General features: G+C 64.2%; 62 protein-coding genes and 1 tRNA gene (2 of these 63 only partly in view). 42 read left to right on the top strand and 21 right to left on the bottom strand.

Features of this window, described 5'->3' with window-relative positions:
* Both N6H05_RS05700 and N6H05_RS05705 read right to left on the bottom strand, forming a co-directional pair.
* A protein-coding gene (locus N6H05_RS05700) for a hypothetical protein (RefSeq protein ID WP_284113049.1) crosses the window boundary here: on the bottom strand, nt 1–90 show its start. The gene continues 210 nt to the left of window position 1, outside the view; 90 of the gene's 300 nt are visible here — the first part of the coding sequence; it begins with the start codon at nt 88–90; its stop codon lies beyond the left edge, outside the window.
* Nucleotides 91–106: 16 nt separating this feature from the next.
* Nucleotides 107–1,114, bottom strand: coding sequence for a zinc-dependent alcohol dehydrogenase family protein (locus tag N6H05_RS05705; RefSeq protein WP_284113050.1), 1,008 nt, complete (start codon nt 1,112–1,114; stop codon nt 107–109).
* A gap of 204 nt (nt 1,115–1,318) precedes the next feature.
* Here N6H05_RS05705 and N6H05_RS05710 point away from each other — a divergent pair, with 204 nt between their 5' ends.
* Nucleotides 1,319–2,314, top strand: a complete 996-nt coding sequence (locus N6H05_RS05710; protein ID WP_026108932.1) for a thiamine pyrophosphate-dependent dehydrogenase E1 component subunit alpha — start codon at nt 1,319–1,321, stop codon at nt 2,312–2,314.
* Entirely contained in the window at nt 2,311–3,297 is a 987-nt protein-coding gene (locus tag N6H05_RS05715) for an alpha-ketoacid dehydrogenase subunit beta (RefSeq protein WP_284113051.1), read from the top strand. Before N6H05_RS05710 ends, N6H05_RS05715 begins: the two co-directional genes overlap by 4 nt.
* Nucleotides 3,298–3,370: 73 nt before the next feature.
* Here the strand turns inward: N6H05_RS05715 and N6H05_RS05720 are convergent, their stop codons facing one another.
* The 8 genes from N6H05_RS05720 to rpsM all read right to left on the bottom strand — a co-directional run bounded on the left by N6H05_RS05720 (nt 3,371) and on the right by rpsM (nt 11,338).
* Nucleotides 3,371–5,086 (bottom strand): flotillin family protein, encoded by a 1,716-nt coding sequence (locus tag N6H05_RS05720; RefSeq protein ID WP_278392606.1) that lies wholly within the window; start codon nt 5,084–5,086, stop codon nt 3,371–3,373.
* Nucleotides 5,087–5,095: 9 nt separating this feature from the next.
* Complete coding sequence (locus tag N6H05_RS05725; RefSeq protein WP_284113052.1) at nt 5,096–5,695, bottom strand: OB-fold-containig protein; 600 nt, start codon at nt 5,693–5,695, stop codon at nt 5,096–5,098.
* Between the two features lie 78 nt (nt 5,696–5,773).
* Nucleotides 5,774–6,394 carry a hypothetical protein gene (locus N6H05_RS05730; RefSeq protein ID WP_284113053.1) on the bottom strand — a complete coding sequence of 207 codons (621 nt, stop codon included), beginning with the start codon at nt 6,392–6,394 and terminating at the stop codon, nt 5,774–5,776.
* A 63-nt stretch (nt 6,395–6,457) separates the two neighbouring features.
* Complete coding sequence (locus N6H05_RS05735; RefSeq protein ID WP_284113054.1) at nt 6,458–8,668, bottom strand: prolyl oligopeptidase family serine peptidase; 2,211 nt, start codon at nt 8,666–8,668, stop codon at nt 6,458–6,460.
* A gap of 101 nt (nt 8,669–8,769) precedes the next feature.
* Nucleotides 8,770–9,195: a 50S ribosomal protein L17 gene (gene rplQ, locus N6H05_RS05740; protein ID WP_004208754.1), complete on the bottom strand. Its 426-nt coding sequence runs from the start codon at nt 9,193–9,195 to the stop codon at nt 8,770–8,772.
* A 120-nt stretch (nt 9,196–9,315) separates the two neighbouring features.
* Nucleotides 9,316–10,377 carry a DNA-directed RNA polymerase subunit alpha gene (locus N6H05_RS05745; RefSeq protein WP_004208753.1) on the bottom strand — a complete coding sequence of 354 codons (1,062 nt, stop codon included), beginning with the start codon at nt 10,375–10,377 and terminating at the stop codon, nt 9,316–9,318.
* Nucleotides 10,378–10,502: 125 nt separating this feature from the next.
* A complete protein-coding gene (rpsK, locus tag N6H05_RS05750) occupies nt 10,503–10,892 on the bottom strand; it encodes a 30S ribosomal protein S11 (RefSeq protein ID WP_004208752.1) in 390 nt (129 codons plus the stop codon).
* Nucleotides 10,893–10,969: 77 nt separating this feature from the next.
* Nucleotides 10,970–11,338 carry a 30S ribosomal protein S13 gene (gene rpsM, locus N6H05_RS05755; protein WP_004208751.1) on the bottom strand — a complete coding sequence of 123 codons (369 nt, stop codon included), beginning with the start codon at nt 11,336–11,338 and terminating at the stop codon, nt 10,970–10,972.
* Between the two features lie 347 nt (nt 11,339–11,685).
* Between rpsM and N6H05_RS05760 the strand changes: the two genes are divergently transcribed.
* Nucleotides 11,686–12,237: a hypothetical protein gene (locus N6H05_RS05760; protein ID WP_284113056.1), complete on the top strand. Its 552-nt coding sequence runs from the start codon at nt 11,686–11,688 to the stop codon at nt 12,235–12,237.
* Nucleotides 12,238–12,788: 551 nt separating this feature from the next.
* Here the strand turns inward: N6H05_RS05760 and N6H05_RS05765 are convergent.
* A complete protein-coding gene (locus N6H05_RS05765) occupies nt 12,789–13,463 on the bottom strand; it encodes a spermine/spermidine synthase domain-containing protein (protein ID WP_017499648.1) in 675 nt (224 codons plus the stop codon).
* Nucleotides 13,464–13,600: 137 nt separating this feature from the next.
* Between N6H05_RS05765 and N6H05_RS05770 the strand changes: the two genes are divergently transcribed.
* Entirely contained in the window at nt 13,601–14,050 is a 450-nt protein-coding gene (locus tag N6H05_RS05770) for a hypothetical protein (protein ID WP_026108855.1), read from the top strand.
* Nucleotides 14,051–14,230: 180 nt separating this feature from the next.
* Here N6H05_RS05770 and N6H05_RS05775 read toward each other — a convergent pair whose 3' ends face one another.
* Nucleotides 14,231–14,527: a 3TM-type holin gene (locus N6H05_RS05775; protein WP_284113057.1), complete on the bottom strand. Its 297-nt coding sequence runs from the start codon at nt 14,525–14,527 to the stop codon at nt 14,231–14,233.
* Nucleotides 14,528–14,541: 14 nt separating this feature from the next.
* A complete protein-coding gene (locus N6H05_RS05780) occupies nt 14,542–15,081 on the bottom strand; it encodes a glycoside hydrolase family 108 protein (RefSeq protein ID WP_284113058.1) in 540 nt (179 codons plus the stop codon).
* Between the two features lie 587 nt (nt 15,082–15,668).
* On the opposite strand from N6H05_RS05780, the gene N6H05_RS05785 reads away from it, so the two are divergent.
* Nucleotides 15,669–16,118 (top strand): DUF1003 domain-containing protein, encoded by a 450-nt coding sequence (locus tag N6H05_RS05785; protein ID WP_284113059.1) that lies wholly within the window; start codon nt 15,669–15,671, stop codon nt 16,116–16,118.
* 379 nt (nt 16,119–16,497) lie between these two features.
* Here the strand turns inward: N6H05_RS05785 and N6H05_RS05790 are convergent.
* Nucleotides 16,498–16,574: transfer RNA gene (locus N6H05_RS05790), tRNA-Pro, on the bottom strand.
* Nucleotides 16,575–16,818: 244 nt separating this feature from the next.
* Between N6H05_RS05790 and yajC the strand changes: the two genes are divergently transcribed.
* The 4 genes from yajC to N6H05_RS05810 all read left to right on the top strand — a co-directional run bounded on the left by yajC (nt 16,819) and on the right by N6H05_RS05810 (nt 20,166).
* Nucleotides 16,819–17,154 (top strand): preprotein translocase subunit YajC, encoded by a 336-nt coding sequence (yajC, locus tag N6H05_RS05795; protein WP_284113060.1) that lies wholly within the window; start codon nt 16,819–16,821, stop codon nt 17,152–17,154.
* A gap of 7 nt (nt 17,155–17,161) precedes the next feature.
* A complete protein-coding gene (gene secD, locus N6H05_RS05800; RefSeq protein WP_284113061.1) occupies nt 17,162–18,763 on the top strand; it encodes a protein translocase subunit SecD in 1,602 nt (533 codons plus the stop codon).
* 21 nt (nt 18,764–18,784) lie between these two features.
* A complete protein-coding gene (secF, locus tag N6H05_RS05805; protein WP_284113062.1) occupies nt 18,785–19,768 on the top strand; it encodes a protein translocase subunit SecF in 984 nt (327 codons plus the stop codon).
* An 86-nt stretch (nt 19,769–19,854) separates the two neighbouring features.
* Nucleotides 19,855–20,166: an MTH938/NDUFAF3 family protein gene (locus N6H05_RS05810; protein ID WP_017499639.1), complete on the top strand. Its 312-nt coding sequence runs from the start codon at nt 19,855–19,857 to the stop codon at nt 20,164–20,166.
* On the opposite strand, the gene N6H05_RS05815 is transcribed toward N6H05_RS05810, so the two are convergent.
* The 3 genes from N6H05_RS05815 to N6H05_RS05825 all read right to left on the bottom strand — a co-directional run bounded on the left by N6H05_RS05815 (nt 20,167) and on the right by N6H05_RS05825 (nt 25,899).
* Nucleotides 20,167–20,712: a nucleotidyltransferase family protein gene (locus N6H05_RS05815; protein WP_284114179.1), complete on the bottom strand. Its 546-nt coding sequence runs from the start codon at nt 20,710–20,712 to the stop codon at nt 20,167–20,169.
* 5 nt (nt 20,713–20,717) lie between these two features.
* Nucleotides 20,718–22,301, bottom strand: coding sequence for a Na+/H+ antiporter (locus N6H05_RS05820; protein ID WP_284113063.1), 1,584 nt, complete (start codon nt 22,299–22,301; stop codon nt 20,718–20,720).
* A gap of 124 nt (nt 22,302–22,425) precedes the next feature.
* A complete protein-coding gene (locus N6H05_RS05825) occupies nt 22,426–25,899 on the bottom strand; it encodes an autotransporter domain-containing protein (protein ID WP_284113064.1) in 3,474 nt (1,157 codons plus the stop codon).
* Nucleotides 25,900–26,234: 335 nt separating this feature from the next.
* Between N6H05_RS05825 and N6H05_RS05830 the strand changes: the two genes are divergently transcribed.
* Genes N6H05_RS05830 through N6H05_RS05840 form a run of 3 tightly spaced genes read left to right on the top strand, consistent with a single transcriptional unit; the run spans nt 26,235 to nt 29,583 of the window.
* Nucleotides 26,235–27,353 (top strand): Ppx/GppA phosphatase family protein, encoded by a 1,119-nt coding sequence (locus N6H05_RS05830; protein ID WP_284113065.1) that lies wholly within the window; start codon nt 26,235–26,237, stop codon nt 27,351–27,353.
* Nucleotides 27,350–28,024: an RlmE family RNA methyltransferase gene (locus tag N6H05_RS05835; protein ID WP_284113066.1), complete on the top strand. Its 675-nt coding sequence runs from the start codon at nt 27,350–27,352 to the stop codon at nt 28,022–28,024. Before N6H05_RS05830 ends, N6H05_RS05835 begins: the two co-directional genes overlap by 4 nt.
* Nucleotides 28,025–28,074: 50 nt before the next feature.
* A complete protein-coding gene (locus tag N6H05_RS05840; RefSeq protein WP_284113067.1) occupies nt 28,075–29,583 on the top strand; it encodes a YifB family Mg chelatase-like AAA ATPase in 1,509 nt (502 codons plus the stop codon).
* A gap of 4 nt (nt 29,584–29,587) precedes the next feature.
* Here N6H05_RS05840 and N6H05_RS05845 read toward each other — a convergent pair whose 3' ends face one another.
* The 3 genes from N6H05_RS05845 to N6H05_RS05855 form a co-directional block, all read right to left on the bottom strand.
* Nucleotides 29,588–29,974, bottom strand: coding sequence for a bactofilin family protein (locus tag N6H05_RS05845; RefSeq protein WP_284113068.1), 387 nt, complete (start codon nt 29,972–29,974; stop codon nt 29,588–29,590).
* Entirely contained in the window at nt 29,955–31,145 is a 1,191-nt protein-coding gene (locus tag N6H05_RS05850; protein ID WP_284113069.1) for a M23 family metallopeptidase, read from the bottom strand. The genes N6H05_RS05845 and N6H05_RS05850 overlap by 20 nt, the downstream gene beginning before the upstream one ends.
* Before the next feature lie 167 nt (nt 31,146–31,312).
* Nucleotides 31,313–33,589 (bottom strand): putative bifunctional diguanylate cyclase/phosphodiesterase, encoded by a 2,277-nt coding sequence (locus N6H05_RS05855; RefSeq protein WP_284113070.1) that lies wholly within the window; start codon nt 33,587–33,589, stop codon nt 31,313–31,315.
* 357 nt (nt 33,590–33,946) lie between these two features.
* Between N6H05_RS05855 and rpsL the strand changes: the two genes are divergently transcribed.
* The 29 genes from rpsL to N6H05_RS06000 all read left to right on the top strand — a co-directional run bounded on the left by rpsL (nt 33,947) and on the right by N6H05_RS06000 (nt 52,649).
* Complete coding sequence (rpsL, locus tag N6H05_RS05860) at nt 33,947–34,318, top strand: 30S ribosomal protein S12 (protein WP_004208728.1); 372 nt, start codon at nt 33,947–33,949, stop codon at nt 34,316–34,318.
* Nucleotides 34,319–34,333: 15 nt separating this feature from the next.
* A complete protein-coding gene (gene rpsG, locus N6H05_RS05865) occupies nt 34,334–34,804 on the top strand; it encodes a 30S ribosomal protein S7 (RefSeq protein WP_004208727.1) in 471 nt (156 codons plus the stop codon).
* 157 nt (nt 34,805–34,961) lie between these two features.
* Complete coding sequence (fusA, locus tag N6H05_RS05870; RefSeq protein ID WP_004208726.1) at nt 34,962–37,034, top strand: elongation factor G; 2,073 nt, start codon at nt 34,962–34,964, stop codon at nt 37,032–37,034.
* Nucleotides 37,035–37,171: 137 nt separating this feature from the next.
* Complete coding sequence (tuf, locus tag N6H05_RS05875; protein WP_004208725.1) at nt 37,172–38,362, top strand: elongation factor Tu; 1,191 nt, start codon at nt 37,172–37,174, stop codon at nt 38,360–38,362.
* A 207-nt stretch (nt 38,363–38,569) separates the two neighbouring features.
* The gene (gene rpsJ / locus N6H05_RS05880; RefSeq protein WP_004208724.1) at nt 38,570–38,878 is read left to right on the top strand and encodes a 30S ribosomal protein S10; all 309 of its coding nucleotides are present in this window, start codon (nt 38,570–38,572) and stop codon (nt 38,876–38,878) included.
* 287 nt (nt 38,879–39,165) lie between these two features.
* Complete coding sequence (gene rplC, locus N6H05_RS05885; RefSeq protein ID WP_004208723.1) at nt 39,166–39,918, top strand: 50S ribosomal protein L3; 753 nt, start codon at nt 39,166–39,168, stop codon at nt 39,916–39,918.
* Nucleotides 39,919–39,921: 3 nt separating this feature from the next.
* On the top strand, nt 39,922–40,545 hold the full coding sequence (gene rplD, locus N6H05_RS05890; RefSeq protein WP_004208722.1) for a 50S ribosomal protein L4: 624 nt from the start codon (nt 39,922–39,924) through the stop codon (nt 40,543–40,545).
* Entirely contained in the window at nt 40,538–40,852 is a 315-nt protein-coding gene (locus tag N6H05_RS05895; protein ID WP_004208721.1) for a 50S ribosomal protein L23, read from the top strand. The genes rplD and N6H05_RS05895 overlap by 8 nt, the downstream gene beginning before the upstream one ends.
* Before the next feature lie 10 nt (nt 40,853–40,862).
* Nucleotides 40,863–41,699, top strand: a complete 837-nt coding sequence (gene rplB, locus N6H05_RS05900) for a 50S ribosomal protein L2 (protein WP_004208720.1) — start codon at nt 40,863–40,865, stop codon at nt 41,697–41,699.
* 5 nt (nt 41,700–41,704) lie between these two features.
* On the top strand, nt 41,705–41,983 hold the full coding sequence (rpsS, locus tag N6H05_RS05905; protein ID WP_004208718.1) for a 30S ribosomal protein S19: 279 nt from the start codon (nt 41,705–41,707) through the stop codon (nt 41,981–41,983).
* A complete protein-coding gene (gene rplV / locus N6H05_RS05910; protein ID WP_004208717.1) occupies nt 41,983–42,369 on the top strand; it encodes a 50S ribosomal protein L22 in 387 nt (128 codons plus the stop codon). The genes rpsS and rplV overlap by 1 nt, the downstream gene beginning before the upstream one ends.
* A gap of 4 nt (nt 42,370–42,373) precedes the next feature.
* Nucleotides 42,374–43,069 (top strand): 30S ribosomal protein S3, encoded by a 696-nt coding sequence (gene rpsC / locus N6H05_RS05915; protein WP_004208716.1) that lies wholly within the window; start codon nt 42,374–42,376, stop codon nt 43,067–43,069.
* 21 nt (nt 43,070–43,090) lie between these two features.
* Complete coding sequence (rplP, locus tag N6H05_RS05920) at nt 43,091–43,522, top strand: 50S ribosomal protein L16 (RefSeq protein WP_004208715.1); 432 nt, start codon at nt 43,091–43,093, stop codon at nt 43,520–43,522.
* 3 nt (nt 43,523–43,525) lie between these two features.
* Nucleotides 43,526–43,729 carry a 50S ribosomal protein L29 gene (rpmC, locus tag N6H05_RS05925; RefSeq protein ID WP_004208714.1) on the top strand — a complete coding sequence of 68 codons (204 nt, stop codon included), beginning with the start codon at nt 43,526–43,528 and terminating at the stop codon, nt 43,727–43,729.
* A gap of 12 nt (nt 43,730–43,741) precedes the next feature.
* The gene (gene rpsQ, locus N6H05_RS05930) at nt 43,742–44,005 is read left to right on the top strand and encodes a 30S ribosomal protein S17 (RefSeq protein WP_004208713.1); all 264 of its coding nucleotides are present in this window, start codon (nt 43,742–43,744) and stop codon (nt 44,003–44,005) included.
* 168 nt (nt 44,006–44,173) lie between these two features.
* A complete protein-coding gene (gene rplN / locus N6H05_RS05935) occupies nt 44,174–44,542 on the top strand; it encodes a 50S ribosomal protein L14 (RefSeq protein WP_004208712.1) in 369 nt (122 codons plus the stop codon).
* Nucleotides 44,542–44,853, top strand: coding sequence for a 50S ribosomal protein L24 (rplX, locus tag N6H05_RS05940; protein ID WP_004208710.1), 312 nt, complete (start codon nt 44,542–44,544; stop codon nt 44,851–44,853). The genes rplN and rplX overlap by 1 nt, the downstream gene beginning before the upstream one ends.
* On the top strand, nt 44,853–45,425 hold the full coding sequence (gene rplE / locus N6H05_RS05945; RefSeq protein ID WP_004208709.1) for a 50S ribosomal protein L5: 573 nt from the start codon (nt 44,853–44,855) through the stop codon (nt 45,423–45,425). The genes rplX and rplE overlap by 1 nt, the downstream gene beginning before the upstream one ends.
* 50 nt (nt 45,426–45,475) lie before the next feature.
* On the top strand, nt 45,476–45,781 hold the full coding sequence (gene rpsN / locus N6H05_RS05950; RefSeq protein ID WP_004208708.1) for a 30S ribosomal protein S14: 306 nt from the start codon (nt 45,476–45,478) through the stop codon (nt 45,779–45,781).
* A gap of 12 nt (nt 45,782–45,793) precedes the next feature.
* Complete coding sequence (rpsH, locus tag N6H05_RS05955; protein WP_004208707.1) at nt 45,794–46,189, top strand: 30S ribosomal protein S8; 396 nt, start codon at nt 45,794–45,796, stop codon at nt 46,187–46,189.
* The gene (gene rplF, locus N6H05_RS05960; protein WP_004208706.1) at nt 46,189–46,722 is read left to right on the top strand and encodes a 50S ribosomal protein L6; all 534 of its coding nucleotides are present in this window, start codon (nt 46,189–46,191) and stop codon (nt 46,720–46,722) included. Before rpsH ends, rplF begins: the two co-directional genes overlap by 1 nt.
* Nucleotide 46,723: 1 nt before the next feature.
* Nucleotides 46,724–47,089, top strand: coding sequence for a 50S ribosomal protein L18 (gene rplR, locus N6H05_RS05965; protein WP_284113072.1), 366 nt, complete (start codon nt 46,724–46,726; stop codon nt 47,087–47,089).
* A 2-nt stretch (nt 47,090–47,091) separates the two neighbouring features.
* Nucleotides 47,092–47,802: a 30S ribosomal protein S5 gene (rpsE, locus tag N6H05_RS05970; protein ID WP_004208704.1), complete on the top strand. Its 711-nt coding sequence runs from the start codon at nt 47,092–47,094 to the stop codon at nt 47,800–47,802.
* Nucleotides 47,803–47,807: 5 nt separating this feature from the next.
* Entirely contained in the window at nt 47,808–47,987 is a 180-nt protein-coding gene (gene rpmD, locus N6H05_RS05975) for a 50S ribosomal protein L30 (protein WP_010337294.1), read from the top strand.
* Nucleotides 47,988–48,123: 136 nt separating this feature from the next.
* Nucleotides 48,124–48,654, top strand: coding sequence for a 50S ribosomal protein L15 (gene rplO, locus N6H05_RS05980; RefSeq protein ID WP_004208702.1), 531 nt, complete (start codon nt 48,124–48,126; stop codon nt 48,652–48,654).
* Between the two features lie 195 nt (nt 48,655–48,849).
* Entirely contained in the window at nt 48,850–50,196 is a 1,347-nt protein-coding gene (gene secY, locus N6H05_RS05985; protein ID WP_125988488.1) for a preprotein translocase subunit SecY, read from the top strand.
* Nucleotides 50,197–50,242: 46 nt separating this feature from the next.
* Nucleotides 50,243–50,899 carry an adenylate kinase gene (locus N6H05_RS05990; RefSeq protein WP_284113073.1) on the top strand — a complete coding sequence of 219 codons (657 nt, stop codon included), beginning with the start codon at nt 50,243–50,245 and terminating at the stop codon, nt 50,897–50,899.
* A gap of 38 nt (nt 50,900–50,937) precedes the next feature.
* A complete protein-coding gene (locus N6H05_RS05995; RefSeq protein ID WP_284113074.1) occupies nt 50,938–51,492 on the top strand; it encodes an SRPBCC family protein in 555 nt (184 codons plus the stop codon).
* A gap of 113 nt (nt 51,493–51,605) precedes the next feature.
* Entirely contained in the window at nt 51,606–52,649 is a 1,044-nt protein-coding gene (locus tag N6H05_RS06000; protein ID WP_284113075.1) for an acyltransferase family protein, read from the top strand.
* A gap of 36 nt (nt 52,650–52,685) precedes the next feature.
* On the opposite strand, the gene N6H05_RS06005 is transcribed toward N6H05_RS06000, so the two are convergent.
* Entirely contained in the window at nt 52,686–53,456 is a 771-nt protein-coding gene (locus N6H05_RS06005; protein ID WP_284113076.1) for a CsgG/HfaB family protein, read from the bottom strand.
* A gap of 152 nt (nt 53,457–53,608) precedes the next feature.
* Between N6H05_RS06005 and lepA the strand changes: the two genes are divergently transcribed.
* Nucleotides 53,609–55,073, top strand: partial view of a translation elongation factor 4 gene (gene lepA / locus N6H05_RS06010; protein WP_284113077.1) — the 5' portion only. 341 nt of this gene lie beyond the right edge of the window; only the first 1,465 of its 1,806 coding nucleotides appear in the window; its start codon is at nt 53,609–53,611; its stop codon lies off the right edge, out of view.

The following is a 55,073-nucleotide window of genomic DNA, read 5'->3' on the forward strand; positions in this document are numbered from 1 at the left end:
GCCGGTCCGGGCATCGCCCTCCGCTTCCAGCTCGGCCTCCAGTTGCAGCACGCGCTCGGCCGCCTCGCGCGCCTTTTCATTCTTGTCCATGCGTCCGTTCCAGCATCTAGAGGAGGTTGATTCCGATCTTGCCGAAGAATTGGCCGCTTTCCAGATGGCGGCAGGCATCGGCCAGACGGGAGAGGTCATAGACCGCATCGACCACCGGTCGGATGCGATGTTGCGCGCAAAAGGCCAGCATCGCCTCATGCTCGGCGCGGTTGCCGACCGAGATGCGGGCGACCGGATGGCCGCCGACATCGGCCAGGTGCCAGCTGAACTCGGACCCCAGCATGCCGATCGCGGCGATCACCCCGCCGGGGTTGAGCAGCGATGCGGCGGTTTCGACTTGGCTGGCACCGACCACATCGACGACGATGTCGACACCGCGTCCGCCCAGCGCCTGGCGGATCGCCGCCGGCCAGTCGGGATCGGACCGATAATTGACGCTGATGTCGGCACCCAGTGCGCGGGCGCGCGCCAGCTTCGCGTCGGAGGAGGAGGTGATGGCAACATGGGCGCCAGCCGCCTTGGCCAATTGCAATGCCGCGATCGAGACGCCGCCCGTGCCCTGGCACAAGATCCATTCGCCCCGCTGGATCGGGCGGGGCAGGAACAGCGCGTTCCAGGCGGTGAGGCCGGCGCAGGTCAAAGTCGCCGCCTCCAGATCGCCGAGCGTGTCCGGCACGATGCACAGGCTCTCGGCCGGGAAAGCCGCATATTGGCGGGCGACGCCGTCGGTGCTGCCGCCCAGCATCGCCATGCTCGGCTGTCGCCCCTCCAGCCAGCCCAGCGCGAAGATCGGATTGACCCGGTCGCCCGGCTTCACATGCGATACGCCCTCGCCGACCGCGACCACCTCGCCGGTGGCGCAGGACAGGGGGACATAGTCGGGTTCCTTGGCGAGCCCCGCCATCATGCCGCGGGCGATGATCAGGTCGCGGAAATTGAGCGTCGCCGCCTTGAGCCGAACCAGCGCCTCGCCCGGCCCCGCAACCGGGATCGGCACGCTGTGGATCGCGATCCCCTCAATCCCTTCGCCGCCCCTGGCGACGGCGGTCAGCATGTTCGTCATCGCGCGCTCTCCCTGCTGCCAGCTTGGGCCGATCGGACCACATTGCAAGCATCGCCGGCCGTATATCGGTGGAGCGAAATCGCTCGGAAAACTGGCGCATTTCGGCGCCTTTTCGGGCGCTGGGCCACATATCGCCGGGGCGAGTTGACCCCCGATGCCGGACGGCCAATGCAGGGGTCACATTCCATAGCCATCGAGGAACCCATGGCAGAGTTGAGCAACGCCCCGGCGCCGAGCCAGGAAGCGCTGGTGGATATCTACCGCCGCATGATCCGGATCGAGCGCAACGACGACGCGATCCGCAAGACCATCCGCCTGGGGCGGCTGGTCATGCCCTATTATTCGGCGCGCGGGCAGGAAGTGATCCCCGCGACCATCTCGTCGCTGCTGACCGATGACGACAAGATCTGCACCATCTATCGCGGCATCCACGACATGGTGGCCAAGGACATGCCGCTGCGTCCGCTTTGGGCGGAAATTGCCGGCCGCGTCGATGGCACCTGCAAGGGCAAGGGCGGGCCGATGCATCTCACCCATCCCGAAACCGGGGTGATGGTGACGACCGGCATCGTCGGCTCCTCCATGCCGATCGCCAACGGCCTCGCCTGGGCGGCGAAACTCGATGGGTCGAAGCGGGTGACGATCGCCTATTTCGGCGACGGCGCATCGAATATCGGCGCCTTTCACGAGGCGCTGAACCTGGCGTCGGTGTGGAAGCTGCCGGTGATCTTCGTGTGCCAGAATAACGGCTTTGCCGAACATACGCGCTACGAGAATGGCACCTCGGTCGACTTCATCGCCAAGCGCGCGATCGGCTACGGCATGCCCGGCCATACGGTCGACGGCAATGATCCGCTCGCCATGTATGCCGCCGCGCATGAAGCGATCACCCGCGCCCGCGAAGGCGAGGGACCGACCCTGCTGGAGTGCAAGACCTTCCGTTTCCTCGGCCATGTGCTGGGCGACGACGACAAATATATGACCAAGGAGGAAAAGGCCGCGGCGATCGCCAAGGATCCGCTGCCCGCCTTCAAGGCATGGCTGGTGGCACAGGGCCATGCGACCGAGGATCAGCTGGCCGAGATGCAGGCGAAGATCGAGGCCGAGGTCGAGGATGCCCAGGAATTCGGGCTGGCCAGCCCGCTGCCGTCGGTCGACGAACTGCGCCGCGATGTGTTTGCCCAGGAGATGCCCGCATGACGGCCAAGAAGATGAACTCGCTCCAGGCCGTCAATTCGGCGCTCGCCCAGGCGATGGCGGAGGATGATAAGGTGCTGGTGCTGGGCGAGGATGTCGCCGACCGTGAAGGCGGCGGCGTCACCGGCGCGACCGCTGGCCTGTCGACCCGCTTCGGCGACGATCGCGTCAAGTCGACGCCGATCTCGGAACAGGCGATCATCGGCGCGGCGATCGGCGCGGCGCTGGCCGGCTACAAGCCGGTGGCGGAGATCATGCTGATGAACTTCACCACCGTCGCCATGGACATGATCTTCAACCATGCCGCCAAGCTGCGCTTCATGTCGGGCGGGCAGAGCACGGTGCCGATCACCATCCGCACCCTGACCGGCGCGGGCTGGCAGACGGCAGGCCAGCATGCCGACCATCTGGAAGGCTGGTTCGCCCATACCGCCGGCATCAAGGTGGTCGCGCCCTCGACCCCGGCCGATTACAAGGGGCTGCTGCTCTCCTGCATCCAGGATGCCGATCCCTGCATCTTCATCGAATCCGCCGGCAGCCTGTTCATTCCGGGCGAGGTGGACGAGGTCGCGACGCCGATCCCGCTGGGCAAGGCGCGGATCGTGCAGGAAGGCACCGACATCACCATCGTCTCCTGGTCGTCGCAGGTGCTGCGCTGCCAGGCCGCGCTGCCGGCGCTGGCGGAGGCGGGCATTTCGGTCGAACTGGTCGATCTGCGCACCGTATCGCCCTGGGATCGCGAAGCGGTGCTGGCTTCGGTCGCCAAGACCGGCCGCGCGCTGGTGGTGCATGAAGCGGTGCGCGATTTCGGCCCCGGCGGGGAGATCGCCTCGACCATCGCCGAGGAACTGTTCGGCCAGTTGAAGGCCCCGGTCCGCCGCCTGGGCGCGCCCAAGTCGCCGGTGCCCTTCGCCAAGGTGCTGGAGGATGCCTATATCGTCTCGCCCGAGCGCGTGGCCGACGCGGTCAAGGCGCTGATGGCCTGATCGGCCCGATCAGGGGAGAACTAAAAAGGGGCCGGAGCGGCGATCGCTCCGGCCCCTTTTTCATGCCAGCCGATCAGTCCTGGGGCTGGTCCTTTTTCGGCAGGATCTTCTCGACGATGACGGGCGCCACCGGAGCGGGATCGACCGCGCTCTTGACCAGGCTGTCGAGGCTGGAGCCGTCGAGGCCCAGTTCCTTCATCAGCCCGTCGATCACTGGTGCCTGGGCGCGGTAGCGCAGCGCGGCGGAAACCGCGGCGCTGGCGAGATTCTGGTCGCCACCGGCGCTTACCAGGCCGTCCGCGCCTGCACCGCCGCCCTGGCCGGTAAGGCCGTCGACCTGCACGATCTTGATCGAGTCGATCGATTCCATCGGCTTGGCCGCCTCGCGCACCAGGTCGGGCAACACCTTGAGCAAGGCCAACTTGGTCTGCAGCGACATCTGGTCGGAGGACAGCAGGTTTGCGGCTTCGTTGACCGCCCGCTGGCCGGCGGCTTCCACCTCGAAGCGGACGCGATCGGCCTCGGCGCGCAGCTTGGCTGCTTCGGCCTCGCCTTCGGCCGCAACCCGCAGCGCTTCGGCGCGGTCGGCGGCGGCCTGTTTCTCGGCTTCCGCCTCGACCCGGATCTGGATGGCGGCGCGCTCCGCCTCGCGCGCGGCGTCGATCAGTTCGATCCGCTTGGTGCGTTCGGCGATCTCGGTCGCGCGGGATGTCTGGACCTGTTCCTCGGCGGCAACCGCCTTGGCGCGGGCCTCGTCGGCTTCGGCCTTGGCCTGGCTTTCCTCGCGGCTCTTGTTCTGGACTGCGATCTGCTGCTCCTGCCGTGCCAGTTCGAGCGCCTGGGCCTGGGCGATCTTGGCCTGTTGCACGGCGCGGTCGGCCTCGATCTGCTGGCTGTCGACCAGCTTCTTCGCCTCGATCCGGGCCTGGTCGGCTTCCTGGCTGCGCAGCGACTGTTCGCGGGCGACCTCGGCGATTTGTGCGGCGCGGCGCATCTCGACCTCACGCTCCTGCTCCAGCCGGGCAAATTCGGCGTCGCGGGCGATCAGCAAGGACTGGCGCTCAGCCTCCAGATTCTTGGTTTCGATCTGGACGCGGGTTTCCTGCTCGATGTCGTTGCGCGACTTCTTGCGCAGTTCGATCTGTTCGGTGAGCTTGGTCAGACCCTCGGCATCGAAGGCATTATTGGCGTTGAAATGTTCGATCGACGTCTGGTCGAGGCCGGTGAGCGAAACGCTCTCCAGTTCAAGGCCATTCATCGCAAGGTCGACCGAGGAGACCTGCTGCACCTTCTGCACAAAGTCGCCGCGCTGTTCGTGCAGCTGATTCATCGTCATGCCGGCCGCGACCGAGCGCAATGCGTCGACGAACTTGCCCTCGACCAGTTCCTTCAGGGCTTCGGGATTCATGGTGCGCATGCCCAGCGTCTGGGCGGCGGTGGCGATCGACTGGGCGTCGGGCTTCACGCGGACATAGAATTCCGCCTTCACGTCGATGCGCAGGCGATCGAGCGTGATCAGCGCGTCGCTATTCTTGCGCTCGACCGCCAGGCGGACGGTGTTCATGTTGACCGGCATGGTTTCATGGAAGATCGGCAGCACCAGCGCGCCGCCGTTCATCACCACCTTTTCCCCGCCGAAGCCGGTGCGGACGAAGCCGATTTCCTTCGAGGCGCGCTTGTAGAGGCGGGCGATGACGATGCCCAGCACGATCAGGACGAGCAGGCCGCTGCCGGCGATCATCGCATAGGGCAGGATGGAGAAGCTCTCCTGCACGGCGGGAAGATTCATGACTCTCTCCTAGAGACGGGGCAGATAATGGTCGCCATGCGAGATGGCGCGGAACAGATGTTCTTCGCGGCGCACGAGCAGGATGGTCTCGCCTTCCTCCAGCACCTGGCCGTCATTGTCGGGTTCGACCATGACATAATGGGCCTGGCCATGATGATCCTCGACCCGCGCGCGAGCGGGGGAGCCGCGGGTCGCGCGGCCGGTGACGATACGGGCGCGACTGCCGACCAGATGATCGAGCGGAATGGCGGTGCTGTGGTCGCGGGGCAGCAGTGGCGCGAGCAGGCGGGCGGCAAGACCAGTGGCGGGCAGGGCGGCGGCGCCGGCGGCCGGAACCGCAATCCAGGGCGACAGCATCGCGCCCAGAAGGTCATGCGCCGCCTGCTGGCCGAGCAGGCCGATGACGGCGAAGCAGGTCAGGAATAAGGCGATCAGCGCGAGTAGTGGCAGGCGACCAAAGCCCAGCCAGCCGAGCAGGTCGGCATCCGCATCCAGATCGAGATCGGCGTCGCCGGCCAGGCCCAGCGCCTGGACGCCACCGATCAGCAGCATCAGCAGCAGGGCCGACACGAAGACGATATTTTCCGGCGCGAGAAGAAAGCCTGCCACCCATAACCCCCTGATTCGGAGGCGATGCTATCCGACGAAATGACGCCGGGACAGGATAAAGCGACGCGCCGTCTTAGGTCAGTGCATCGCCACGTCGCGGCTGAGATAGACCTCTGCCACGCGTCCGTCCTTCATCGCGCAGGTGAAGCGGCGGGTGGTGCCTTCGGTGGCGCGATAGCTGGCGCGGGTTTCGACCTCGCCATCGATATTATAGCCGTCGGCGGTCGCGCGCGGCTCGTCGATGTGGCGGATTTCGGCATAGCCGGCCTGCCCCTGCGCCTCGTCCCGCGCGGCGAGGGCGCAGGCATCGGTCAACTGGTCATTGCTCTGGTTGGCGGCGGCGACGTCGGAAAAATCATCCGCGCGCGCGGGCGGTCCCGCGTCGCCGGCATCGGCGCCATAGTCGGTGCCGCCGGTCGGGGGCGGGGCGTCATTGTCGGCATAGGGGCGGTTGTCGGTATCGGCGCCACGTGCGTCCTTGCGGTCCTTGGAGACGGAATTGGCGACGACCACGGCGGCGCCCAGCAGCGCGGCGATGCCGACCGCGTCGCCAAAGCCGAAGCCATTGCCGCGATCATGGCGGTGATGCCAGTAGCGATCGTCATAGCGGGGCCGGGCCTGTGCCGGGGCGACGCTGCCCAACAGCAGCCCTGCGCCCACCAGCGCACCCGTCATCCACCGCGTCCTGTTCCCGATCATCTGCCTGTCTCCTGCGATGGAAAGAGCCATAGCCGCGTCGGGCTGTCCAGAGGCTGAATGGGCTCAGTCCGGCTTGCGCTGGATGTCGAGCCCGGTGAAATGGGCGGCAAAGGCATAGCTGTCGGCATATTCCTCGATCAGCTTGTCGATCGGCTTGCCCGCGCCATGGCCCGCACGATTCTCCACCCGCAGCAGATGCGGCTTGTCGCCGATCGATGCGGCCTGCAGCGCGGCGGCATATTTGAAGCTGTGGGCCGGCACGACCCGGTCGTCGGTATCCGCCGTGGTCACCAGGATCGCCGGATACTCCTTGCCGCTCAAGATGTTGTGATAGGGCGAATAGCCATAGAGCAGGGGGAAGTCGCGTTCATTGTCGGGCGATCCATAATCGTCGACCCAATAGCGGCCGGCGGTGAAGCGATCGAAGCGCAGCATGTCCATGACGCCGACCGCGGGCAGCGCGGCGGCGAACAGGTCGGGCCGCTGGTTCACCACCGCGCCGACCAGCAGGCCGCCATTGGAGCGCCCTTCGATCGCCAGGCCATCCTTGGGGGTATAGCCCTGCGCCTTGAGATATTCGGCGGCGGCGATGAAATCGTCGAACACATTCTGCTTGTTGGCGCCGCGCCCGGCATCGTGCCAGGCCTTGCCGAACTCGCCGCCGCCGCGCAGATTGGCGATCGCATAGGCGCCGCCCTGTTCCAGCCAGGCCATGCGGGTCGCCGAATAACCGGGCGTCAGCGCGATGTTGAAGCCGCCATAGCCATAGAGGATGGTCGGCACCGCCTGCGCATGGTCGGCCAGCACTTTCTTGCGCAGGATCGTCATCGGGATCAGCGTGCCGTCCTTCGAGGGATAGCTGACCTGTTCAACGCCATAATCGGCGGGATTGAAGGGCAGGTCGGGCTGGGCGAAGAGCTGGGTCTGCTGGCTGGCCGTGTCGAAGCGATAGATGCTGGCCGGCGTCACGAAGCCGGAGAAGGAGAAGAAGGTTTCCGGGTCGCCATCGCGCCCGCCAAAGCCGGCCGCCGTGCCCATGCCCGGCAGCGGCACGTCGCCGACCTTGCGCCCGTCCAGCTCGACCAGTTCGGCGACGGTTTCCGATTGGGTCATGTAAGCGAGGATGAAGCGGTTGCCGACCAGCGATCCACCGGCCAGCGTATCGGCGCGTTCGGCCACCAGCGGCTTTTCGCTGCGCCCCGGCCGCAGGGCGTCGAGCGTCACCAGCCGCATATGGGCGGCCTTGCGGTCGGTGACGAAATAGAGGGTCGATCCCCGACTGCCGATCAGGCGCCAGTCATTGGCGATGCCCTTGACCAGCGTCCGCAGCCTGACGGGGCCACCGTCGAGCGCGGCGACATGCAGTTCGCGGCGCGGGTCCATGCCGGCAAAGCTGCTGACGATCAGCCAGCGGCCATCGCTCGTCACCTGGGCGGTGTGGCTGAGGCCGGGGCGATCGGGCGTGGCATAGATGAGCTGGTCCTGCGCCTGGGGCGTGCCGATGCGATGATAATAAAGCTGCTGGTCGCTGTTGGTCGACTGATAGGCTTCGCCATCGACCGGGGCGGCGTAGCGGGAGTAGAAGAAGCCCTCGCCCCGGCCGTCCCAGGCGGTCTGCGAGAATTTGACCCATTCGACCTTGTCGTCGAGGATGTTGCCGCTGTCGACGTCCAGCACGCGCAGGGTGCGCCAGTCGCTGCCGGCGTCCTGCACGCCATAAGCCAGGAAGCGACCGTCGGGCGAGGGCGTCCATTCGGCCAGCGCACTGGCGCCATCCCTGGCCCAGCGATTGGGGTCGAGCAGCAGCCTTTGTTCGCCGGCCAGCCCTTCGCGGACATAGAGCGGAGTCTGGTTCTGCAGTCCCTTGTTATAGCCGTAGAAATAGCGGGTGCCGGCCTTGCGCGGCACGGTGAAGCGGCCATGGGCAAAGAGCGCCTGCATCCGCGTCTTGAGCGCGTCGCGGCCGGGCAGGTCGTCAATATAGCGGCGGGTCAGGTCATTTTCGCGGCCGACCCAGTCGCGCACGGCGGGATCGGTGCGGACGTCATTTTCCAGCCAGCGATAGGGATCGGTCACCTTCACGCCGAAATGATCCTCGACCAGATCCTGACGGCGGGTGAGCGGGTAATGGAGGCCGTTGTCGGGCGGCGTCGCGTCGATCGCGGCCGGGGTCGCATCGCCCGTGGTGGCGTCGGCCACAGCAGAGGCCGGCGCGGCGGCGATCACTGCCAGCAGGGCCGGCAGCGGCCAGATCAGGCGACGAAGCGCGCGCATCCTCTCGACCTTATATCCTTGAAAGGAAACAGGCCGCGGCTTCGGATGAAGCCGCGGCCTGTTCGACTATCGTCTATCCACCGTTACCGGCGGAACCGCGATCAGGCGGCTTCGAATTCGTCTTCGTCGACGGTGTTGACCGGACCGGAGTCCTGGCCCTTGGCATCGACGTCACGGTCGACCAGTTCGATGATCGCGATCGGCGCGGCGTCCGAAGCGCGGAAACCGGCCTTGATCACGCGGGTGTAGCCACCGTTGCGATCCTTGTAACGCTCGGCCAGGACTTCGAACAGCTTGGTCAGCTGCGCATCGTCCTTCAGGCGGGCGTCGGCCAGACGACGGTTGGACAGGCCACCCTTCTTGGCGAGGGTGATCAGCTTCTCGACGTAGGGACGCAGTTCCTTCGCCTTCGGCGTGGTGGTCAGGATCTGCTCATGCTTGATGAGCGAGGCAGCCAGGTTGCGAAGCAGGGCGGTACGATGACCGGTGCTGCGCTGAAGCTTACGATGACCAACTTTATGACGCATGTCTCATTCCTTCGTTCGTTAAGGGGCCGGATGAGGTACCCCAGACCAGGCAGCGATTTAGGGGCGCCGCCCATTGCCCCACAAGGAAGCGGGTCGAAGCGCTGCTCCGACCCGATCCTCTTAGCCCAGCAGCTCCTGTTCGAGCTTCTTGGCCATTTCCTCGATATTTTCCGGCGGCCAGCCGGGGATGTCCATGCCCAGGCGCAGGCCCATGGACGACAGCACTTCCTTGATTTCGTTCAGCGACTTGCGGCCGAAATTCGGGGTGCGCAGCATCTCGGCTTCGGTCTTCTGGACCAGATCGCCGATATAGATGATGTTGTCGTTCTTGAGGCAGTTGGCCGAGCGGACCGACAGTTCCAGTTCGTCCACCTTCTTGAGCAGATAGCGGTTGATCTGGTTGGTGTCGCTTTCGCCTTCCGACGCAGCGGCAGCGGCATGGCCGGCAGCCGGGGCAGCGGCGGGCAGCGCGTCCTCGAAGTGGACGAACAGCTGGAGCTGGTCCTGCAGGATGCGGGCTGCATAGGCAATCGCATCTTCCGGCGTCACGGTGCCGTCGGTTTCCAGCGTCAGCGACAGCTTGTCATAGTCCAGTTCCTGGCCGACGCGGGTGTTATCCACCTTGTAGGCGACCTGGCGGACCGGCGAGTAGAGCGCGTCGACCGGGATCAGGCCGATCGGTGCGTCTGCCGGGCGGTTGGCGACGGCGGGGACATAGCCCTTGCCGATGTCAGCCGTCAGTTCCATGTTCAGCGTCGCGCCCTGATCGAGGTGACAGATCACCAGATCGGGGTTCATCACTTCGATGTCGCCGACGACGGCAATGTCGCCTGCCTTCACCACGGCCGGGCCGGTGGCGGACAGCTGCAGACGCTTGGGGCCTTCGCCTTCCATCTTCAGCGCGACCTGCTTGATGTTCAGGACGATGTCGGTGACGTCTTCACGCACACCGGCGAGCGACGAGAATTCGTGCAGGACATTCTCGATCTTGATCGAGGTGACCGCCGCGCCCTGGAGCGAGGAGAGAAGAACCCGGCGCAGCGCGTTGCCGAGCGTCAGGCCAAAACCGCGCTCAAGCGGTTCGGCAACGAAGGTCGCCTTGCGCTTGCCGTCGCCGGTCGGCTTGATCTCGAGGGCGTTGGGCTTCTTCAATTCCTGCCAGTTCTTCATGTTGACAGTCATGTACTTCCCCTGGGGATGTGGCCGTAACGGGTAGATCCTGGACCCATCAGGACGTTCCGGCCGATGCAAACGGGTAAGCGGGCGACGCGTCCGCCGCCCGCCTTCAAGCCTCTAGCGAAGCTTAATTAGACGCGGCGGCGCTTCGACGGACGCACACCATTGTGCGGGATCGGCGTGACGTCGCGGATCGAGGTGATGTGGAAGCCGACGGCCTGCAGCGCGCGCAGAGCCGATTCACGGCCCGAACCGGGGCCCTTGACTTCGACTTCGAGGGTGCGGACGCCGTGCTCGGCGGCCTTGCGGCCGGCGTCTTCGGCGCACACCTGAGCGGCGTACGGGGTCGACTTGCGGCTGCCCTTGAAGCCCATCATGCCGGCCGAGGACCACGAGATCGCGTTGCCCTGGGCGTCGGTGATGGTCACCATGGTGTTGTTGAAGCTGGCGTTGACGTGCGCGACGCCGGCCGAGATGTTCTTGCGTTCGCGGCGCTTAATGCGCTGGGGTTCGCGTGCCATTTTGCTCTAATCCTACAAAAATCGTTCAAAAGCAGAAGTCACCGGAGGGTCGGTCCAGAGGACATGACCCTCGACGATTACTTCTTCTTGCCGGCGATCGGCTTCGCCTTGCCCTTGCGGGTGCGCGCATTGGTGTGCGTGCGCTGACCGCGGACCGGCAGGCCCTTGCGATGACGCAGGCCGCGATAGCAGGCCAGATCCATCAGGCGCTTGATGTTCATCGCGGTTTCGCGACGCAGATCGCCTTCGACGGTCAGGTCGGCGTCGATGGCTTCGCGGATCTGCAGGACTTCGGCGTCCGACAGGTCCTGAACGCGGCGCGCATGGTCGATGCCCAGCTTGTCGGCGAGGTCAACGGCGGTCTTGCGACCGATGCCGTGGATGTAGGTGAGCGCGATGATTACGCGCTTGTTGGTCGGGATGTTAACACCCGCAATACGTGCCATGGTACTTAAATCTCCTGCTCCACGGGGCAGTTGGCGCCGCCCCATCTCAAAGCGTTCGGGCCTCTTTCCTGGCAAGGAAAAACAGGCCATGATGTTGCTTCCCAAGACGCAAAAAAGACGGCCAGTGCAGGAAGCACTGCCGCTGTTACGCGTGTAGGGAACGGCGGCCTTTATCGATTCGCCCCAAAACTGTCAATATCCGGCGCTTTTTTGAGGCTCTCCGTGCGATGAACGGAGCGGTTGCGCATGTGCGCAAGGGGCGATGGCTGCGGTCGGCCATCCGCCTCTGCTGTCGCCCTGCCCCTTTTCGGGTTGAGCGCTCCGGCCGCCTCGGGCATGGAAGCGCCATGCGTCTGACCCGATTTCTTGTGTCCGCCCCGGCCCTTGCAGCGCCGCTGACCCTGTTGGTGGCCGGCTGCGTCGCGCCGCCCTCCGCGCCGGCGCCGCGCCCCGCGCCGGCACCCCGGCCTGCGCCGGTGCCGCCGGCCGAGCCGGCCCAGCCTGCGGCGGTCGAATGGCAATATCGGCCGGCGACGCCGGGCAACTGGACCTATCGCGCCGATCCCGCCGGGCCGGTCGCGCTGTTTGGCGAGTCGGCTTCTGCCCCGCGCCTGACGCTGCGCTGCGACCGGGCGACGCGGCGGATCAGCCTCAGTCGGGCCGGCGCCGGGCAGGGCGCGATCACCGTGCGGACGAGCTATGGTGCGAGCAGCTGGCCGGCGGTGATGGCGGGGACGCATGTGCCGCAGCTGACCGCCGTGCGCGGCGCGAGCGATGCGGTGTTGGACCAGCTGGCCTATAGCCGGGGGCGTTTCGCGATAGAGGTGCAGGGGCAGGAGACGCTGATCGTCCCGGCCTGGGCCGAAATTTCCCGTGTTATCGAGGATTGTCGGGGCTGAAACGGGCGGTCCTGCCTTTTCGGCGCGGACGTTCAAGTATGATTCCAAAAAAGAATATTACAAGTCTTGATCCTGCAATCCGTCTGATTCACAGTCCGTCTCGTGGCCGATCGAGGGGCAGTCCAAAGCCGGCCACGCGGGCTTAATTAGCGAAAGGAGGTGATCCGATGTCTCATGGTTCAGCAATGGGGTCGGTCAAGTCCATTCGGAAAATGCGCCGCTGACGACGCCCGAGCGTCGGTACAAACCCTTCATGGTGTAGAGACCAAGAGCGCCGACATACAGGCCGTCTCCGCCAAGGGCTTTAGCGCGAACTTGTCTTCCTTCTGGGCGGTTTCCGGCCGCTGACCATGCACATGATGGGCCGTCGGGCATTGCGTCCCGGCGGCCCCTCTCATGTCCGGGGTGCGGCGTTTTTTTGAGACATCTAAAAGGGCGATGTCTCGGTACGGTGCCGGCCCACTCCCCCGCCCAGCCACCCGACAGGATGACACTGGATCGGGCGGTTAGGCGGGGGATTGGGCTGGAGCCGGCTTTCTCAAACAGGATTCCTACCGCCGGCGGGTTGCAAACCAGATGACGTGGCGCGGCCCCTTGCCATTGTCGCGCGCCTTAACCGCGACTTCTTCCACCGCGAAGCCCGCATTCTGCAATCGCCGGGTGAAGGCGGCGTCCGATCCCGCCGACCAGATCGCCAATATGCCGCCGGGCTTGAGCGCGCGCATCGCGCTGGAGAGGCCCGCATTGGTGTAGAGCCGGTCATTGGCATCGGCGGTCAGGCCGTCGGGACCATTGTCGACATCCAGCAGGATCGCGTCATAGCTGCCATGGCCGGCCGCGATCACATGGGCGACATCGTCCATCACCAGTCGCACGCGCGGATCGTCGAGGCAGCCGGCGGCCAGGTCGACCATCGGGCCGCGCGCCCATTCGATGATCTCGGGCACCAGTTCGGCCAGCGTGATCTGCGCCTTTGCGTCCATTTCCGCGAGCGCGGCGCGCAGCGTGAAGCCCATGCCATAGCCGCCGATCAGCATGTGGAGACCGGCGCGCTTGCCCAGCCGCTCCAGCGTCATCAGCGCCAGCGCCTTTTCCGACCCGCTCATCCGGCTGCTCATCAGCTCGTTGCGGTCGAGCACGATCATGAAGTCGCCGCCGCGGCGATAAAGGCGCAGCTCCTGCCCGCCCGGAACGGCGGCGGTGCCCAGCAATTCGCGCGGTGTCATGGCAATGGTCCTTCAAGTGCGGCGGGGAAAGCGGCCGCATGACAGGTCGCGGGCCGCTGCGCAATGGCGGCCCATCGGACGGTTCGCCGCCTATGGGCTGGCCAGCGGCGGCGCAGGGGGCTATCGGCACCCCCATCATGCGTTATTTTCTCGATACCGAATTCAACGGCTTTGGCGGCGCGCTGATCAGCGTGGCGCTGGTGCCCGAACATGGCGACGATGATTTCTATGCGTCGCTGCCGCTGCCCGATGTGATCGAACCCTGGGTCGAGCGCCATGTCATCCCCTATCTGCGCCATGTGCCGCCGGGGCTGGACCATGAACTCAGCCGGATCGAGGCGGCCGACCATATCGCCGCCTATCTGGATGGCGATTCCGATCCGGTGATCATCGCCGACTGGCCCGAGGATCTGGCCCATTTCTGCGCGCTCCTGACCACTGGGCCGGGGCAGATGGCGGCGGTCGACTATGGGCTGCGGCTGGAACTGATCAACGCGGCGGGCTTCAGCGCGGCGGCCAACAGCCGGGTGCCGCACAATGCCCTGCATGATGCGCGGGCGCTGCGCGACTTCTACGTCAATAATTGAGCTGAAAGGGGCGGTGTTGCGCACCGCCTCTGGCTCTCAGAGACTGTTTGAGAAAGTCGGTTCCGGCCCGCTCCCCCGCCCAACCGCCCGACAGGATGACACTGGATCGGTTGGTTGGGCGGGGGAGCGGGCTGGTGCCGCGCTGAAAAATCGCTCTTTCGCGATCTTTCAAACAGGCTCTCAGCGCTCCGTGCCCCTCGCCTTGCCCCAGGCATGGGCGGCGGTATAGCCCAGATAGGCGGTGCCGAAGAGGGCATAGAGTGGCTCGGGCAGGGCGTCGAGATAGACGCGCATGCCCGCGATGATCGCGCCTGCCACCGCCGGCTGCCAGCCCGAGATCAGCCCCATCGGGATCGACCAGAGCAGCAGTGCATAGATGACGTAGAGAAAGGCCGGCCGCGACCGCTGGGTCCACAGGTCGGTCGGCTCGGTGGGGAGAGGGCCGGGGAGCAAGGGAATGTCGTCGGTCTTCATCATGATCGCGTCTCCCTTCAGCCGATGCGGTTGGCGAGCCAGCCATAGAGAAAGGCCTCGTTGGCCGGGCGGCTTTCGGCCAGCGCCAGATAGCGTTCGCCCTGCAAGGCCTCGATCGCCTTGATCAGCACGACGTCGCCGGCCGCGCCGCGCAGGGTGCGGAAGGCGCGCAGTGCGGCGAGCGTGCGGGCGCCGATCGCGCCGTCGGCCTTCAGGTCGGGATAGTCGCGCTGGTTGCGGTTGAGGGCGTTGAGCGCCCGCTGGAGAAAGGCGCTGGCGACCCCCGGTCCCATGTTGACGGCGGTGTCGAACAGTTCGGCGGCGAGCGCCATGCTCTGCTGCGCGACTGCGGCATAGCCCGGCCCATCCCAATAGAGCTGGCGGTAGATGGTACGCGCGGTTGCAGGCGGCAGACGGCGCATGTCGCCGTCAAAGCCGTTCGCCCGCGCGACACCCAGCGTGATGCCCATATTGGTCGGCCCGCCGCGATCGGCCGGATGGTCGACATAGCCACCCTCCCGCGCGATCAGTTCGTCCAGCAATGTGTCGATAGTCATGATCGGCCCTTCCATGGTTCGTGGATGGCGAATCATTTATCCCATCTGGTTATCTGTAGGACAGGGGAAATGGCGACGGCGCGCGCCCGGTCGCGCGGTTTTCCTGAGAAAGGCCTGTCCTACAGGGCTGCGCCTGCCATAAACTTCCGCCTGGCTCTTTGGCATCGTCAACCCATTCTATTGCGTCGATTTTTCGATCGCGGCGCGGACTCTTCCATGCGTCATATGCGCAAACTTCCAGAACGCTTCGGGTAACCTCTTGAAAAGGCTTGGGTCTGCTCCGTCGAATCATCCTTGAACAGGGGAAAGGCGGTGCCGGATCGGTAAAGATCCGGCAGCCCGGCGCCCGTTTCAGCCCCGTCCCTGCACGTTCAACATGACCAGGATTTCATGATTGTGCGGATTGATCCGGCGCGGCGTCGGGTCTAGCGGCGATCCTGTTCCAACCGGAATATTCCGCCCATCCTTTCGAGGAAATCATGCCCGACAACGACCATAGTCGAAAGACCGCGCGTTCGGGCATGGGGGCGAACTGACAGGTTCGGATCACCCGCCCGCCCCGAAGGCGCGGTCGCACGAGGTGATCCATGAATGCAGCCATCCGTTTTCTCGTCGGCTCCCTGCGCCGCGGGCCACAGGCCCCTGATCTCAACCGCCTGTTCGATGACGGCCAGACCTATGGCGAGCGACTGGCCGACCGCGTCGCGGCGATCGGCGGCTCCTGGCGCTTCATCATCGGCTTCAGCCTGTTCCTGGTCCTCTGGGCGATCCTGAACACGCTGGTGCTGGCGCGCCATGCCTTCGACCCCTTTCCCTTCATCTTCCTCAATCTGATGCTGTCGATGCTGGCCGCGCTGCAGGCGCCGATCATCATGATGAGCCAGAATCGCCAGGCGGCAAAGGACCGGCTGGAGGCGCGGCTCGACTATGAAACCAACCTGCGTTCGGAAGCCCAGATCGCCAGCCTGCACGACAAGATCGACCTGCTGCTGGCGATGGCGGGGGAGAGGGAGGATGCCGCAGGGGCGGCGGGCTGATCGTCCGGCATCGGTGCCCTTCAACGCCGCATCAAGCGGATGGAGGAAGCAGCGATCCGCCGAGCCTCATCGCTCCATCGTTCCAACAGAATATCGGGCCAGTCCTCCATGCGAACTTTCTCGTCCACAGTGTAGGTGCGCCCGCATTCCAGCGTCAGGACGCGGTCGATGCCGCCGCGCTGCGCCGATGAACGGTGAGCCAAATGCCGCGACGATGGATGCCACGTCCTTCCACGTCGCCAAAGCAGTCCAATCAGTGGGCATATAGCTTCCCTCCCGATCGCGCACAGAATGATCGAATCTCATCACGGTGCTTGCTATGTGATTGCTGATACGAAAACGCCGTCCCTTGCGCTTGGCAAGAAACGGCGGGTTTTCTTGGTCGGGACGAGAGGATTCGAACCTCCGACCCCCACACCCCCAGTGTGATGCGCTACCAGGCTGCGCTACGTCCCGACCGGAGGGCGCCCAATAGAGGGATGAATTGGAAGTTGCAAGGGATTCGATGCAGGCTTTTTGCGAGGCGTGCAAATGACCGGCTTTCCCGCCCGCTACCCGATGCTTTCAAAGCCCGCCATTCCGGGCGCGAAAAGCCAAGCATGTTGCCTTGCCCCGGCCATCTGTGTTAGCCGCCCGCGCTTGATCCCATGCCCGCGCCCTGTGGGTTGGGGAGACCGAAAAACAAGGCGAAAGTCCCACCATGTTCATTACTCCAGCCTTTGCCCAGACCGCGGGCGGGCAAGCCTCCGGCGCCGGTATCCTGGTGCAGATGGCACCGCTGGTCCTCATCTTCGTCGTCTTCTACTTCCTGCTGATCCGTCCGCAGCAGAAGAAGATGAAGGAGCATAAGGGCAAGATCGACGCCGTGCAGAAGGGCGATCAGGTCGTGACCGGCGGTGGCCTGGTCGGCAAGGTCGCGCGCGTCGACGACATCTATGTCGATATCGAGCTGGCGCCGGGCATGAAGGTCAAGGCGGTCAAGTCGACCCTGGCCGACGTGATCGACCCGACCACCGCTAAGCCCGCGAACGACTGATCCAACCATGCTGAACTTCTCGCGCTGGGCCATCGCCGGCATCCTGTTGCCGCTGATCATCGGCATCTTCTGCGCCGTCCCGAGCTTCCTGCCCGATTCGACGGTGGCGAAGCTGCCCCCCTTCATGCAGACGCGGGTCAATCTGGGCCTCGACCTTGCCGGCGGCAGCCATCTGCTGCTGGAAGCGTCGACCCAGGATGTGGCCAAGCAGCGGCTCGCCAATATGGAGGAGCAGGTCCGCACGGAACTGCGCCGGGGCGAGACGAAGATCGCGATCGGCGATATCTCCAGCCGTGACGGGAAGCTCAGCTTCATGGTCCGCAACCCCAGCGAAGTGGATGCCGCCGTCGAGCGCATCCGCCCGCTGACCCAGGGTGCGGGCCTGACCGGCCAGCGCGACTTCAATGTCGAGGTGGTCAACAGCTCCACCATCGTCATCACGCCGACCCAGGCGGGAATCGACAATGCGGTCAAGAGCGCGATGCAGGTCGCGACCGAAGTCATCCGCAAGCGCATCGACGAAATGGGCACGCGCGAGCCGACCATCCAGCAGCAGGGCGCCAACCGCATCGTCGTGCAGGTGCCGGGCCTGCAGGATCCCAAGGCGCTGAAGGCGCTGCTGGGCCAGACCGCGAAGCTGGAATTCAAGCTCGTCGACATGAGCGCCAATCCGAGCGAGGTGGCCCAGGGCCGCGCGCCGGTGGGCAGCGAAGTCCTGCCCTATCCGACCAATCCGGCCGGGCCGCCGATGATCGCGGTCCACCGCCAGGTGATGGTGTCGGGCGAAGAACTGACCGACGCGCAGCAGACCTATGACCAGCAGACCAACGAACCCAATGTCACCATCCGTTTCAACGGATCGGGCGGCAACAAGTTTGCCAAGGTGACGTCGCAGAATGTCAACCGCCCCTTCGCCATCATCCTGGATGGCAAGGTGCTGTCGGCCCCGAACATCAATGAACCGATCCTGGGCGGGTCGGCGACGATTTCGGGCAGCTTCACCGTCGAGGGCGCCAACCAGCTGGCGATCGCGCTGCGGTCGGGCAAGCTGCCGGTCAACTTCGTCGTGGTCGAGGAACGCACCGTCGGTCCGGGCCTGGGCGCCGATTCGATCCGCGCCGGCCTGACCGCCTCGATCGTCGCGGTCGTGGCCGTCGCCGCCTTCATGTTCGTGAGCTATGGCCGGTTCGGCATGTATGCCAATATCGCCGTGGCCATCAACGTGCTGGTGATCCTGGGCGTGATGGGCATTCTTGGCGCCACGCTGACGTTGCCCGGTATTGCCGGCTTCGTGCTGACCATCGGCACCGCGGTCGACGCGAACGTGCTGATCTACGAGCGTATCCGCGAAGAGCGGCGACGGGGACGCAATGTCGTCCAGTCGATCGAGCATGGCTATAAGGAAGCGAGCCGCACCATCTTCGAGGCGAACGTGACCCATGCGATCGCCGGTGGCATCATGCTCGCGCTGGGGTCCGGCCCGGTCAAGGGCTTCGCCATCGTGCTGCTGATCGGTATCGCGACCAGCGTGTTCACCGCCGTGACCTTCACGCGCGTTCTCGTCTCGGGCTGGGTGCGTCGCACCCGTCCGACCGACATCCACATTTAAGAGGGGCGGGAGGAACAACCCATGAAACTTCTCAAGCTCGTCCCCGACAACACCAATATCGGCTTCGTCAAGCTGCGGCATTGGGCCTTTGGCCTGACGTTGCTGCTGACGGTGCTGGCGGTCGGTGCGACCTTCCACAAGGGCCTGAACCTGGGCGTCGATTTCGTCGGCGGCCTGATGATCGAGGCGAAGTTCCCGCAGGCGGTGCAGACCGACAAGGTGCGCGACACCATTGCAGGGTTGCGTGTCGGCGAAAGTTCGTTGCAGCAGTTCGGCGATCCCAAGACCGTGCAGATTCGCCTGCCGCTGCCCGAACAGGGCGGTGCCGGTGCGGCCAACGCCGTGGTCGAAAAGACCCGCAAGGCGATGGAAGCGCAATTCCCCGGTGTCACCTTCTCGCGCTATGACACGGTGTCGGGCAAGGTATCGGGCGAACTGATCCAGAATGGCGTGCTGGCCGTCGTGCTGGCGATCGTCGGCATCGCGATCTTTTCCTGGTTCCGCTACGAATGGCAGTTCGGCGTCTCGACCTTCGTCGCGATCGTCCACGACGTGCTGATGACGCTGGGCTTCTTCGCGATCACTCAGCTGGAGTTCGACCTCAACATCATCGCCGCGGTGCTGACCATCGTGGGCTATTCGATCAACGACAAGATGGTGATCGACGACCGCATCCGCGAGAATATGCGCAAATATCGCAAGATGGACATGAAGTCGCTGATCGACCTGTCGGTCAACGAGACGCTGCCGCGCACGGTGATGACGTCGATGACCATCCTGCTGGCGCTGGGCGCGCTGCTGCTGCTGGGCGGCCATGTGCTGCGCGGCTTCACCGCGGCCATGATGCTGGGCATCATCGTCGGCACCTATTCGTCTGTCTATGTCTCCTCTTCGCTGCTGATCACGCTGGGCCTGAGCCCGCAGACCGCCGAGAAGAAGGAAAAGAAGAGCGGCATCGCCGCCCAGGCCGAGCGCATGGGGCCGCGCGACGGAGCCCAGCCCTGACCGACCGTCGAACCGGAATCGAACTGCGCCGCGACGATAGCGGCCAGGGTCCGATCGTCGCCGGCTTTCAGGGCCGGGGTTTTCGGGTGAAGGACGATGTCTTCCCGGACGGGCTGTTGCTCAGCCCCGTCCGGGCGCTGGCCTGGATGCAGGCGCCGGCGGTGTCGGCGATGAGTGTCGCGGCGCTGGGCGACCTGTTCGACCATCTGGAGCTGAAGCCCGAATTCCTGCTGCTGGGCACCGGCAGCGGGCTGCAACAGCCGCCCCGCGCCTTCGTGCGGGAACTGGAAGCACGCGGCATCGGCGTCGAGGCGATGGACAGCCGCGCTGCCGCCCGTGCCTGGGGCGTGCTGCGCGCCGAGGAACGCTGGATCGTGGGCGCGCTGCTGCCGCTCTGATCAGCCGGGCTGGAGTAGGGGATAGCGCGCCGGCCACCGCTTGGCGCACACCCGCGCATCGAAGATCGCCCGCCTGGCGCGGAGAAAGGCCGGGCCGGGCACCAGCCGCAAGCCGAACAGATCATCAAGGCCGAAGGGAGCGTTGACCTCCAGCCGGTCGTCGGGCGTCAGGCGAACGCCGATGGCGGTCGCCGTCTCGGTCCAGTGGCGCATCGCGTCAGCGGCATCGGCATAGGGTGCATCCCGATTGCGCAGGTGCATCCGCGCCTGATTCTTGACCGACCAGTCGACGTCCGGGCGCAGCGTGGCCAGTTGCCGCTCGATCTGCCGGTCGAGCGCAGGATCGGTCCGGGCGGGATCGAACCAGATGATGTCGATATCGCCGACGGGTATCGACGGGGCGTGGCCGTGCAGATGGTCCCAGACCGCATCGCGCACGAAGCCAGCGGCGACCCAGCCATCGGGCAGGTCGAGCGAGCGGAGCAGATGCAGGATCGCCATGCGCCAGGGATCGGCGTTCAGCAGGTCGCGCAACCGGGCTTCCATCGCTGTCACGACTTCATCGACCAGGCGGTCAGTTCCTCTAGATCGAGGTCACGTTCCAGTTCCTGCAGCACATGTTCGTCAATGTCGCCGGCGCGGTGCAGGCGCAGCAGTTCGGCGCGGCCGGCGGCGATCGCCTCCAGCACCAGGTCGAAATGGGCGTGGAGCCGGTCGGTGAACTGGTCTTCCTGCCCGGCATAGTTTTTCGAGAGGACGGCGCGGCGCTGATAGCGTTCGAGCAGTTGCGGGTGGATGAGTTCGCCTGCCGCATCATAGGCGAGCTGTTCGACGCGCACGGCCTGGACCCTGGCGATGGCGGCTTCGGCATCGCTCATGCTGAGGCGGGGGCGATCATGAATCGGGTCGGAGAGGCCCGCCCAGCGGATCAGCAGGCCAAGCGTCGTGCCCTGGATGAGGACGGTGCCCAGGATCACGCCAAAGGCCGCGACCAGCAGGAAGTCGCGCCCCGGAAAGCCCTCCGGCACGGAGAGGGCGACCGCCAGCGTCACCACGCCGCGCATGCCGGCCCAGCCGAGCACGGTGGCGCCGCGCGGGCCGACCGGGCTGTAGCGACGCAGGCCCATCGCGCGCAGCAGCATGATGATGGCGTCCGAACCGAACACCCAGACGAAGCGGGCAGCGGTGAGGGCGAGCAGTATGAGCATGACCGGCACGGCCATATTGTCGAGCACGACGGCAAAGCCGCCGACCCGGTCGACCACCCCGCGCAGCGACGAGCCTATCAGCATGAACACGGTCGCTTCCATGAGGAAGATCATCACCGCCCAGAAGGCCGTGCCGCGCATCCGCACCGAGGCGGACCAGACGATATGCTGATACCAGCCGCAGATGAGGCCGGCTGCGACGGTGGCGATGACGCCGGAGACATGGAAGGCTTCACCCAGCAGATAGGCCGACCAGGGCACCAGCATGGAAGAGGCGATCATCAGATAATCGTCACCCAGCCGCCGGACCAGCAGCACCCAGATGGCGCCGATCGCGCCGCCGACCACCAGTCCGCCGACGGCGAGCAGGATGAAGCTTTCGAGGCCGGCCACTGCACTGAAGCTGCCGGTTGCGACGGCGGCGATGGCGAAGCGGAAGAGGACCAGGCCGCTGGCGTCGTTGAACAGGCTTTCGCCTTCCAGCAGGACCGACAGGCGGCGGGGGAGATGGACGCGTTGCAGCACGGCGCGCGCGGCAATGGCGTCGGGCGGCGAGACGATGGCGCCCAGCGCGGCACAAGCGGCCCATGGCAGGGATGGCATGAGCGCATGGGCGACCGCGGCGACCACAAGCGTGGTGAAGATCACCGCGCCGATCGCCAGCGACATGATGCCGATCAGGTGGCGGCGCAGATGACCGAGCGCAATGAACCAGGCGCCATCCATCAGCAGCGGGGGTAGGAAGATGACCAGGACCAGTTCGGGGTCGAGCGAGATGACCGGCAGGCCGGGCACGAAGGCGAGCAAGGTGCCGCCGGTCAGCAACGCGACCGCCGGCGGCAGGCCCAGCCGATGCGCGGCATAATGAAGCGCGATGATCGCCAGCAGCATGGCCACCAGCAGTTCGAACAATTCTACCGGATGCATCGGCCTGGCCCCTGTTTCGTTACGCTACCCTAACTTGCGCGCGTCCTCTATCCAACAGGGCCTGGTGGAGAAAGGGCCGCCCCTTGCGGGACGGCCCAATGCTTCTGGTGCCGGGGAGCTGCTGTCAGAAGCGGAATTTGAGTGCCGCGCGATAGCTCTGATAGCTGAGGTTGCCGCGCCAGGCGGTGGTGTCGGCCGACAGGCTGATGTCGACATTGCCGGTGCTGAGGGTCAGGCCGCCGCCCACTTCACCCCAATTCTTGTCCGACCCACCCAGCGCGAAGGGCGCGAGCGATCCGGTGCCGCCGACGAAATTGGCCAGGAAATAGGCCGGCTGGTCGCGGAACTCATGGACATAATTGGCGGTCAGATAGGGCTTGAACCCGCCGACATCGATCTTCGCCGTGGCCCCCAGGCGACCCTGCGCGCTCTGGATCGCATGGTGCTGGATCACCAGCGCGGTGTCGCCGCCATATTCAGCGAGGTTGCCACCGCTGATATAGGCGCCGCGCAGCGAGGCGCGCGGCGTGATGGTGAAGGCGTCGCCACCCAGCGGCGCGCCGATGCCGATCTCACCCGACAGGGCCAGCTGCTGGTCACTGCCGCGCAACGTGTAAGGGGTGGTGCCGACCGCGAAGGCGCGCTTGGTCTTGCTGGTGAGCGTACCGGCGCTGCCGACACCATCCAGGACCACGCCGCCCAGATCCCAATTGCCATAGACGGTGGCCTGGTAGAGGCGGGCACGGGCGGTATCACCAATACCGGTATTGCCCTTCAGTTCGCTATAGGATGCGGCGAGGCCGATCACGGCATCGTCGCCGATCATCTTTTCGATGCCGGCCGCACCATACCAGCCGTCGAACTTGTCGCGGCCGGTGGTGATGGCGCCCCGCATCGGATCGCTCTTGCCGTCGATATAGCCGCCGGCGATGAAGGCGCTGACGTCATCGGGCAGGGCATTTTCCTGGGTGACGGTTTCGTTGCCGCCGCCCTGATCCATGCCCAGGTTCAGATTGTTCATGCTGAGCGCGGCGAGCTGGAGCGGCTGGCCGGTCATGGTCAGCGTGCCCCCCATGCCGCCGCCGCTGACGCGGGTCAGGCGGTCGCGATAGAAGCGGGCCATATTGTCGTTCAGCACTTCAGACATGGACGTGCGGAGCGCTTCGGTGCGCGGGGCCATGGCTTCGAGCGAAGCCTGGATCCCTGCGACGCTGAGCAGGTCCGCCTCGCCATAGAGTGCGGCATAATTGCCGTAGAGTGCGCGGTTCTGATCAAGCAGGCGGGCAAAGCTGGTCTGGATCTGAGAATTGCCGTTGACGACGCTGGCATAGGTGCCGGCATCGAGCGTGACGGTCACAGAATTGGCGCCATAGGTCAGCACGGGCTTCAGGATGGCGCTGATGTTGGTCGGCGTATCGAAGCGGCCGTCAATCCCGCCTTCCGCAGTCAGGAAGGTATAGCGATTGCCATAGCGCAGTTTGGCACCGGTGGCCGCGCCGAACACGACCTTGCCGCCCAGAGCGGCGATGCCATCGATCGGATCGCCGGCGGCCAGCAGCGACACGTCGCCATCAGCTTCTGCCGCCGTGATGCTGGCGACGGCGCTCTGTGCATTGTCATTGCCCCCCTCGGTGGGGGCGATGACTTCGCCTTCGCCGCCTTCATCTTCCGGCACGAACTGGGTTGCCTTGACGGCGAGCAGGTCGGAGGTGCCGTTGGCGCCCAGGTCGATATGCAGGGTGCTGCCCGAACTCAGCAGAGCATTGCCTTCGACCGTCAGCGTGCCGACCGAACCGATGCCGCCAGGCGCGACGACGCCCATGATGTTGGTGAAGTAGCCGGCGCGCAGCGTGCCCTTGCCCGAGAGCAGGCCCGACAACAGCAGATAGTCGCCCGGTGTTTCGACCGTGCCGTCGATATTCACCACGCCGGCCAGATGATTGATATCCATCAGGCTGGTGAGCGATCCGGCGCTGGTTACGTCGAGCGTCGATCCGGTGCCCGAGATGGTGAAGCGATCGACGGTCGCGTCGATGTCGAGGGTGGTCTTGCCAGCGGCGCTCAGCGTGACGTCGTAATAGCGGCCGACGATCCCCTGAGCGGCGACCGGGTCGATATTGTTCGGCACGAAATTGGTGGCACCGGGCAGGCCATTGGCCAAAGTCGCGGCGGGCAGGACGGCATCGCCCTCTGCTTGGGCCTCGACGATGGCCTCATCCGCCAGGCTGGCGGCGCCATCGGACGGGCTGCGTTCGGCAATCTCGACCCTGCCCTTGTTGTTGGCGACGGTCTTGCTGCCGCTGGTGGTGGTCGCGTCGGTCGCCTCGACCGGCTCGCCATTGATCAGCAGCGTGTCGGTGCCGACATCGTAACAGGCGTCGTCCGACCCATTATTGGGCTGGTAGCAGACTTGGCCGAACTTCTGTGCATCATCCTCGCCAAAGGCGCCGGCGCCGGGCGTGGTCGGCACGCCGTTCACCAACGAGCCATTGCTGTCGATGATCATGTAATTGGGATCGAGCGCGGTCACCCAGTGGCTGGCGTCGCTCCACTTGCCGTCGCCGGCCTTGGCGGTGGCATAGCGATAGGGGTTGTTCTGCGCGATCCAGTCCCAGAAGAGATAGAGCGGCTGATAGAAGGCGGAGCCGCCATAGGAGCTTTGCGGCTGTTCCAGGAAGTAGCGGCTGCCACCCGACAGCACACCCAGCACCACCTTCTGATCGAAGGTCTGGTCGAGGATCAGCGGGCCGCCGGAATCGCCGCCGGCCGTGTTGCCTTCATTGGGAAGCGCATCGTCCTTGAATACGTTGAAGTCGAATTCGTTGGTCCGGGTCGGATCGTCGAAGTCGGTCTGGTAGAGATTCTGGCTATAACCGCTGGCTTCGCCGAACAGGAAGCTGTCGACATCGTCGAGCGAACCGAGCAGGCCGAGGAAATTCTCCGCCACCTTGCGGCGATAGTCGATGCCATAGCTGTTGCCGGTGGTGCCGCTGCCGCTGCGACCATAGCCGGTGATCGTTACATGATAGCCGGTGCCGGTGGTGTCGCTGATGCTTTCCGGTGCGGGCAGCGCAGAAAAGAGCATCGCCCAGGTCGGCACGTCGCTGGCCGGCGTGTCGAGTGTCGCCATCGCCGTGTCGCCATAGAGGAAGCTGAGCGCCGGCGGATCGAGCGAGTCCGGATTATAGGCGATATTGTTGACGTTATAGACGCTGAGCGCGGTGTTGGTGCGATAGCCGTTGTTGATCCAGTTGACCAGGCCGGGGCGGGCGTTGCTCTGGAAGGCGAAGGCGACCGGAATGCCGTCATTCACCGTGCTATAGGTGCTGGGGTCATAGTCATTGACGCAGTGGGCGGCGAAAATGACGGTACGCGGATTGATCAGCGTGCCGGTGCAGACATAGCCGTCGGCGCGATACATGATGCCGACGCCGTTCACATCGGTGCCGTCGACGATATCGGCCGGCGTATTATTGTCGTTCGGCACGACGGCATGGGCTGCCGGTGCGATGCTCAGAGCGGACAGAGCGGCCGATGCCATAAGGGCTGAACGACCGGCGCGCGCCAACAGGCCCGCGCCATTCTTACGAATGCGCATGATGTTAACTCCCCAAAGACCGTTGTCGAGGCTATGCAGCTATCGCGCGCAAGACAATTGCCTAAAAATGAAAGTTTCTGTCATGTATCCAAAAAGACACAATGTTCTCTTTGCGTTATGAAATTCTCATCTTGATTGTTTTGACCCGTGATTATGGCGATCGGGATGTTGGTGATGTTAAGTATGTAATTTATGCAAATGCTGGAGATTGACAAATTCGGGTAATTTTCGGCTGATTTCCCACCCACTTGCGGAAGCGTGCGGTTCCGCTTAAGCATGAAGGTAAGTTCCGATCGGATTTGCGCGATCGGCGATTGATGAAGTGAGATACGGCCTTGGTGCAGCATAGCCGCCCATCGCCGCAGAGTTCCGGCCCGGTTGGCCGCGTTTCGGGCAAGTCCGCCCGTTCCGGTTCGGGTAATGGGAGCAAGGCTGCGGCCATTACGCCCCCGTCGAAGCAACGGGGCCTTTATCCCTACACGGCGCGTGACCGCCGATCCTATGCGGCAATCGATCTGGGTACCAATAATTGCCGTCTGCTGATCGCCAAGCCGTCAGCGGACGGGTTCATCGTGGTCGATGCCTTTTCCCGGATCGTGCGTCTGGGCGAGGGGCTGGCGGCCACCGGGCGGATCAGCGATGCGGCGATCGACCGGGCCATCGCCGCGCTGTCGGTCTGTGCCGACAAGCTGCGGCGGCGCCATGTGACGCTGGCGCGGTCGGTGGCGACCGAGGCATGTCGACGGGCGAGCAACGGCGCCGAGTTCATCCAGCGCGTCTATCGCGAGACTGGGATCGCGCTTGACATCATCAGCGCACAGGAAGAGGCACGGCTGGCGGTGCTGGGATGCCATGCGCTGCTGGAAGAGGGCCATGGCCCGGCGCTGATCTTCGATATTGGCGGTGGATCGACCGAACTGGTGCTGGTCGATTCCCATTGCGACGGCGCGCCGCGCATCGTTGACTGGGTCAGTGCGCCTTGGGGCGTGGTGTCGCTGACCGAGAGCGAATTGTTCGACCATGCCAATCCGACCGAGCGGCTGGCCGCCTATGGCCGGATGCGCGCGCGCGTGGCGGAGGCGTTCGCGCCGCTCGCCCGTCGCCTGCCGCAGGACGAAGCCGGCATCAGGCTGCTGGGCACATCGGGCACGGTGACGACTTTGGCCAGCCTGCACCTTGACCTGCCGCGCTATGACAGGCAGGCGATCGACGGGCTGATCGTGCCGAGCAGTTCGATGCGCGCGATTTCCGAACGGCTGTCGACCATGGCGCTGGCGGATCGGCAACGATTGCCCTGCATCGGCACGGAGCGCGCCGACCTGGTGGTCGCGGGCTGTGCCATTTTGGAATCGATCCTCGACATCTGGCCGGCCGAGCGACTGGGCGTCGCCGACCGCGGCATTCGCGAGGGCATATTGCGCGGCCTGATGGACCGCCATGGAGCAACGACGTGAGGGGTTCTGGCGCAGGCAAGGTGCGGGTGAAATCCGCCAAGGGACGCACCGCGCAGTCGGTGCGCTGGCTGGAGCGGCACCTGAACGACCCCTATGTCCACAAGGCAAAGCAGGAAGGCTGGCGCAGCCGTGCCGCCTTCAAGCTGATCGAACTGGACGAGAAATTCCATTTCGTGAAGGGATCGCGCGCGGTCGTCGACCTGGGCGTGGCACCGGGCGGCTGGGCACAGGTGATCCGCAAGATGGCGCCCAAGGCGGCCGTGGTCGGCATCGACCTGCTACCGGTCGATCCGATTCCCGGCGTCACCCTGTTCGAAATGGACTTCATGGACGACAAGGCGCCCGACCTGCTGCGCGAAGCGCTGGGGCAGGACCCGGACCTGGTGATTTCCGACATGGCGGCCAATACGGTGGGCCATGCCCAGACCGACCATCTGCGCACCATGGGGCTGGTCGAAGCCGCAGCGGATTTCGCCGTGCAGAATCTGCGCAAGGGCGGCACCTTCGTCGCCAAGGTCTTTGCCGGTGGCACCGATGCGGAGCTGCTGGCGGTGCTCAAGAAGCATTTCACCACGATCAAGCATGCCAAGCCGCCGGCGAGCCGCAAGGGCAGCGTCGAATGGTATGTCGTGGCACAGGGATTCAAGGGACGGCCGGACGCGCAGGAATAACGGGGACAAGCGATCGGCCGCCTTCACGGGGGAAGAAGGGGGCGGGGCCTTTGGTAGCGACGGTTTCGACGGTGGCCTATCTGGGCCTGGAGGCGCGCACGGTCGAAGTGCAGTGCCAGCTTGTTCCGGGATTGCCCGCGTTCATCGTCGTCGGCCTGCCCGACAAGGCGGTGGCCGAAAGCCGCGAGCGGGTGCGCAATGCGATCGCCGCGATCGGCCTGTCGCTGCCGCCCAAGCGGATCACCGTCAATCTTTCGCCCGCCGACCTGCCCAAGGAAGGGTCGCATTTCGATCTGCCGATCGCGATCGCGCTGCTCGGCGCAATGGGGGTGATCGATGCCGAGACGCTGGCGGGCTATATCGTCGTCGGCGAACTGGGGCTGGACGGGCGCACCGCGCCGTCACCCGGCGTGCTGCTGGCGGCGCTGCATGCCGGCGAACAGGATCTGGGGCTGGTCTGTCCCGCCGCGCAGGGGAGTGAAGCGGCCTGGGCAGGGCAGGTGGAAGTCGTCGCCACGCCCGATCTGCTGAGCCTGCTCAATCATTTCAAGGGCACGGCCGCGCTGTCGCCGCCCCAGCCCGGCGCGGTCGAGCCGCCGCTGCGCACGGCCGACCTGCGCCAGGTGAAGGGGCAGGAAAGCGCCAAGCGGGCGTTGGAGATCGCGGCGGCCGGCGGCCATAATCTGCTGATGGTCGGGCCACCGGGTGCGGGCAAATCGCTGATGGCAAGCTGCCTGCCCGGCATATTGCCCGAGCTGACGCCGACCGAGGCGCTGGAGACATCGATGGTCGCCAGTGTCGCCGGCACGCTGGAGGGCGGACGGATCAGCCGCACCCGGCCATTTCGCAATCCGCATCATAGCGCGTCGATGGCGGCCCTGGTCGGTGGCGGCCTGAAGGCGCGGCCGGGCGAGGTCAGCATGGCCCATCTGGGCGTGCTGTTCCTGGATGAACTGCCGGAGTTTCAGCGGGCTGTGCTGGATTCGCTGCGCCAGCCGCTGGAAAGCGGCGAGGTCAGCGTGGCGCGAGCCAATGCCCATGTTACCTTCCCGGCGCGGGTGCAACTGATCGCCGCAATGAATCCTTGTCGCTGTGGCCATCTGTCCGACCCGGCGCTGGCCTGTTCGCGCGCACCGCGCTGCGCCAGCGATTATCAGGCGAAAGTTTCCGGGCCGCTGCTCGATCGCATCGACCTGCATGTCGAGGTGCAGGCGGTGACGGCGGCCGACCTGCTGCCGCCGCCGCCGGCCGAGGGATCGGCGGAGGTTGCGGCGCGGGTTGCGGCGGCGCGCACGCTGCAGACCCGGCGCTATGCTGGTAGCAAGGTGCGGACCAATGCCGAGGTGGATGGCGAGCGGCTGGAGGATGTGGCCGGACCGGACGAGGCCGGGCGGCAATTATTGGCGCAGGCCGCCGCCGCGATGAAGCTGTCGGCGCGTGGCTATACGCGGGTGTTGCGGGTGGCGCGGACGATCGCCGACCTGGCCGGCGCGGAACAGGTCGGCCGGGTGCATGTGGCAGAGGCGCTGAGCTACCGGCGCCGCGCGCCGGTCAACTGAGCGCTTAGGCTGCGCTGTCGCTGGTGATGAGCTTGAGGTCGCCGGCCGCGACCGGGCCATTATCCTTGTGGGCAAAGCGACCTTCGACCCGGCTGCCGGCCTCGATCGTGATCCGTTCATAGGTCACGTCGCCGGTGATCCGGGCGGTGCTTTCGACCACCAGTTCCTCGGCGCTGATCGACCCGTCGACCAAGCCGGCAAGGCGCGCGCTCTGCGCGGTGACATGGCCGATGATCCGGCTGTCGGGGCCCTGGACCAGCGAAGCGCAGCTGATGTCGCCGTCGATCACGCCATCGACATGCAGGTCGACGGTCGCGGCAAGATTGCCGGTGATCGTCACGTCGCTGCCGATCAGCGAGAAGGGGGTATGCTTAGCCCCGGTTGCCGACATCGGCGAGACGGGCCGTGGCGATTTGCTGGACTTGGAGAACATCTTTGCGGGCCTCGAGGAAACGGCGGGGATTGATGGGATCGCCGTTCACGCGCACCTCGAAATGAAGATGCGTGCCGGTCGAGCGGCCGGTGGAGCCCATGCGGGCGATCTGGTCGCCGCGCGCGACCTGCTGGCCGACACGGGCGTTGAAGCCGGACAGGTGGGCGTAGCGGGTCATGAGGCCATTGCCATGGGTGACTTCCACGACATTGCCATAGCCGCTGCGCTGGCCGACATAGCTGACCTTGCCGGGGGCGGCGGCCAGGATCGGCTGACCATAGCGGCCGGGAAAGTCGAGTCCGGCATGGAAGGCGGCGTGCCCGTTGAAGGGATCGCGGCGATAGCCATAGGAACTGCTGAGCATCGGCGTGCCGGTCGGCTGGCCCGACGGAATGCGCAGCAGGCTGGTTTCCAGAAATTCCATGCGGGACAGGGCGGTGGCGAGCTTTTCCAGCTCGGCCGGCATCGCGTCTTCGTCACCATGCCAAGGGACGAACGGGCCGCCCTGGGCGCGGGCGGCATTGCGGGCGAGTGCGTCGGGATTGAGGCCGAAGCTGCGGATCGCGGCGGCGGCCTTTTGCGTGCGGGCTTCCACGGCGCTGGTCAGCAGCGCTGCGAAACGGCGCTGGCGGGCATCGACCTGCATCAGCGGCGCGGCTTCGGGCGCCATGCTGATCTTGGCGTCGAGCTTGCCCTGGCCGCCCTTTTCGGTCGCGGCGTCGGCCTTGCCGACCGGGGCATTGGCCGCAGCGTCGCCGGGCTCGCCAAAATGGGTCTTGTAGAGATCGTCGATGAAGTCCTGGCGCGCTTCCAGGTCATGGGCGAGGTCGTTCACCGACTTGCGATAGCCATCGACCTTGCGCGCCTTGCTGGCCACGGCCGCACCCTTGGCATCCAGCATCGCGCGGTCATGGGCGACGGCGGCGCTGCTCGCCAGCATCGACACGGTGACGGCGCCCCAGCCGACCAGGCCGGTCGACAGGATGCCGAGCGCCATGAGCTGAGCACGCTTGGAAATGCGGATGAACTTTACCTGGCCGCCCGAGCGCAGGAAGATTTCCCGCTCCGGGCACAAGGCACTGAGCCTGGCCCAGAGGGTGGCGACCCCCTTCTTCTTGCGCTGCGACAATTGCGACCCCGTAACTATTTATTTCGGTGAGTCGGGCCGGTAGCAAAAGAAGATCGGACGCGCGAATCCGCAGCCGCGGACTCGTGACGAGACGAAGCTAAACCGGGACGAAATGATCTTCGTCCCATTTGGTTCCCTGGCTTTGAAAATATTTTTCGCGATGCGCTTCAGCTTCGGCGGGCGAAGCGGGATGGCTCAAGAAAGCTGGGTAATTGCGATGCCGGAACGGCAGCGCTCCAATAATAGCCCTGGCCATAATGGCAACCACCTGATCGCAAATATTCCAGTTGTTCAATCGTTTCGACGCCTTCGGCGACGGTTTTCACGCCCAGGCTGTAGGCAAGGTTGAGTACGGTGCGCACGATGGCGGCATCATCCGGGTCGGTTTCCAGATCGCGGACAAAGCCCTTGTCGATCTTGATGACGTCGATCGGAAACTGCTTGAGGTGGGACAGCGAGGCATAGCCGGTGCCGAAATCGTCAAGGGCGATGGCCATGCCGGTCTGGCTGAGGCGCTGAAGATTGCGTTCCACCACATCGACATTGCGGCCGAGGAAGACGGATTCGGTGACTTCCAGCTCGATCCGGCGCGGTTGGACATCGGCATGGGTGAGGCGGGCGAGCAACCGGTCGGGGAAGGCGCGGTCGTGCAGTTCGACGCCGGGAACATTGACCGCGATATGGCCGAAATCGATGCCGGCGCTGGTCCAGGCCCGGCAATCGGCCAGCACCTGGTCGATCATCCGCTCGGTGATCTTGCGGCCCAGTTCGGGATGTTCGAAGGCGGCCAATATCTGGTCGGGCATCATCAGGGTGCCGTCCGGGCGGACGCAGCGCAGCAGCGCCTCGAAACCGATGACGCGGCCGTCCTGCAGGTCGACCTTGGGCTGGTACCAGGGCACGGGCTGGGCATGGGCGAGCGCATCGCGGGCCCGTTCCAGCATCCGCGCCTCGGTCTGCCAGCTTTCGAGCAGGCTCGGTTCGAACAGGCAGGCACGCCCGCGCCCGCTATTCTTCGCCTCGTAAAGGGCGATGTCGGCATGCTTCATCAGGTCGATCATGTCGCCGGCATGGTCGGGATAGAGGGCGACGCCCATGCTCACGCGGCAATCAATGTCCCGCCCGCCGTGGCGCAGCGGCCTATGCAGGCGCGCGATCATGCGGCTGAGGATGGTGTCGAGGTCGGCCAGGCCGCGCAGGCGGGTGAGGATGACGGCGAACTCGTCGCCGCCCATGCGGGCGATCATGTCGGCGGGGCGTACCGAGTCGCGCAGCCGTTCCGCCACGGCGCACAGCAATGCGTCGCCGGCATCATGGCCGGCGCTGTCGTTGATTCGCTTGAATTCGTCGACGTCGATCAGCGCGACCGCCATCTGGCCGCCGGATCGTTCGGTCGACTGGGCCGCCTGCATCAGGCTGGCCATGAAATGGGAACGATTGGCGAGGCCGGTCAGGGCGTCGGTCATTGCCAGATGGGCAAGATGGCGTTCCGCCTGCTTGCGGTCGGTGATGTCGACGATGCTGGCAAGGATGCACTGTTCGCCGGCGAGCAGGATCGGGCGGGCGCCCAGCAGGATATCGCGGATGATGCCTTCGTCATTGGCGAGGCAGCATTCGTCATTGTCGATGCTGTCGCCGCGCGTCAGCCGGTCGAGCAGGCGCAGCGGCGGAGCGTGATCGATAATGAGCGCCAGTCGGGCGACATTGTCCGCGGTGCCAAGGTTACGCGTGGCGGAATCGTTCATGCGCAGGACGGTGCCGTCGTCGCGGATAACGATCAGCGGTAAGGGCACGGTCATGAACAGCCGTTCGAGCGCTTCGCCATTGGCAGCGAGCGCGACGCGGGCAGCCTGCGCATCCTGGCTGGCGGTCCATTCCAGGCGCTGCAACCGGTTGGTGCGGGCGATCGCGATCCACATGCCGCAATGGAGCATCAGCACGGCCATGATCATGCCGGGCATGGTCGGCGACAGAGGGGCGGGGGCCAGATAGCCGATCAGCAATGCGACGCCGCAGCCCAGGCCGCCGCCGACATTACCCCGGAAGCTGGTCGGCACCACCAGGTAGAAGACGAGTGGCAGCATCACCAGGACGAAGATGGCGATGTCGCTGCGCGAGGAGACGAGGAAGGCGACCCCGATGGCAGTGACGCATTGCCAGGCGAAGCAGATGCGTTCGACCGCCTTGAAACTGTGCATGTAGCGGCACAGGCCCAGGCAGACGAGCGACCAGAAGACCACGGTGAGGCGCGCGGGCACCGCGACCCAGAAATGGGGCGTGCCGGCAAAGCGCCAGTCGCTCAGCAGGAAGAGGGTGTTGAGCAGCGCCGACAAGGCGAAGAGCAGATGGGCGTGGCGCCGCGATTCGGGCAGTCGGTCGGCCTGGAAGGCGGCCTCCCGTTCCGGGCTGTGGAATTCGCCGCTAATGCGGGAAAGTGCAATCACGACTGGTCCATCTGGATATGGGGGCAGCAGGGAAAGATCCCATAATCTGCAGCATGTTAGCAAAATGCTAAAATGTCATTCACTATGTGGGCAGGTGTGCCGCCATGGTCGTTCCGGTCCTGCGCTTGACCCTTCCGTCCCCCATCGCTATAGGGCCGCTGCCCCGCGTTCTGCGTCTGGAAGACTCGTTCTTCCCGCGCTTGCCGGGGCAAGCACTAGAGCTGAACATTATCGGCTGTCCTTGCGGCTCCGGGCGGATTGTTTCCGTCGGGGCCTTTGCTGTTTGGAGTCATTGGTTCCACGCGGCGGGGAACGCAGGTGGCGTCTGGTAAAGTAACTGAAAAGGTGAAGGGCTTCATGCCAACAATCAACCAGCTGGTCCGCAAGGGCCGCGAACTGCAGAAGACCAAGTCCAAGGTCCCTGCGATGGATGCGAACCCGCAGAAGCGTGGCGTTTGCACCCGCGTCTACACGACGACCCCGAAGAAGCCGAACTCGGCTCTCCGTAAGGTGGCGAAGGTGCGTCTGGTCAACCAGCGCGAAGTCATCACCTACATCCCGGGTGAAGGCCACAACCTCCAGGAACACAGCGTCGTGCTGATCCGTGGCGGCCGTGTGCGAGATCTTCCGGGCGTGCGCTATCACGTTCTTCGCGGCGTTCTGGATACCCAGGGCGTCAAGGATCGCAAGCAGAGCCGTTCGAAGTACGGCGCCAAGCGTCCGAAGTAAGGGGAGAACAGTAATATGTCACGTCGTCGTCGCCCCGAAAAGCGCGTTATCCTGCCGGATCCCAAGTTCGGTGATATCGTGCTGTCGAAGTTCATGAACAGCATCATGCAGGACGGCAAGAAGGCTGTCGCCGAGTCCATCGTTTACGGTGCGCTCGACACTGTCGAAGCGAAGTCCAAGAAGGACCCGATCGGCATGTTCCATGACGCGCTGAACAATGTGAAGCCCGGCATCGAAGTCCGCAGCCGCCGCGTCGGCGGTGCGACCTACCAGGTCCCCGTCGAAGTGCGCCCCGAGCGCGCCCAGGCGCTGGCGATCCGCTGGCTGATCACGGCTTCGCGCAACCGCAGCGAAACCACCATGGCCGCCCGTCTGTCGGGTGAGCTGCTGGACGCTGCCAACAACCGCGGCAATGCCGTCAAGAAGCGCGAAGATACGCACCGCATGGCGGAAGCGAACCGCGCCTTCTCGCACTACCGCTGGTAACAGCAGGGCGGGCGCTTATGTGCCCGCCTTGTTATTTGGTTTCCAAAATCGGTCCGTTCGCCGTGGGTGGCTACCCATGGCGGACGGATTGGTTTAGGGGCCACGCGCAGAATTAACGAATCCCCAACCGCCGGCGCGCCGGCAACGGAGAAGCATCATGGCCCGCAGCCATCCGCTCGAACGCTATCGCAATTTCGGTATCATGGCGCACATCGACGCCGGCAAGACCACCACGACCGAGCGTATCCTTTACTACACCGGCAAGTCCTACAAGATCGGCGAAGTCCATGACGGCGCCGCGACCATGGACTGGATGGAGCAGGAGCAGGAGCGTGGTATCACCATCACCTCGGCTGCAACGACCTGCATCTGGAACGACCACCGCCTGAACATCATCGACACCCCCGGCCACGTCGACTTCACCATCGAAGTCGAACGCTCGCTGCGCGTGCTCGACGGTGCTGTTGCCGCGTTCGACGGCGTTGCCGGCGTTGAGCCGCAGTCGGAAACCGTGTGGCGCCAGGCGGACAAGTACAAGGTTCCGCGGATGTGCTTCATCAACAAGCTCGACCGCACCGGTGCCGACTTCTATTATTGCGTGCAGACGATCATCGACCGTCTGGGCGCGACTCCGGCCGTCCTGTATCTGCCCATCGGCGCAGAGTCGGACTTCAAGGGCCTGGTCGACCTGGTCGAGAACCGCGCGATCATCTGGAAGGATGAGAGTCTGGGCGCCGAATTCTACTATGAAGAAATTCCGGCCGACCTCGCCGACAAGGCTGCCGAATATCGCGAAAAGCTGATCGAGCTTGCCGTCGAGCAGGACGATGCCGCGATGGAAGCCTATCTGGAAGGCAATCTGCCCGACACCGCGACCCTCAAGAAGCTGATCCGCAAGGGTACGCTGGGTCACGCCTTCGTGCCGGTGCTGTGCGGTTCGGCGTTCAAGAACAAGGGCGTTCAGCCGCTGCTCGACGCCGTCGTCGACTATCTGCCGAGCCCGCTCGACATCGAAGACGTCCAGGGCGTCAAGATGGACGGTGAAACCCCCGACAGCCGTCCGACCTCGGACGACGCGCCCTTCTCGGGCCTGGCGTTCAAGATCATGAACGACCCGTTCGTCGGCTCGCTGACCTTCCTGCGCATCTATTCGGGCACCCTGACCAAGGGCACCTACCTGAACTCGGTGAAGGACAAGAAGGAAAAGATCGGCCGTATGCTCCTCATGCATGCGAACAGCCGTGAAGACATCGACACCGCCTATGCCGGCGACATCGTCGCGCTGGCCGGCATGAAGGAAACCACCACCGGTGATACGCTGTGCGCCGAGCGCCAGCCGATCATCCTGGAGCGGATGGAATTCCCCGAGCCGGTCATCGAACTGTCGGTGGAACCCAAGACCAAGGCCGACCAGGAAAAGATGGGCGTCGCCCTCAACCGCCTGGCCGCCGAAGATCCCTCGTTCCGCGTCTCGACCGATCACGAATCGGGCCAGACCATCATCAAGGGCATGGGCGAACTTCACCTCGAAATCCTGGTCGACCGCATGAAGCGCGAGTTCAAGGTCGAGGCGAATGTCGGTGCGCCGCAGGTGGCCTATCGCGAGTATCTCAAGAAGGCCGTCGACGTCGACTACACCCACAAGAAGCAGTCGGGCGGTACCGGTCAGTTCGGCCGTATCAAGGTCAAGCTGACCCCCGGCGAGCGTGGTTCGGGCTTCGTCTTCAAGGACGAGATCAAGGGCGGTAACATTCCCAAGGAATATATCCCCGCGATCGAAAAGGGCATGCGCGAAACCGCTGCCACCGGTTCGCTGATCGGCTTCCCGATCATCGACTTCGAAGTGCTGCTCTATGACGGTGCGTACCATGACGTCGACTCGTCGGCGCTGGCGTTCGAAATCACCGGCCGCGCCGCGATGCGCGAAGCGGCGCAGAAGTCGGGCATCACCCTGCTCGAGCCGGTCATGAAGGTCGAAGTCGTGACCCCGGAAGAATATCTGGGCGACGTCATCGGCGACATGAACAGCCGTCGTGGCCAGATCCAGGGCACCGATACGCGCGGCAACGCGCAGGTGGTCGAGGCGATGGTCCCGCTGGCCAACATGTTCGGCTATGTGAACTCGCTGCGTTCCTTCACCCAGGGCCGCGCGAACTACTCGATGATCTTCTCGCACTATGACGAAGTGCCGCAGAATGTTGCGGACGAAGTCAAGGCGAAGATGGCCTGACGAGTTTCCCTGTCCGGGCCGTGCAATCGGCTCGGATAGGGGCTGGTAATCTGTGAATATGCTGCTATGGACGCGCCTTCGCGAGGCGCGGCCGAGCGGTCAGACCCAAGCTGATTTTGATTAGAAGGTAGGATAAAATGGCTAAGGCTAAGTTTGAGCGGAATAAGCCGCACTGCAACATCGGCACCATCGGTCACGTTGACCATGGTAAGACCTCGCTGACCGCGGCGATCACCAAGGTTCTCGCCGAAACCGGCGGTGCGACCTTCACCTCGTACGACAACATCGACAAGGCTCCCGAAGAGCGCGAGCGCGGCATCACCATCTCGACCGCCCACGTCGAGTATGAGACCGAAGCCCGTCACTACGCGCACGTCGACTGCCCGGGTCACGCTGACTACGTCAAGAACATGATCACCGGTGCCGCCCAGATGGACGGCGCGATCCTGGTCGTTTCGGCCACCGACGGCCCGATGCCGCAGACCCGTGAGCACATCCTGCTCGCCAAGCAGGTCGGCGTGCCGCAGCTCGTCGTGTTCATGAACAAGGTCGACCTGGTCGACGACGCCGAAATCCTCGAGCTGGTCGAGCTGGAAATCCGCGAGCTGCTGAGCTCGTACGACTTCGACGGCGACAACATCCCCGTCATCGCCGGTTCGGCTGTCGCTGCCCTGCAGGACAAGACCCCGGAAATCGGCCACGACGCCGTTCTGAAGCTGATGGCTGCCGTCGACAGCTGGATCCCGCAGCCCGACCGTCCGGTCGACAAGCCCTTCCTGATGCCGATCGAAGACGTGTTCTCGATCTCGGGTCGTGGTACCGTCGTGACCGGCCGCGTCGAAACCGGCATCGTCAAGGTTGGTGAAGAAGTCGAAATCGTCGGCATCAAGCCCACCAAGAAGACCACCGTCACCGGCGTCGAAATGTTCCGCAAGCTGCTCGACCAGGGCCAGGCCGGCGACAACATCGGTGCGCTGATCCGTGGCGTGGGCCGTGAAGAAGTTGAGCGTGGTCAGGTTCTGGCCAAGCCCGGCTCGGTTACCCCGCACACCGAATTCGACGCCGAAGTCTACGTGCTGTCGAAGGAAGAGGGTGGCCGTCACACCCCGTTCTTCGCGAACTATCGTCCGCAGTTCTACTTCCGCACCACCGACGTGACCGGCGAAGTGATCCTCCCCGAGGGCACCGAGATGGTCATGCCTGGCGACAACGTGAAGCTCGGCGTCAAGCTGATCGCTCCGATCGCCATGGACTCGGGTCTGCGCTTCGCCATCCGTGAAGGCGGTCGTACCGTCGGCGCAGGGGTTGTCGGCACGATCTCGAAGTAATATAGGACCGCAGCGGCGCGAATCGCCCGATTCGCGCCGCTGAAGTTTTTTACCCGCCCCGGATCGCCTTTCTCCGGCTCGAACGAGCTAGAAGGGCAAAACGGGGCGGATATTTTTTTGTTGGCGTGTTTTTGTAAATCAACGGCTGCTCCGGCTGATTCATGAAAATGCGCTGGTTATTGGCTCTTTCGCATCGGTACAGGAACAATGGACAGCAACATCCGCATTCGCCTCAAGGCGTTCGATCATCGCGTGCTCGATCAGGCGACCGGCGACATCGCCGAAACCGCCCGCCGCACCGGCGCCCTCATTCGCGGTCCGATTCCTCTTCCGACGCGCATCGAAAAGTTCACGGTCAACCGTGGTCCGCACATCGACAAGAAGTCGCGCGAGCAGTTCGAAGTCCGCACCTACAAGCGTATGCTTGACATTGTGCAGCCGACGCCGCAGACGGTCGACGCGCTGATGAAGCTGGACCTGGCTGCCGGCGTGAACGTCGAAATCAAGCTGGCCTAAGGTCGGCAAGTCCCCGCCTTCCGCAAGGTAGGCGGGGTATCGGGTATTCTGTTCCTCTTCTCGGAAGAGGTGGAAGCTCAAACGACACAAGGGATACCGCACGGCCCGCCGGTGAACCGGCCAAGGCGCGTGGTCCTGGTCCCCCGTCGCCTTTCCCGAGAGGGATCGGCATCCAACCCGGACGGGGTGATCTATACATTGGGTTGGGCCGCGAAGCAGAGATGCTGAGCGGTTTTTTCGTTGGATACGCCCGCTGCTATGGCGGGCCTCTATGGGAGTAATCAGTGATGCGCACTGGCGTGATCGCTAAGAAAGTCGGGATGACCCGCCTGTTCCAGGACGACGGACGTCACGTCCCCGTCACGGTCCTCAGCCTTGAGGGTACGCAGGTCGTCGCACGTAAGGAAGTCGAGCGCGACGGTTATGTCGCCCTTCAGCTGGGCGCTGGCGTTGCAAAGGCCAAGAATGTCGCCAAGCCGCAGCGCGGTCACTTCGCCAAGGCGGAAGTTGAACCCAAGGCGCGTCTGGTCGAATTCCGCGTCGCCGAGGATGCGCTCCTCGACGTCGGCGCTGAAATCGCCGCTGACCACTTCGTCGCTGGCCAGCTGGTCGATGTTGCCGGTCACACCCAGGGTAAGGGCTTTGCCGGTGCTATGAAGCGCTGGGGCTTCGGCGGTATGCGCGCCACCCACGGCGTGTCGATCAGCCACCGTGCGCATGGTTCGACCGGTAACCGTCAGGATCCGGGCCGCGTCTTCAAGAACAAGAAGATGGCCGGTCACATGGGTGATCGTGAGCGGACCCAGCAGAATCTCGAGATCGTCCGCACGGACGTCGAGCGTGGTCTGCTGTTCGTCAAGGGTTCGGTTCCGGGCGCCAAGGGCACCTGGCTGACCGTCAGCGACGCCGTGAAGGTTCCCCGTCACGCCGACGCGCCCTATCCCGCCAGCCTGAAGCAGGCTGCAAACAGCAATGCCGCGCCGGCCGAGACGCCCGCGGAAGCGGCCGCTCCCGAAGCGACCGAAGGCCAGGAGGGCTAAACCATGAAGGTCAATGTACAGACCCTCGACGCCGCAGCTGCCGGTGAGCTGGAGCTCAACGATGCCGTTTTCGGCCTCGAGCCCCGCGCCGACATTCTGCACCGCGTCGTCACCTGGCAGCTCGAAAAGCGTCGTGGCACTGCCCGCGGCACGCGCGAGCGTTCGGATGTCGCTCGCACCGGCAAGAAGTTCGGTCGCCAGAAGGGCGGCGGTACCGCTCGTCACGGCGATCGCCGCGCTCCCGTCTTCATTGGCGGTGGTAAGGCTCACGGTGCCCGCGTTCGCGACTTCAACCCCTCGCTGAACAAGAAGGTTCGCGCGCTGGGTCTGAAGATGGCGCTGTCGTCGAAGGTCAAGGATGGTTCGCTGATCATTCTCGACAATCTCGACGTAGCCGAAGGCAAGACCAAGGCGCTGGTCGCCAACCTGGCCAAGCTGAACCTGAACAAGGTTCTGTTCATCGACGGCGACGCCGTGAACGTCAGCTTCGCCAAGGCTTCGGCCAACATCGTCGGCGTCAACCTGCTGCCGGCCGTTGGTGCCAACGTCTACGACATCCTGAAGGCCGACTCGCTGGTGCTCACCCGCGCCGCGGTCGAAAAGCTGGAGGCCCGTTTCAATGGCTAAGAAAGAAGCCGCGACCGTGGACAACCGTCACTTCGACGTCGTTGTCGCGCCGGTCATCACCGAGAAGTCGACCCTTCTCTCGGAAAACAACGCCGTTGTTTTCCAGGTCGCCAACGACGCATCGAAGCCTGAGATCAAGGCTGCCGTCGAGGCGCTGTTCGGCGTGACCGTCAAGGCGGTCAACACGCTGGTGCAGAAGGGCAAGGTCAAGCGCTGGAAGGGCAAGCCCTACAAGCGCAACGACGTGAAGAAGGCGATCGTCACGCTGGCCGAAGGTCAGTCCATCGACGTCACCACCGGTATTTGAGGCGAGATAGATGGCACTCAAGCACTATAATCCGACGAGCCCGGCCCAGCGCGGCCTGATCCTCGTCGACAAGTCGAGCCTGCACAAGGGCAAGCCTGTCAAGGCGCTGACCGAAGGCAAGCGCAAGACCGGTGGTCGTAACAACAAGGGCCATGTCACTTCGCGTGGTATCGGTGGCGGTCACAAGCAGCGCTATCGTATCATTGACTTCAAGCGTCGCCTGTGGGACGTTGAAGGCACGGTCGAGCGTCTGGAATATGACCCCAACCGCACCGCCTTCATCGCGCTGGTCAACTATCCCGACGGCACGCAGGCGTACATCATTGCGCCGCAGCGTCTGGCGCCCGGTGACAAGGTCATCGCGGGCAAGAAGACCGACGTGAAGCCGGGCAATGCGATGGAACTGGGTCAGATGCCGGTCGGCACGATCATCCACAACATCGAGATGAAGCCGGGCAAGGGCGCACAGCTCTGCCGTTCGGCAGGCACCTATGCCCAGCTGGTCGGTCGCGACCGTGGCATGGTCATGGTGCGTCTGTCGTCGGGTGAGCAGCGCTACATCCGTTCGGACTGCATGGGCACCGTTGGCGCCGTGTCGAACCCCGACAATGGCAACACCAACCTTGCCAAGGCTGGCCGCAACCGTTGGAACGGCATCCGTCCTCTGACGCGCGGTGTTGCGAAGAACCCGGTCGATCACCCGCATGGTGGTGGTGAAGGCCGGACCTCGGGCGGCCGTCACCCGGTCACCCCGTGGGGCAAGCCGACCAAGGGTGCGCGCACCCGTCACAACAAGGCAACGGACAAGTTCATCATCCGTAGCCGCCACGCGAAGAAGAAGAGGTAAGCGAGATGGCTCGTTCCGTCTGGAAAGGTCCGTTCGTGGACCTCAGCCTTCTGAAGAAGGCGGAAGTCGCGCAGGAAAGCAATGGCCGCTCGGGTCCGATCAAGACCTGGTCGCGCCGTTCGACCATCCTGCCGCAGTTCGTTGGCCTGACGTTCAACGTCTATAACGGCCGCAAGCATGTTCCGGTTCTCGTGAACGAGGATATGGTGGGTCACAAGCTGGGCGAATTCGCTCCGACCCGCTTCTTCCCCGGTCACGCTGCCGACAAGAAGGGCAAGCGCTAATGAGCAAGGAAAAGGCTCCCCGTCGCGTCGCCGACAATGAAGCGCTCGCCGTCGGCACGCAGATCCGTGGTTCGGCCCAAAAGCTGAACCTGGTCGCCACGCTGATCCGCGGCCGCAAGGTCGAGGACGCGCTCAACATCCTCGCCTTCTCGAAGAAGGCGATGGCTGTCGACGTGCGCAAGGTGCTGGCTTCGGCCATCGCCAACGCGGAAAACAACCACAATCTGGACGTCGACGCTCTGGTCGTCGCGGAAGCATCGGTAGGCAAGAGCTTCACCCTGAAGCGCTTCCACGCTCGCGGCCGCGGCAAGTCGACCCGGATCCTCAAGCCCTTCAGCCGCGTGCGCATCGTCGTGCGTGAAGCTGGCGAAGAAGCGGAGGCGTAAGCACATGGGTCACAAGAGCAACCCGATCGGTCTGCGTCTGCAGATCAACCGTACCTGGGACAGCCGCTGGTTCGCCGAAGGCGCCGACTATGGTCGCCTGTTGCTGGAAGATCTCAAGATCCGCCAGTACATCATGAAGAACCTGCCGCAGGCCGCGATCTCGAAGGTCGTGATCGAGCGTCCGGCCAAGCTGTGCCGCGTGTCGATCTACGCTGCCCGTCCCGGTGTCATCATCGGCAAGAAGGGTGCAGACATCGAAAAGCTTCGCAAGAAGCTGGGTGCCTTCACCTCGTCGGACGTGTCGCTGAACATCGTCGAAATCCGCAAGCCGGAAATCGATTCGAAGCTCGTCGCACAGGGCATCGCCGACCAGCTGGAACGCCGCGTTGCCTTCCGTCGCGCCATGAAGCGTGCGGTGCAGTCGGCTCTCCGTCTGGGCGCCGAAGGCATCAAGATCACCTGCGGCGGCCGTCTGGGCGGCGCGGAGATCGCGCGTGTCGAATGGTATCGTGAAGGCCGCGTTCCGCTGCACACCCTGCGTGCGAACGTCGACTATGCCGAAGCCACGGCCCACACCGCCTATGGCGTTTGCGGCATCAAGGTCTGGATCTTCAAGGGCGAGATCCTCGGCCATGATCCGATGGCTACCGACCGGCTGATGCTGGAGGCTCAGACCTCCGGCGTGCGCCCGGCGCGCTGAGAATAAGAAGGTAATAGCGTCATGCTGCAACCGAAGAAGATGAAGTTCCGCAAGACCTTCAAGGGTCGGATCAAGGGCGATGCGAAGGGCGGCACTGCGCTGAACTTCGGCGCCTATGGTCTCAAGGCTCTGGAGCCCGAGCGGATCACCGCGCGCCAGATCGAAGCGGCTCGCCGCGCGATCCAGCGCCACCTGCGCCGTCAGGGTCGTCTGTGGATCCGCGTGTTCCCCGACGTTCCGGTCACCAAGAAGCCGGCTGAAGTCCGCCAGGGCAAGGGCAAGGGTTCGGTCGAATATTGGGCGGCTCGCGTCGCTCCCGGCCGTATCCTGTTCGAACTGGACGGCGTTCCCGGTCCGCTCGCAGCAGAGGCCTTCTCGCGCGCCGCGATGAAGCTGCCCATCAAGACGAAGGTCGTTGCCCGCCTCGGCGACACCTCGCACCTGGAGGGTTAAGCTGTGGCCAACGTTGCAGACCTCAAGACCAAGTCGGACGACGAGCTGTCGACCGAGCTGAACAACCTGAAGCGCGAGCAGTTCAATCTGCGTTTCCAGGCGGCCACCAACCAGCTGGAAAAGCCCAGCCGCGTTCGTGAAGTCCGTCGTTCGATCGCGCAGATCAAGACCCTGCAGACCGAGCGTTCGCGCTCGGCCGCGAAGTAAAGGAAACACACGATGCCCAAGCGCGTGCTGACGGGAACGGTGGTTTCCGACAAGACCGACAAGACGGTGGTGGTTCGCGTGGAGCGCAAGGTTAAGCATGCGCTCTACGGCAAGATCATCCGCCGGTCGAAGAAGTACCATGCCCATGACGAGGGCAATGTCTACAAGGAAGGCGAAACGGTCCGTATCGAAGAGACCGCTCCGATTTCCAAGCTCAAGACCTGGAAGGTCATCGAGCGTGTGGACACCCACAAGTCGCCGGAATCGGCGGCCTAAGGGCAGTCACCGACTCTAGAGTCGAAAAAGTTCGGACGCGGGGCTGGCCTTTTCCTTCGGGAGGAGGTACAGGCCCGCGCTTCGTGCATTTCGATTCACCGGGTCGACTCACGAAATTCGGAACCGCCGGGATAGTCCCGGTAGGCCAAATAAGAAGGAACCGGATCCATGATCCAGATGCAATCCAATCTTGACGTCGCGGACAACAGCGGCGCCAAGCGCGTCCAGTGCATCAAGGTGCTGGGCGGCTCGAAGCGGCGTTTCGCCGGCGTGGGCGACATCATTGTCGTCTCCGTCAAGGAAGCTGCTCCGCGCGGTAAGGTGAAGAAGGGTGACGTGCATCGCGCCGTCATCGTGCGCACCGCCAAGGACGTGCGTCGCGCTGATGGCAGCGTGATTCGCTTCGACGGCAATGCCGCTGTGCTTATCAACAAGAACGAGGAGCCGATCGGCACCCGTATCTTTGGCCCGGTCGTTCGCGAACTGCGCGCCAAGAAGCACATGAAGATCATCTCGCTCGCTCCCGAGGTGCTGTAATGAGCGCTGCTAAGATCAAGAAGGGCGACAAGGTCGTCGTCCTGGCTGGCAAGGACAAGGGCCGTACCGGCGCCGTCCTCCAGGTGATGCCCAAGGACGACAAGGTCCTGGTCGAAGGCATCAACGTGCATGCGAAGCATCGCAAGCCCGACCAGTCGAACCCGCAGGGTGGCATCGACCGCAAGCCGGCCCCGATGCACATTTCGAACGTCGCTGTCGCCGACAAGGATGGCAAGCCGACCCGCGTCCGTTTCGAGGACCGCGACGGCAAGAAGGTCCGCGTCGCCGTCAAGTCCGGTGAGGTGCTGTAATGGCCGACAAGTATATTCCGCGCTCGAAGTCGATCTACGACGACGCCATCGTGAAGGCGATGGTCGAGAAGTTCGGCTACAAGAATGTGATGGAAATCCCGAAGATCGAGAAGATCACGCTCAACATGGGCGTCGGTGAAGCCACGCAGGACAAGAAGAAGGTCACTTCGGCCGCCGAGGAAATGGAACTGATCGCCGGCCAGAAGCCGGTCATCACCAAGGCGAAGAAGTCGATCGCGCAGTTCAAGCTGCGTGAAGGCATGCCGATCGGTGCCAAGGTCACGCTGCGCCGCGAGCGCATGTATGAATTCCTTGATCGCCTGATCAACATTGCCCTGCCGCGCGTGCGCGACTTCCGTGGTCTCAACCCGAAGAGCTTCGACGGCCGTGGCAACTATGCCTTCGGCATCAAGGAGCAGATCATCTTCCCCGAGATCAACTATGACCGCATCGACAAGGTGCGTGGCATGGACATCATCGTGACCACCACGGCGAAGACTGACGACGAAGCGCGCGAACTGCTGCGCCTCTTCGGCTTCCCCTTCCCGATTGAAGAGAAGCAGGCGGCCTAACAGGCCCCGCTTCTCTCCCAACGCTTAAGCTAAGGAAGAGAACTTAAGTCATGGCGAAACTGAGTTCGATCAACAAGAACGAGCGCCGCAAGAAGCTGGTGAAGAAGTATGCCGGCCGCTATGCGAAGCTCAAGGCGATCGCAGCCGATACCGCTCTCGACGACACCGAGCGTCTGATTGCGCGTCTGAAGATGGCGGAAGTCCCCCGCAACGGCAACCCGACCCGCATTCGCAACCGCTGCGAACTGACGGGCCGCCCGCGCGCTTACTACCGCAAATTCCGTCTCTGCCGCGTGCAGCTGCGTGATCTGGCCAACAAGGGCCTGATCCCCGGCGTCACCAAGTCGAGCTGGTAAGGATCATTTGAGATGGCATTGACCGATCCCCTGGGTGATATGCTCACCCGCATCCGTAACGGGCAGCAGGCGAAGAAGGACAGCGTTGTGTCCCCCGCCAGCAAGCTCCGTGCCCGCGTGCTCGACGTGCTGCAGCGCGAAGGCTATATCCGTGGTTATTCCGAGGAAACCCTCGGCAATCACCCCGGCCTGCGCATCGAGCTGAAGTATTTCGAGGGCCAGCCTGCGATCAAGCATGTTGCCCGCGTGTCCAAGCCTGGTCGCCGCGTTTATTCCGGTTCCAAGGAACTGCCGGTGATCCGCAACGGCCTGGGCATCACCATTGTCTCGACGCCCAAGGGCGTTCTGTCCGACGCCGAAGCGCGTGAACAGAATGTCGGCGGCGAAGTGCTGGCGGAGGTGTTCTGATGAGCCGCACTGGCAAGAAGCCGGTCACCGTGCCTGCGGGCGTGACCGCGTCGATCGCTGACGGTCAGCTGTCGGTGAAGGGGCCCAAGGGCACCCTCGCCATGCCGCTGGCCGACGAAGTGACCTACACCGTCGAAGAAGGCAGCATCGCTGTAAAGCCCGCCAACAACGGCAAGCGCGCGCGCGCTTTCTGGGGCATGCAGCGTACCCTGATCCAGAACCTGATCACCGGCGTGACCCAGGGCTTCTCGAAGAAGCTGCTGATCACCGGTGTCGGCTACCGTGCGAACTCGCAGGGCAAGACCCTGAAGTTGCAGCTCGGCTACAGCCACGACGTCGATTTCGAGATTCCGGAAGGCATCGAGATCAAGACCCCGGATAACACCACGGTCGAGATCAGCGGCATCGACAAGCAGCAGGTAGGCCAGGTCGCCGCCGAGATCCGCCGCTGGCGCAAGCCCGAACCCTATAAGGGCAAGGGTATCAAGTACGCCGGCGAATTCATCTTCCGCAAGGAAGGGAAGAAGAAGTAAGATGGCTAAGCTTTCCCTCTTCGCGCGGCGTCGTCGCCGCGTTCGCACCGCGCTCAAGGCTGTTTCGGGCACCCGCCCGCGCCTCAGCGTCCATCGTTCGGGCCGTCACATCTACGCCCAGATCATCGACGACGTCGCCGGTAGCACCGTCGCCGCCGCTTCGACCCTGGACAAGGATGTTGGCTCGAAGGCTCTGGGCAAGACCGGCGCCTCTTCCGAAGCCGCTGCCGATGTCGGCAAGCGCGTCGCTGCCGCTGCTACGGCGGCCGGCGTCACCAAGGTCGTGTTCGACCGCGGTGGCTTCCTGTTCCATGGCCGCGTCAAGGCGCTGGCCGATGCCGCCCGTGAAGGCGGGCTGGAGTTCTGATCATGGCTGACGAAAACACCAACGAAGTCGTCGCGCCCGTCGAGGGTGCCGAGGCTCAGACCGAAGGTCGTGGTCCCGGCCGTGGCCGTGGCCGTGGCGGTGACCGCAACCGTGGCGAGCGTGGCGGCCGTGGCCGTCGCGACGACCGCCGTGGCGGCAACCGTGACGAGGAACAGGGCGAAGAGCTGATCGAGAAGCTGGTTCACATCAACCGCGTCTCGAAGACCGTCAAGGGCGGTAAGCGCTTCGGTTTCGCTGCTCTGGTCGTCGTCGGCGACGGCAAGGGCCGCGCCGGTTTCGGTCATGGCAAGGCGCGCGAAGTGCCTGAAGCCATCAGCAAGGCGACCGCTTCGGCCAAGAAGGCCATGGTTCGCGTTCCGCTGAAGGAAGGCCGCACCCTGCACCATGACGGCCTCGGCCACTTCGGTGCTGGCAAGGTGACTGTCCGTTCGGCTCCGGCCGGTACCGGCATCATCGCCGGCGGTCCGATGCGCGCCGTGTTCGAAAGCCTCGGCGTCGCTGACGTCGTGACCAAGTCGAACGGCACCTCGAACCCCTACAACATGATCCGTGCGACCTTCGCGGCGCTGGGCGAGCAGACCAGCCCCAAGTCGGTGGCGCAGCGTCGTGGCAAGAAGGTCGCTGACCTTCTGCGTCGCGGTGGTGCCTCGGCCGAAGTCGCGCAGGCTGACGCCGAAGCGATTGCGGAGTAACTGACATGGCGAAGATCAAGATCAAGCAGATCGGTTCGCCGATCCGTCGCCCCGAAAGCCAGAAGAAGATTCTGATCGGCCTGGGCCTTGGCAAGATGCATCGCGTGGTCGAGCTGGAAGACACGGCGGAAGTCCGCGGTGCCATCAAGAAGCTCCCCCACATGGTGGAAGTGGTCGAGGGCTAAGCCCTTTCGATCCGACGAAATGAAGCGAAAGAGGGGGAAACCCCTCTTTCGTTTTTTCAGCGGAAGCGCTAACGGGCGCTTCCTTTAGATGATCCCGCACGGGATCAGCGCGACAAAAGCGAAAGCGAGTGCGAACATGAAACTGAACGAAATCAACGACAATGCCGGTGCCCGCAAGGGTCGTATGCGCGTCGGCCGCGGTATCGGCTCGGGCAAGGGCAAGACCGCCGGTCGCGGCCAGAAGGGTGCCAAGGCACGCTCGGGCGTCAGCATCAACGGCTTCGAGGGTGGCCAGATGCCGCTCCACATGCGCATCCCGAAGCGCGGCTTCAACAACATCTTCGCCAACGATTATGCGATCGTGAACCTGGGTGAAGTGCAGGCCGCGATCGACGCCGGCAAGCTGGACGCCGCTGCCGTCATCGACCATGCCGCGCTCAAGGCAGCCAACCTGGCCCGTGGTGGCAAGGATGGCGTCCGCGTTCTCGCCAAGGGCGAACTGACCGCCAAGGTCAGCTTCCTGGTCGCCGGTGCCTCGAAGAGCGCCGTCGAAGCGGTCGCCAAGGCCGGTGGCAAGCTGGACGTGATCGAAGTCGTCCCGGCAGCCGAGAAGGCCAAGGCGAAGAAGGGCACCGCCCTTGCCGCCAAGAAGGCCGCCAAGGCCTAAGTCTCGCCCGAGACTTGCAAGCACGGCCCCGCTGCCCGATATGGGTTGGCGGGGCTATGTGTATCGGGGGGAGCATATGTTCGTCGCAACGGCGGCAACTCCCGTTCGACATGGTCTTCCCGCCCCGCTAAGGGGGTAGCGATTCCGCCACGGAGCCCGATGGCTCCGGCAAGAATGATTTGAAGGGCAGCCACAATGGCATCGAGAGCCGACCAGCTCGCATCCAATCTCAGCCTCGCGAAGTTCAGCCAGGCGACCGACCTCAAGAAGCGCCTGTGGTTCACCCTCGGCGCGCTGATCGTCTTCCGCTTCCTCAGCTTCGTGCCGCTGCCGGGTATCGATCCCACCGCGCTCGCGGCCTGGTCGCAGAAGTCGGCCGGTGGCATCCTCGACATCTTCAACACCTTCTCGGGTGGTGCATTGTCGCGCGCGAGCCTCATCACGCTCGGCATCATGCCCTATATCACCGCGTCGATCGTGGTGCAGCTGGCCGCCTCCCTCTCGCCGCAGCTCGCGGCGATCAAGAAGGAAGGCGAAAGCGGCCGCAAGAAGCTGAACCAATATACCCGTTATGGCACCGTCGGCCTGACCGCCGTGCAGGGCTATGCCGCCGCCGCCAACTGGCAGGCGCAGGGCGTGGTCGTGGACCCCGGCATGCTGTTCGTCGTCTCGGCGATCATCTCGCTGATCGGCGGCACCATGTTCCTGCTGTGGCTGGGTGAGCAGATCACCTCGCGCGGCATCGGCAACGGCACCAGCCTGATCATCATGGCCGGTATCGTCGCCCAGCTGCCGGTGACGCTGAGCAACCTGTTCAAGTCGGGCAGCGAAGGCTCGATCTCGGGCCTGGTCATTTTCCTGGTCGTCGTGCTGGGCTTTGGTCTGATTGCCTTCATCTGCTTCATGGAGCGCGCGCAGCGCCGGGTGCTGATTCAGTATCCCAAGCGCCAGACGCGCCAGGGCCTGATGCAGGCCGATCGCAGCCATCTGCCGCTGAAGGTCAACACCGCCGGCGTGATCCCGCCGATCTTCGCCAGCTCGCTGCTGCTGCTGCCGCTGACCATCTCGCAGTTCATGGGCGTGAAGGCGGACGACGACAGTCGCTGGAGCAGCATCGTGCTGACGATCAACCAGTATCTGTCGCACGGCAGCCCCTTCTATATGGCCCTTTATGGCCTGGGCATCGTCTTCTTCTGCTTCTTCTACACCGCCGTGGTGTTCAATCCGGAAGAGACGGCCGACAATCTGAAGCGCAATGGCGGCTTCATTCCGGGCATCCGTCCGGGCAAGAATACCGAGAATTATCTCGATTATGTCCTGACCCGGATCACCGTGATCGGGGCCGCCTACCTGGCCTTCATCTGTCTGGTGCCGGAATTTGCCATCGCCCGGGCGGGAATTCCCTTCTACCTTGGTGGGACTAGCCTGCTGATCGTGGTCAATGTTACGGTCGATACCGTGACCCAGATTCAGAGCCATCTGCTTGCCCATCAATATGGGGATCTGATCAAGAAGGCGAAGCTGAAGGGCCGTCTGCGCTAAGGGGGCGCAGACAGGCTAGCGCAAGAATAAGGGGAGAATGCGCGCAATGAATATCATTCTGCTTGGTCCTCCGGGTGCCGGCAAGGGCACCCAGGCCACGCGGCTCGTCGACAGCCGTGGCATGGTTCAGCTGTCGACCGGCGACATGCTGCGGGCTGCGGTCAAGGCGGGGACTCCGGTCGGCCTGCAGGCTAAGGCGCTGATGGAATCGGGTTCGCTGGTGCCGGACGAGGTCGTGTCGGGCATCATCGGCGAAGCGCTCGATGCGCTGTCGGCCGATACCGGCGTGATCTTCGACGGCTATCCGCGGACCGAGGCCCAGGCCCATTCGCTCGACACCATCCTGGCCGATCGCGGCCGCACGCTCGATCATGTGATCGAGCTGGAAGTGGACGAGGATGCGCTGGTCGAGCGCATCACCGGCCGCTTCACCTGCGCGACCTGCGGCGAAGGCTATCATGACGCCTTCAAGCAGCCCAAGGTCGAGGGTACCTGCGACAAGTGCGGCGGGCATGAGTTCAAGCGTCGTCCGGATGACAATGAGGAAACGGTGCGCACCCGCATGGCCGAATATCGTGCCAAGACCGCACCGATCCTGCCGATCTACGAAGCGCGCGGCATCGTCAGCCGCGTCGACGGCATGGCCGACATGAACGACGTCAGCGGCGCGATCGTCGCCATCTTGGACGGCGTTCCGGCCTGAGCTATTCTCCCTCCCCGACGACAAGGCGGGGAGGGGACATGGCCTATCCAATCAGATCGATACTGACAGGCGCCGGCATGGCGCTGGCAGCCGCGCCCGGACAGGGTGGGGTGGTTGCCAGCAGCGATGCCGGCTTTGTCGTGCAGGCGAGCGTGGACGTGGCCGTGGCGCCCGACGCGGCCTATGCGCTGCTGGCGGAGCCGGGGCGCTGGTGGAACAGCGCCCACACTTATAGCGGTGATGCGCGCAACATGGTGCTGGAGGCGAAGGCTGGCGGCTGCTTCTGCGAGACCCTTCCCGACAAGAGCGGAAAGGAGCCCTCCGGCAGCATCGAACATGCGCGGGTCATCTATGCCGCGCCGGGCCAGCGATTGCGCCTGAGCGGCGCTCTGGGGCCGTTGCAGAGCGAGGCCGTGACCGGCGTGCTGGATTTCGCCATAGCGGCCGCGCCGGGCGGTAGCCGCGTGACGCTGACCTATTCGGTGGGCGGCTATATGCGCGGTGGTCTGGCGCCGATTGCGCCGATCGTCGACAAGGTGCTGGTGGAGCAGCTCGACGGGTTGAAACGAGTCGCGGACACCCACGCACGCTGATCGGGTGGCAGTCGTTCCAGAACGGGATTGCCCGGCCATCATTCGCCATAGGTGGCTGGGATATTAACCAAGAAAATATCCCATTCGTTGCTCCATCATTGCTATGAAGCATCATGGTCGAAACGAAGCCGAAGCGGACAAGGCTGACGGAGCTGGACGCGTTGCGCGGGATCGGCGCCTTGTGCGTGCTGGTCTTCCATTATTCGACCCGCTTCCATGAGCTGTTCCCGCAGGCCAGCCATGTGCCCTTCAGTTTCCCCGGCGGCAATTACCGCGTGCTGCTGTTCTTCACCATTTCCGGCTTTGCGATCTTCTTCACGCTGGATCGGATCGGCACGGTCGCCGACTTCATCGTCAACCGCTTCGCCCGCCTCTACCCCGCCTATCTGGTGGCGATGCTGGTGACGCTGTCGATCGAATATCTGGCGCAGGCAACCCAGTTGCTGGTCGGCCCCTTTGCGATTCTCGCCAATCTGACGATGCTCCAGGGCTTTGCCTTCATTCCCGAAGTGGATGGCGCCTATTGGACGCTGACGGTGGAGATCGCCTTCTATTTCTGCATGGTCTCGATCTGGAAATGGATCGGCCTGCGGCATCTGGAACCGACGCTGGTGGTCTGGCTGATCCTGCGCTGGGTCATGCAGCTCTGGCCCGACATCGTGCCCGAACGGGTCGTGATGCTGCTGGTGCTGCGCTATACGCCCTTCTTCATCATCGGCATGCTGGCCTACCGCATATGGGCTCGGCAACGCAGCTGGCAGCAGCAGGCCCCCTATGCCGCGCTCGCCCTGCTGTCGATCGCGACCATGGAAACATGGGACGTGACCATTGTCGGCCTGGTGCTGATGGTGACCTTCGCAGCGCTGATCCGCAATCATCTGCGCTTCCTGGCGATCCGGCCGCTCGTCTGGATGGGCGGGATCAGCTACAGTTTCTACCTGATCCACCAGCATGTCGGTTTCGTCATCATGCTGGAAATCGCCAGGGCCGGCTACAGTCCCTGGATCGGCTTTGCCGCCGCCTTCCTCGTCGCGCTGACGCTTGGCACGCTGATCAACCGCCTGGTCGAGCGACCGGCGGGGGAGATCATCCTGCGCTGGTGGAAGAAACGGCGACAGGCGCCCGCCGCCATCGCGGAAACAGCACCCAGCGGATAGGGGCGCTGCTATATGCAGCAACGCCCCTTATCATTCTTATTGCGCGACCGGTGCTGCCGCCGCCGCATTGTCGGGCAGGCCACCCAACTGGGTCACCAGCTTGGTATAGGCGTCGAGATAGGCGAGTACGATCACCTGACCGATTTCGGTATTCTGGTAACCGCCGCCGCCTGCACCGGCGAAACCACCCCACCAGCTCGAACCGCCACTGGCATTGAAGCTGAGGTCAGACTTGCGGGCATAGCCTTCGGTCAGCGCCTCTTCCTCGGTGGTGCGGGCATTAACGACCGAAAGCGTGACATTGGCCTCGCTCTTCTTGACGTTGATGCCGCCGGCGATCCGGCCCCAGGTGCTACCACCCATGAAGCCGCCCAGTACGCCGCCCAGCGAATTGCCACCGCTATTGCGGTTGGAGGAGACGATGTCGGGCTCCAGGAAATAATCCGCCGCCTTCACCTGGCCGCGGCCCAGATTGCTGCCGGCCTGCAATTCGCCATTGTCAGCCATGGCGCGTTCCATGTTGCGGTTCGCCATGGAACGGCCACGATTGACGAGGCCGAAACAGCCCGATTGCTGGACGAAAATCTTCAGGATCGCCTCGGGGCTGCCCAGATTGAGTTCGCGCCACCACTGATTGTCGGGCTCGACGATCGCGACGGTGCCCAGTCGCTTGGTGCAGTGCGGGATTTCCGCCTGTTTCCGCGACTGCTCCTGGCGAGCCGACGAGCCCTTTTCGGCGGCCATGGCGAGCGGTGCGGTTGAGCCAAGGCAGACCGCAGCTGCAGTCAGCATCTTCAATACACGCATTTTTCTTAACCCCGTTTCTGTCTGATCGAGAGAATGTCGTGCGACCCGGGTATTTTTCAGGAGCCTATCATAGTGGCAGGATAGTGTCATGTCCGCACACCGGCATGCGCGATCCTGCTGACAGCGCCTGAAACTGCTGCTATCGGGCGCCGATGACCGACCTGTCCCATATCCGAAACTTTTCGATCATTGCGCATATCGACCATGGCAAGTCGACGCTGGCCGATCGCCTGATCCAGCGCACCGGCGGCCTGACCGACCGTGAGATGAGCGCGCAAGTCCTTGATAACATGGACATCGAGAAGGAGCGCGGGATCACCATCAAGGCGCAGACCGTGCGCCTGGACTATACCGCCAAGAATGGCGAGACCTATGAGCTCAATCTCATGGACACGCCGGGCCATGTCGACTTCGCCTATGAAGTGTCGCGGTCGCTGGCCGCGTGCGAGGGCGCCTTGCTGGTCGTCGACGCCGCGCAGGGCGTGGAAGCGCAGACGCTGGCCAACGTCTATCAGTCGATCGAGCATGACCATGAGATCGTGCCCGTCCTGAACAAGATCGACCTGCCCGCCGCCGAGCCGGAAAAGGTGCGCGCGGAAATCGAGGAAGTGATCGGCCTCGACGCGTCGGAAGCGGTGCTGGCCAGCGCCAAGTCGGGCATCGGCATCGACGATATCCTGGAAGCGATCGTCACCAAGATCCCGCCGCCCAAGGGCGACCGCAACGCGCCGCTGGAAGCGATGCTGGTCGATAGCTGGTATGACCCCTATCTGGGCGTCGTCATCCTGGTGCGCGTCGTCAACGGCGTCATCAAGAAGGGGCAGGCGATCAAGTTCATGATCGGCGGCACCGAACATCTGATCGATCGCGTCGGCTGCATGCGCCCCAAGATCGAGGCGCTGCCGGAACTGGCCGCCGGCGAGATCGGCTTCATCACCGCGCAGATCAAGGAAATCGCCCAGACCCGCGTCGGCGACACGATCACCACGGTGAAGAATGGCGCCGCCAAGCCGCTGCCGGGCTTCAAGGAAGTGCAGCCGGTGGTGTTCTGCGGCCTGTTCCCGGTCGACGCCAATGATTTCGAGAAATTGCGCGAATCCATCTCGAAGCTGCGCCTCAACGACGCCAGCTTCTCGTTCGAGATGGAAACTTCAGCCGCGCTCGGCTTCGGCTTCCGCTGCGGCTTCCTCGGCCTCCTTCACCTGGAAATCATCCAGGAGCGGCTGAGCCGCGAATATGATCTGGACCTGATCACCACGGCGCCGTCGGTGGTCTATGAGATGCACATGAAGGATGGTCGCACCCTTCACCTGCACAATCCGGCCGACATGCCCGATCCCAATCATATCGAGATGATCGAGGAGCCCTGGATCGAGGCGGTGATCTATTGCCCCGACGAGTATCTCGGCTCGATCCTGAAGCTCTGCCAGGATCGTCGCGGCATCCAGAAGAACCTCACCTATGTCGGCGGCCGCGCCCAGGTGACCTATGAACTGCCGCTCAACGAAGTGGTGTTCGACTTCTATGATCGCTTGAAGAGCATCAGTCGTGGCTATGCGTCGTTCGACTATCATCAGATCGGCACGCGCGAGGGCGACCTCGTCAAGATGAGCATCC

Origin of the sequence: Sphingobium sp. WTD-1 (genome assembly GCF_030128825.1) — a bacterium.
In the GTDB taxonomy this organism is placed as follows: domain Bacteria; phylum Pseudomonadota; class Alphaproteobacteria; order Sphingomonadales; family Sphingomonadaceae; genus Sphingobium.

Coding starts and splice junctions, on each gene's coding strand:
- N6H05_RS05705 (WP_284113050.1), bottom strand. CDS start 1,114: ATGACGAACATGCTGACCGCCGTCGCCAGGGGCGGCGAAGGGATTGAG.
- N6H05_RS05710 (WP_026108932.1), top strand. CDS start 1,319: ATGGCAGAGTTGAGCAACGCCCCGGCGCCGAGCCAGGAAGCGCTGGTG.
- N6H05_RS05715 (WP_284113051.1), top strand. CDS start 2,311: ATGACGGCCAAGAAGATGAACTCGCTCCAGGCCGTCAATTCGGCGCTC.
- N6H05_RS05720 (WP_278392606.1), bottom strand. CDS start 5,086: ATGAATCTTCCCGCCGTGCAGGAGAGCTTCTCCATCCTGCCCTATGCG.
- N6H05_RS05730 (WP_284113053.1), bottom strand. CDS start 6,394: ATGATCGGGAACAGGACGCGGTGGATGACGGGTGCGCTGGTGGGCGCA.
- N6H05_RS05735 (WP_284113054.1), bottom strand. CDS start 8,668: ATGCGCGCGCTTCGTCGCCTGATCTGGCCGCTGCCGGCCCTGCTGGCA.
- rplQ (WP_004208754.1), bottom strand. CDS start 9,195: ATGCGTCATAAAGTTGGTCATCGTAAGCTTCAGCGCAGCACCGGTCAT.
- N6H05_RS05745 (WP_004208753.1), bottom strand. CDS start 10,377: ATGACTGTCAACATGAAGAACTGGCAGGAATTGAAGAAGCCCAACGCC.
- rpsK (WP_004208752.1), bottom strand. CDS start 10,892: ATGGCACGCGAACCCCAGCGCATTAAGCGCCGCGAACGCAAGAACATC.
- rpsM (WP_004208751.1), bottom strand. CDS start 11,338: ATGGCACGTATTGCGGGTGTTAACATCCCGACCAACAAGCGCGTAATC.
- N6H05_RS05760 (WP_284113056.1), top strand. CDS start 11,686: ATGCGTCTGACCCGATTTCTTGTGTCCGCCCCGGCCCTTGCAGCGCCG.
- N6H05_RS05765 (WP_017499648.1), bottom strand. CDS start 13,463: ATGACACCGCGCGAATTGCTGGGCACCGCCGCCGTTCCGGGCGGGCAG.
- N6H05_RS05770 (WP_026108855.1), top strand. CDS start 13,601: ATGCGTTATTTTCTCGATACCGAATTCAACGGCTTTGGCGGCGCGCTG.
- N6H05_RS05775 (WP_284113057.1), bottom strand. CDS start 14,527: ATGATGAAGACCGACGACATTCCCTTGCTCCCCGGCCCTCTCCCCACC.
- N6H05_RS05780 (WP_284113058.1), bottom strand. CDS start 15,081: ATGACTATCGACACATTGCTGGACGAACTGATCGCGCGGGAGGGTGGC.
- N6H05_RS05785 (WP_284113059.1), top strand. CDS start 15,669: ATGAATGCAGCCATCCGTTTTCTCGTCGGCTCCCTGCGCCGCGGGCCA.
- yajC (WP_284113060.1), top strand. CDS start 16,819: ATGTTCATTACTCCAGCCTTTGCCCAGACCGCGGGCGGGCAAGCCTCC.
- secD (WP_284113061.1), top strand. CDS start 17,162: ATGCTGAACTTCTCGCGCTGGGCCATCGCCGGCATCCTGTTGCCGCTG.
- secF (WP_284113062.1), top strand. CDS start 18,785: ATGAAACTTCTCAAGCTCGTCCCCGACAACACCAATATCGGCTTCGTC.
- N6H05_RS05815 (WP_284114179.1), bottom strand. CDS start 20,712: ATGGAAGCCCGGTTGCGCGACCTGCTGAACGCCGATCCCTGGCGCATG.
- N6H05_RS05820 (WP_284113063.1), bottom strand. CDS start 22,301: ATGCATCCGGTAGAATTGTTCGAACTGCTGGTGGCCATGCTGCTGGCG.
- N6H05_RS05825 (WP_284113064.1), bottom strand. CDS start 25,899: ATGCGCATTCGTAAGAATGGCGCGGGCCTGTTGGCGCGCGCCGGTCGT.
- N6H05_RS05845 (WP_284113068.1), bottom strand. CDS start 29,974: ATGTCGGCAACCGGGGCTAAGCATACCCCCTTCTCGCTGATCGGCAGC.
- rpsL (WP_004208728.1), top strand. CDS start 33,947: ATGCCAACAATCAACCAGCTGGTCCGCAAGGGCCGCGAACTGCAGAAG.
- rpsG (WP_004208727.1), top strand. CDS start 34,334: ATGTCACGTCGTCGTCGCCCCGAAAAGCGCGTTATCCTGCCGGATCCC.
- fusA (WP_004208726.1), top strand. CDS start 34,962: ATGGCCCGCAGCCATCCGCTCGAACGCTATCGCAATTTCGGTATCATG.
- tuf (WP_004208725.1), top strand. CDS start 37,172: ATGGCTAAGGCTAAGTTTGAGCGGAATAAGCCGCACTGCAACATCGGC.
- rpsJ (WP_004208724.1), top strand. CDS start 38,570: ATGGACAGCAACATCCGCATTCGCCTCAAGGCGTTCGATCATCGCGTG.
- rplC (WP_004208723.1), top strand. CDS start 39,166: ATGCGCACTGGCGTGATCGCTAAGAAAGTCGGGATGACCCGCCTGTTC.
- rplD (WP_004208722.1), top strand. CDS start 39,922: ATGAAGGTCAATGTACAGACCCTCGACGCCGCAGCTGCCGGTGAGCTG.
- N6H05_RS05895 (WP_004208721.1), top strand. CDS start 40,538: ATGGCTAAGAAAGAAGCCGCGACCGTGGACAACCGTCACTTCGACGTC.
- rplB (WP_004208720.1), top strand. CDS start 40,863: ATGGCACTCAAGCACTATAATCCGACGAGCCCGGCCCAGCGCGGCCTG.
- rpsS (WP_004208718.1), top strand. CDS start 41,705: ATGGCTCGTTCCGTCTGGAAAGGTCCGTTCGTGGACCTCAGCCTTCTG.
- rplV (WP_004208717.1), top strand. CDS start 41,983: ATGAGCAAGGAAAAGGCTCCCCGTCGCGTCGCCGACAATGAAGCGCTC.
- rpsC (WP_004208716.1), top strand. CDS start 42,374: ATGGGTCACAAGAGCAACCCGATCGGTCTGCGTCTGCAGATCAACCGT.
- rplP (WP_004208715.1), top strand. CDS start 43,091: ATGCTGCAACCGAAGAAGATGAAGTTCCGCAAGACCTTCAAGGGTCGG.
- rpsQ (WP_004208713.1), top strand. CDS start 43,742: ATGCCCAAGCGCGTGCTGACGGGAACGGTGGTTTCCGACAAGACCGAC.
- rplN (WP_004208712.1), top strand. CDS start 44,174: ATGATCCAGATGCAATCCAATCTTGACGTCGCGGACAACAGCGGCGCC.
- rplX (WP_004208710.1), top strand. CDS start 44,542: ATGAGCGCTGCTAAGATCAAGAAGGGCGACAAGGTCGTCGTCCTGGCT.
- rplE (WP_004208709.1), top strand. CDS start 44,853: ATGGCCGACAAGTATATTCCGCGCTCGAAGTCGATCTACGACGACGCC.
- rpsN (WP_004208708.1), top strand. CDS start 45,476: ATGGCGAAACTGAGTTCGATCAACAAGAACGAGCGCCGCAAGAAGCTG.
- rpsH (WP_004208707.1), top strand. CDS start 45,794: ATGGCATTGACCGATCCCCTGGGTGATATGCTCACCCGCATCCGTAAC.
- rplF (WP_004208706.1), top strand. CDS start 46,189: ATGAGCCGCACTGGCAAGAAGCCGGTCACCGTGCCTGCGGGCGTGACC.
- rplR (WP_284113072.1), top strand. CDS start 46,724: ATGGCTAAGCTTTCCCTCTTCGCGCGGCGTCGTCGCCGCGTTCGCACC.
- rpsE (WP_004208704.1), top strand. CDS start 47,092: ATGGCTGACGAAAACACCAACGAAGTCGTCGCGCCCGTCGAGGGTGCC.
- rpmD (WP_010337294.1), top strand. CDS start 47,808: ATGGCGAAGATCAAGATCAAGCAGATCGGTTCGCCGATCCGTCGCCCC.
- rplO (WP_004208702.1), top strand. CDS start 48,124: ATGAAACTGAACGAAATCAACGACAATGCCGGTGCCCGCAAGGGTCGT.
- secY (WP_125988488.1), top strand. CDS start 48,850: ATGGCATCGAGAGCCGACCAGCTCGCATCCAATCTCAGCCTCGCGAAG.
- N6H05_RS05990 (WP_284113073.1), top strand. CDS start 50,243: ATGAATATCATTCTGCTTGGTCCTCCGGGTGCCGGCAAGGGCACCCAG.
- N6H05_RS05995 (WP_284113074.1), top strand. CDS start 50,938: ATGGCCTATCCAATCAGATCGATACTGACAGGCGCCGGCATGGCGCTG.
- N6H05_RS06000 (WP_284113075.1), top strand. CDS start 51,606: ATGGTCGAAACGAAGCCGAAGCGGACAAGGCTGACGGAGCTGGACGCG.
- N6H05_RS06005 (WP_284113076.1), bottom strand. CDS start 53,456: ATGCGTGTATTGAAGATGCTGACTGCAGCTGCGGTCTGCCTTGGCTCA.